The organism is Pseudomonas sp. PA15(2017), assembly GCF_001945395.1.
GTDB lineage: Bacteria > Pseudomonadota > Gammaproteobacteria > Pseudomonadales > Pseudomonadaceae > Aquipseudomonas.
The window spans coordinates 108,859-164,143 of sequence record NZ_MSXV01000052.1; the positions used below are offsets into that span (position 1 = coordinate 108,859).

Genomic DNA, 55,285 nt, shown 5'->3' on the forward strand with positions numbered 1-55,285 from the left:
ACCGCATAATCCTGCTCTGTACGAACCGGTTTGATATTCATCACACAGTCTCCGCATCAACTTTATCGTACTGGGCATGTGTGCCTACGAAACGCACCTTGGCCAATTGTCGGTCATAGTCAATGGCCAGAATTACCCGGTACTTATTTCCAGCGATGTTGAACACAACTCGCCCACCTTTCAGAATGCTGGCCGTCCGCAACTCGGCTTTCAATTCCTGCGGCGTTCTGTATTCAGCCTTCTCCATGTGCCGGTACCACTCTGTCAGTGGCGCCTCGGCATCTGAATAGGTGGAGCTGCTTTCACCAAAACGCCTTAGCGTTCCACGCGCAATCACAAGCATCCACGCCGCTCCCATTTTGGGAGAAATCAATCCGAACACCAATCCATCGCAAGCAGGCGTCTGCCTGCTCGAGGCAACGAGACTTGACACAAAAGCGCTGAGTCACGGAAGCTAATGCCGTGGCTCGCTGTCGTTGACAGCACCCGCCCAGGCAGCACGGATCTTCAAGCTGCGCCGCTCAGTCGGTGATCCACTCCCCCTAAGTCCGTTCCGCATCCGGTAGTACGGACGATCGCCATCGGCGATGGATGCTTCCTAAACCTCTGCTATTTCTACCTACCCTCGCGGGGATTCACTCTCCCGCCTGGGCGACGTGCGTCTCCGTTTTTCCTATGGAGACTCACTATGTCGTCTGCTCAATACGGCCCGCTTGCCCCTGCGGCTGCACGGATTCTGTCCATGCCGGTAGTTTTTACCGACGAGGCGTGGCAACAGGCAGTCCAAACCATCCCTGTCGATAACATGACGGCCGACCTCGGCGATCGGCTCTCTTGCGCCTTGGCTGCAGCCTACAAAGCTGCATTGGTTGACCCTCACAAAACAGTCGTCTCTTTCGGCGTTCATCGAATGCCGCCGGATGGAGACATCAACAAACCGCTATGGGTGGATTTGCAGGTCAGTCACCACGATGATCCGTTGCATACCAACCGTTTGCTCATTTCGCTGAAGCAGCCCCTGAGGCTCGAGGCCTAGGCCCTGCTCGGCTCCTTTACACAAACAAGCCCTGGCTCTCGCCGGGGCTTTGTTTTTTCCAACCACTCTCTGGGGAGGCATTCCCCAGGGGATGCCTTGCCCCGCTATCCACAGAGGCTTACCTTATGAGCGCTCAACTTAGTCTCGTCGAATCCAGCGAAACGATCAGGGAAAACCAGGTGATCGAGGAGGCGATGCAAATCCTGGATCGCCGCCTATTCAGTCGAGGCCCAGAACTAACCAGCCCCGACGATGTGGCGAACTACCTCAAGCTGAAACTAGCCCGCCTCGAGCACGAAGTGTTCAGTGTGTTATTCCTTGATGCCAAACACCGGGTGCTGGACTTCGAGACGCTGTTTTACGGCAGCATTGACGGCGCGTCGGTGTATCCGCGACAGGTGATCAATCGAGCTCTGGCTCATAACGCATCTGCGGTCGTACTTGCGCACAACCACCCTTCGGGTTGCTCTGAGCCGAGCCAAGCAGATCGAACCCTTACTCTGACCCTGAAAAAATCCTTGGCTCTGGTCGAAGTGCGCTTGCTGGATCACATTATCGTCGGAGCAGGAAAACCTACCTCCCTGGCTGAATACGGCTGGTTCTAAACGCTATCCATACCAGAGCCCATGAGGCATAGCCCTCACAGGGCATGCCTTCAAACTTACTATTGGAGGACATATGATCCGTATTGATGGTCAGCTGATCATTAAATCTATTCTCGGCCGGTATGGCGCGTTCAACGTCGCTCACCTGATCACCAGTATTGGCGAGTACGCTGTCAAAGAGACCATGCTCGAGCAGTATGCCGAGGGGAAATACGAAGGTAGCTTCGTGATTTACCATATCGGCCCAGACTTCTATCCAGCCAGAGGCAGAGCGGTCTTCCAGGTGCGAGCCAGGATCGACAGCATGACCCTCAACGAGATGGACACTCTGTCGCAGGCCGATACTGAACGGCTCGAACAGAGAGAACCAGACCTTCTGGACGAAGAACGAGGCAGTCCACCGGTTACTCCGGCGACTGCTCCCGCCACACTTCCAGCAGCTGCTCCAGCTCCAACTTCGGCGCTCACTGGGCCCACGGTCGACGGCACGGAGCCTTTTGGCATGTCGGCCGCCGAACTGAACCAAACGCCTCAACCAGTCCATCAACAATCGATCCAGGCAGACGCTGACTTGTTCGGCACCATCTGGCCCCTAGGCGAGGCGGTGAAACTAGACACTACTGTTGACCGTCAGCGTCTACGCGAGCAATCCAAACGCCTGGATCAGCTCGGTTATACAATGGACTTCAAAGCCCAGCTCTGGCGCCTCGCCAGCTGATACCTGCCAGGCCACCTACCACAACATTCATCCCAGAGGGGCCTCCCCTCGGGGGCGCTCCTCGACTATCAGGAGCGACACATGAATCCACTCTTCAAACATCTGAGCGCCGATACCCTCAGCGCCCTCGAGAATCAGTTGACCATCATCGACGACACCTCAGACGAGGAACTGTTCGACTTCCTCCTCGAGGAGCTCGACTTATCGGCCGAGCAAGCTGAAGCCGCAATCGCGCTGCGCCCCCAGTACATGGGGCGGCTCTTCCTCAACGGCAACAGCCCGCTGTACCAGGACACCCCTGTGTACGTCGATCCAGCTGCCGGTTTCATCTTCCACGGCCAGCTTACCGAGTACCAGATCCTGACGATCTACCGCATGCTGCTGGCCAGCCGCCACGGGACGCGCTTGAAGCTGAACGCTCACGAGTGCGCAGGCCTAAACAATGATGGTCAGCTCTACTGGACCCCCTACAACTCGCTGCAACCCGGCACTGTGTACGAGGTATACGGCTTCGAACACCGACAGTTCGAGGACGGACACTGGCAAGGGGAGACCCTTGCGCAAACCACGGCCGCTATTCAGCACCCTGAGTTCATCGACTGACACCACAACACCCCGAGGGGCTTCTCGCCCCTCAAGGCGGGCGCCCCTCCTCTTGCATTGGAGGTTTCTATGCCCAGCCCAACACAACTCTTCAGGATGGAGGAGTTCCCAGATCTGGCCGTCGACGCGTGCGTCTGCGATGAACAGCGCAACCTGGTCTTTCTATCAGCCTGGGGACGCGATACCGCGTTGCAGGAGTTCCTGGCCAGGCTGACCCTCGGCAGTGCCGAGAACGGCCTGGAGCAGTTCCACGTTGTCGCCGGTGGCCACAGCCTACCGGTGTTCCCGAATACTGATCTCCTGGAGAAGCGCACCACGCGCCAATTCAGGGGGACACTCTTCGGAAGCCTGTTGCACTGCTGGTTATTCGACCGGCGCTGCGCACAGCCGGACAAGGCCAATCACTTCGCCTATGCACTCCTGCAGCGCGAACGCACAGACCCTACCCAGCGGCTTTGGCCACTGGTGATGGAGACCTGCCCCCTCCCCCTCCTGCAGCACTGGCGTGAGCCGGTGATGGAGATCCTCACCCACCACGAAATGCTCGCCCCGCTTTCTGGGGCAGTTGGCGACGTCAGGGTTTGGCGCATCGCCCTGCAGCTCGACGTGCTCGAACCAACCCTCGGCGACCTCATTCGCCGCGGCCTTTTGACCACCGAGGCTCAGGCGATCGCCTGAGCTGCCTTTCTACCTCACACAAGGAGGCCTCATGGCCCTGATGTTCCCCCGCCTTGCGCGCAACTTCGCCCGCAACGGGTACTACCCCACCGACGAGATCACCCTGGAGCGCATTCTGCAGGCGATCACCCCCGCTACCACCGGCCGCATGAGGATCTGCGATCCGTGCGCCGGCGAAGGAGTGGCGCTGGCCGAAGCCGCGCACGCTCTGGGACGTGACCTGGTCGAGACCTGCGCGGTCGAGTACGACCGTGAGCGGGCAGCACATGCCCGCACACTGCTCGACCGGGTGCTGCACAGCGACCTGTTCGACACCATGATCAGTCGGCAGTCCTTCGGGCTGCTCTGGCTCAACCCGCCCTATGGGGATCTGGTGGGCGACCACTCGGGCGCCTCCCAGTACCAGGGCAATGGTCGTCGGCGGTTGGAGAAAGCCTTCTACCAGCGCTGCCTACCGCTCCTGCAGTACGGAGGCACCCTGATTTTCATCGTGCCGCACTACGTCCTGGACGACGAGCTCTGCGGCTGGCTGTGCAACCACTTCACCCAGCTGCGGATCTACGCTGCAGCAGACCCGACCTTCAAGCAGGTCGTGATCTTCGGCATCCGGGTACGGCGCCAGGATCTGGCCAGGCCCAGGGACGTTGCCCTTGTGCGTGATCGCCTGCAGGCGATCGGCGCCGGCCAGGAGTTGGCAGAGGTGCTACCAGAATGCTGGCCGTGGGAGCCGTATGCGGTGCTCTCGGCCAGCAGCGATATGGAGCACTTCTACCAGCTCACGCTTGAGCCGGAACAGTTCGCTGGCGAGATCCAGCGACTGGGGGGGCTCTGGCCCGACTTCACCCTGCACTTCGGACAGCCGGGTATTCAGCCGCGGCCGCCAGTACGGGAGCTGTCGCGCTGGCACCTGGCTCTGGCACTCGCCGCCGGCGCAATATCCGGCGTCGTAACTTCGCGCTCCGGTCGCATCCTGGTCTTGAAGGGTGACACCTACAAGGACAAGGTTCGCAAGACCGAATTCACCGAGGATCAAGATGGCAATGTCAGTGAGGTGCGAATCCTTACCGATCGATTCATCCCGATCATCCGCGCCTGGGAAATGACCCCAGGCTCCCCCAACCACGGCAGGGTGCTGACCATCAGCTCTTCGCCGTCTACCAACGACGAGTCCCCAGCTCCGTTGCCGGCAGCCGCATCTACCCAGGAGAGGGAGACTGGGGGAACCTGTCCGACGCCGACTGGAACGCGAACCAACGAGCGCTGAGCCACACTGACCGGTTGTTCTCCAGCTACGACGTCGACGCTGGCGACGAATCCAGGATCTGGATCATTACCGAGGCTGACCGGAGCGTCACAACACTTTTGCTGCCCAGCGACTACTGACCCAACCACCTTCCTTCCACACCACCCTGCAGGGTATGCCGATCCCCTCTGGGATTCGTGCGTGCCCTGCTTTTCTACGGAGAAGCATCATGAACGCACTGACCCAGGCCTCGATGGCCACCTCTGACCCAGTGACCATCAACCTTACTGACTTCATCGACGAGTTCGGCGATGAGCTGCTGAGTTCCCTCAACCGCTCCAACCCACCTGTCTACACTGGTGCAGCCAATGGCGCCCGCCAGCAGGTGATGGACAACCTCAAGCGTAAACCCTTCCCTGCTCAGGCCGACGTCGTGCAAGCAATTTCAGCATTGCTCCTGGATCGCAACGAGCAGGCCGGCATCATCAATGCCGAAATGGGTACCGGAAAAACCATGATGGCCATCGCTGTCGCAGCGGTCATGCACGCTGCCGGCTACCGCCGTAGCCTGGTTATCTCACCGCCCCATTTGGTCTACAAATGGCGGCGCGAGATCCTCGAAACCATTCCAGACGCTCGCGTCTGGGTACTGAACGGCCCCGACACCCTGGTCAAACTTCTGAAGTTGCGCGACCAACTCGGTCTGCTCTATGACGGTCGCCAGGAGTTCTTCATCCTCGGCCGCGTCAGGATGCGGATGGGATTCCACTGGAGGCTAGTCTGCTGGAAGAAACGTGCCGCCGGCGGACAACTGTTGGCTGCCTGCCCGGATTGCGGCCAAGTCCTCGAGGATCTGGAAGGCAACCTGGTCACGGTGGATGAGTTCTACCGTGGCGATCGCCGCCAGAACTGCACGCACTGCCACAGCCCACTCTGGACGTTGATGAGGCCTGGCAAAGCAGATGGTGGAGACCGCCGCGCAACGATCCTCAAGTCGATGTGTCGCATCCCCACCATCGGGCCAGTTCGGGCCGAACGGCTGCTGAAGGACTTCGGCGAGGACTTCATAGCCTCGATGCTTGTGGACAACGTCTCGGAGTTCGTGAACCTCATGGACGCCAAGGGCAACTTCGTCTTCAGCGACCGCCAGGCCAAGCGCATGGAACGCGCCATGGCCAACATCGAGTTCGGCTTTGGGCAAGGTGGGTATCAGCCTACGGAGTTCATCAAGCGCTACCTGCCTGATGGCTTCTTCGACCTACTGATCGTGGACGAAGGGCACGAGTACAAGAACAGTGGTTCCGCCCAGGGCCAAGCCATGGGTGTGCTGGCGGCGAAGGCACGGAAAACCGTGCTGCTGACCGGGACACTTATGGGCGGCTACGCCGATGACCTGTTCTACCTCCTGTTCCGCATCCTCACCCAGCGCATGATCGAGGACGGGTATCGGCCGAATGCACGAGGCAGCATGGCGCCCGCCGCCATGTCGTTCATGCGCGATCACGGCGTCCTGAAGGACATCTACACCGAGCGTGACGGCAACTCGCACAAGACAGCCAAGGGTAAGAAACTCTCGGTACGAACAGTGAAAGCCCCGGGTTTCGGCCCGAAAGGTATCCACCGATTCGTGCTGCCGTTCACCGTGTTCCTGAAGCTTAAGGACATCGGTGGCAACGTATTGCCCAATTACACCGAGGAGTTCGTCGACGTCCCCATGGCGCCGGAGCAGCTCTCAGCCTACCAGCGCCTGGCGAGCAAGCTGACGGCAGAGCTTCGCCAGGCATTGGCACAGCGAGATACCACACTTCTGGGCGTGGTACTCAACGTGCTGCTGGCCTGGCCTGACTGCTGCTTTCGGCCCGAAACGGTGAAACACCCACGCACCCGAGAGTTGCTGGCCTTCGTGCCATCAATCTTCGGGGATGGGGAGCTGATGCCCAAGGAGCAGGCACTGGTCGACCTCTGTCTGCAGGAGAAGGCAAACGGACGCAAGGTGCTGGCCTACACCGTCTACAGCGGGACACGTGATACCACCGCAAGGTTGAAGCGAGTCCTCGAGCAGGCCGGGTTGAAAGTGGCTGTACTTAGAGCATCGGTGGACACGGCCAGGCGCGAGGATTGGATCCTCGACCAGGTCGACCGAGGTATCGACGTACTGATCACCAACCCGGAGTTGGTGAAGACTGGGCTGGATCTCCTAGACTTCCCAACTATCGCGTTCCTGCAGACGGGGTACAACGTGTACACCCTGCAGCAGGCGGCGCGGCGGTCATGGCGGATCGGCCAGAAGCACCCGGTACGGGTAGTGTTCCTGGGCTATGCCGGCAGCTCGCAGATTACTTGTCTGCAACTGATGGCCAAGAAGATCGCCGTGGCTCAGAGCACGTCGGGCGACGTGCCCGAGTCCGGCCTCGACTCGTTAAACCAGGACGGAGACTCGGTCGAAATGGCCCTGGCCAGACAACTCATCGCAGCATGATTTCAAGCCACCTTCGGGTGGCTTTTCTTTGTATGCCGCTGGCCACATGCACCTGCACTTGGTTGACGCTCTGGTATTGCCGGCTATCCTCGGCTTATCCATAGCAACAAACCACGGACGGTTAACCATGGGATACCTCGTGCTCACACGCAAAATCGGTGAAAGCCTCAACCTAAGCCTTCGACCAGGCGCAGATTCAGCCGAGTTACTCGATCAACTTAGGACAGACGGAATCAACATCGACGTGCTTGAGCTTCGCGGCCGACAAGTGCAACTAGCAGTCGATGCGCCGGACGCGCTACTGGTGCTTCGCGATGAGCTGCTCGACGGTACTTAAATTAGAGGGTCGCGGATCTCCTTGATCAGCTCAGCCCCCCGATTTTTCACACTGCCGACTGCTCTTCCGACCGGGTACCAAGCGAAGGCATCAACCGACGTGTCGTGGTGCCGAGCAAGATCTTCGGCTTGCTCGGGCAGCAACCCAGTGTCTAACCACTCACTCGCAACATCTGGACGAAGGACAACTGGTCGCCGATCGTGAATGTCGACCATGCCTTGGTCGCTAGCGGCGGTCACTATCGCGAACCCGCCGCTCTCGTGTTCATCCGAGGGTAGATCGGCAATGCCGGCGAAGAACATCGGTTCGTTACTGCGGAGCTTGATCAGGTATGGCTGCTTCACTGCCGGATTATCTGGATCTTTCTTCCACTCATACCAGCCGTCCGATGGAACCAACACACGGCCCCTCTTCCATATACCGGCCCAGAATTTGCTCGTGCCCACCGTCTCGATCCGGGCGTTGATAGCAGGCGGCCGCGAGCCATCGGCCCAATGTGGGGTGTATCCCCAGCGGACAGGCGTTGGATGGACGCCCCGGTCATCCTGGTGCAGAAGCAGGGCTTTGGACTGAGGGGGAACGTTGAAGCGCCCTAAGGGCTCATTCCAGTTGCCCTCGAGCAGCCCCACCTGCAGGGCTTTGGCGTACTGTTCTACTGACTTGTACTGTGTGAATCGCCCGCACATAGAACTCTCCGGTCGTCGCGTGGATATCCTAATGCTTTGACCGCGATATTCCGGATTTGGTATCTGTATATGCATACAGTTATTAGCAGGTTCTTCCGCCATGGGCAACGCCGTCATTCTTGGCCAGTTGGGCAGCTCCGATATCGAGCTGCCCTTTTTTCTTTCCGCGTGCCGGCTGGGTTCCCGAGCCCTGCGCAAGACCACATTGAGAAAAAGATCTCGCTGGACGAGCTTCTGAATGTATTCGCGCCCCAGTCATACTACGTGCGAATCGTGGGTGACAGCATGATCGGCGTCGGCCTTTTCGACGATGACGTGGTCATAGTCGATCGCTCTCTCGATGCAGTTTCCGGTGACGTGATCATCGGTGCGATCGACAATGACCCGCTCGTAAAGACCTACACCCGGGAAGGCAACCAAGTGGTTCTTCGGTCAGAGAACCCCGGGTATGCCCCTCGATACGTACTTGAGGGTGAGCAGTTCGAGGTGTGGGGTGTAGTAAAGGGCGGTCTGCGCATGTTCCGCCGTCATGCTTGAGCCTATCGTCGCGTTGATCGACTGCAATTCGTTCTATTGCAGCTGTGAGCGCGTCTTTCGTCCCGACCTTCGGAGGATTCCGCTGGTGGTGCTCAGTAACAACGACGGCTGCGTGATCGCCAGGTCTGCAGATGCAAAACCCTACGTGCAGATGGGCGCCCCCTACTTTCAGATCAAAAACGACCTCAGGCGTCATGGCATTCAGGCCTTCAGCAGCAACTACGCACTCTACGGCGATATGTCGGAACGGGTTATGGCGGTTATTGAGGGTATGGTTCCTGCGGTTGAGGTGTACAGCATCGACGAGGCTTTTGCCGACCTGACCGGGATGCCGGGAGACATCGAGCAGCTCGGCCGGGATATTCGCTCGCGCGTGCTCAAGTGGACGGGTATCCCAACCGGTATCGGCATCGCCAACACGAAAACGCTGGCGAAGCTGGCCAATCACTCTGCCAAGAAGTGGCAGAAGCAAACCGGCGGTGTAGTCGATCTGCGTGAGCCTGATCGGCGCGATAAGGTGCTGAAGGTTCTGCCGGTGAGTGACGTGTGGGGTGTCGGCCGGCGAATGACCGCACACCTCAACTCGCAAGGCATCAGAACTGCATGGGATCTCGCGCAAGCCGACGCATGGACACTGCGCAAACAGTTCAGCGTCGTTATCGAGAAGACTGCTCGCGAGCTGCGAGGCACGCCGTGCTTGGCGCTTGAGGAGGCGGCTTCTCCAAAGAAGGAAATTTGCTCGAGCAGGATGTTCGGCACGCGACTTCGTGATATCGAGTCCATTCGCCAGGCCGTAGCCACTTACACCGCTACAGCGTGCGAGAAGCTCCGGGCACAGCAGTCAGTGTGCCGGCAGATCCGCGTCGGCGTGCGCACCGGTATGCATAACCCGGATGAAGCCAAGTACGCGAAAGGCGTGGCGCTGCAATTGCCGTGGGCGACGGATGATACCCGGATGATCACGCACTACGCGATGCTCGCGCTGGAGCAGGCCTATAGAGCAGGTTTCTCGTACAGCAAGGCTGAAGTCATGCTGCTCGATCTGTGCCAACGCACGGAGATCACCGGCGACCTGTTCGCCCCCCAGCAGTCAGCTGAGTCGACAAAAGTTATGGCCGTGCTGGACGAGATCAATGCGAAATGGGGCCGAGGAACGCTTCGACCAGGTCGTGTCGAGCTGTCCCCCGAATGGGGGATGCGTCGCGAAATGATGAGTCAGAGTTACACAACCAGGCTGGATCAACTTTGGTCAGTTGGCTGCCGATAAGCTCTGAGTGTCAACGCCTTGGCCTGCGCCGAGGTTCAGACGCGGTGTGGCGTTGACGGCAATGGGGTTTTCCTTTGTCGATTCAAGACTGGGCGGAAGCCGCCTCAGCAGCCTGCTCGCATGGCAGATTGGAGCCTTTGCCGATCTTCGCCAGAAGCACATCACGTTGAGCGGCCAGAAGGCAGTCAGTGCATTACAGATCGGTATTCACATCCAGGAATTCGGGAAGGCCTACCATCTTGAGCTTCACCCGACTGGGCCGCGATGAATATCGGCAGTGGGTGCGATTGCCACTGCGCCAGTAGTGAACCTTGGCCATGGGTGTTTTCCGTTGTGTCTGAGACTGTCAGTAACCGACCGCTCGAAGCGGTGGCGGTCAGTCCTTAAAAGCTGCGGCTCGACACAAATTTGTTGAAGAGTATTCCTTGCCGTTGATGATCATGCTCAGGCACGACACTTGTGCGATAGGGCTGAAGCGCGTTGTCTTCAACGAATTTGACAATATCTGATGGGAGAACTAGTAAGCCCAGATCATTCGCCGCGTATAGCAGGGCTGCGTTGTTGAAAAAGTACTTAGGCTGTTCGCTGAGAATTTTCATTAGCTGCTCGACTGTCTTCTGGATCGGCTTGACAGCGTTGTACCTTCCGCCGCTGAACTGAACATCGACCGCGAGCGATTGTGAATTTGACTTGATGAAGAAGTTGTTGACCTCTGCGACTGAGGTTCTGATCCCCTTCTCCGGGAGTGGATGCGAAGCAGATGTAGCGCCGTGTGCCTGTACTTCCATTCCTCCATTGGTGGTATAGGACACTGCATAACAAGAGGATGAAACGGTCAGTTTGGTGAAGTTTTTTGCTGCAACACCAGTAATCCTTTTAAGACGGGTAATACGCTCTGAATGCTGGTCCTGGCTGCCGGCTGGGACAACTACTGACAGCTTTTTGCAGCGGCCCATGGTCATGAACAGTGCAGCGATTGCGGGGAGCTGAAGCTGGGCAGAATCATGAACGACCACGAATCCTTTATCGCATTCAACGGCTGCGATCATGCAGGTCTGGATCGAGTCAGTGAATACGCCAACTACGCTGGGGGTACCATTACCAACTACCGCTGCTGCATCCTGACCAATCTCAACGAATCCTTGAAGTACGTACATTTTGCGAGTTCTCACAATAAGCCGCGGGCTGATACTGCCAAAGCCCGGGACTTGGCGGGCTGGCGATCTACAGCGCTTTCCTCAGACCTCAGTAGGCCAGCTACAGTCTTTATCCTCAATCAGCATGAAACCAAACCCACTGACCAGTTGACGGACAATTCGCCCGGCAATCACCTTCCCGTCGGGTAACTGAAGGCGGGCCGAGGTCGGCCCTTTGGCGAGATCCAACCGAAGGTCTGAATCAATGCTGACCTCAACCTCTTGACCCAACCCTGGATGGTTGACCTTTAGCTCGACTCCAGGCCGGTCGGCAATGCGGGTCAGGCCTGGCACTTCACCGTAGCGCAGCATCAGATCAACGGGCCCTTGATACGAAAACAAATTCATACAGTCAGTCCTTCGATGGATTGGACGCCAGTGCGACATCCTTCTACTGCCGCTGCCCAGCTCGATGGCTGGGCTTGGGTGTATCTTGTCGTTTTCCTATCTATGACCAGTCCGGGTGGTGGTTATGGCCGATCAAAGCTTTTCCGGGGACGCTTCCCTAAGCATCTAGCTCGCCAGAGCCAGGGCTGATGAGTACCAGAATGCCAAGCCAGTTGAACAAGGCGCAACCTGGAACTGAGAGATCCCAGCGGGGCAAGAGGTAGAATCGCTTGGATGCTCGTATTTCGAAGGTTTTTCTACGAATCTGGCGGCGCATTATTCTGTCCTGCGGGGTTGATATCTTTCATATGGCCGCCATGTATCGTGTGTCACCAATGTCGGTGATTCTATTGGAGCAAGATCATGAAAGGTGTTGTCTACGATCCGCCTGCCGCTGGCCTTCCGTATCTCGCCGTTGTTTTGCACGACGGAGAGGTGGTGGTATCCAGAGCCGTTTCCTCGGTTGCTGCTGGAGAGGCTTTGATCGCTAAGGTGTTTCAAGATTTCGCTGCGGCTAAAGCTCGCGGCGAGATCTAACGTATCGTCGGGGGACTGATACTGGTCGTCATACACCTATCAACCCCGACCTCCTAAGTCTTTGAAATTCCTGTCCACCTTGGTGGACGGGCGATTTCCTATACGTTGGTAACGGCCAGCGGGTCAGTGCCCACGGGGCGCGTCAGAATCCAAACTTGGAGCCGCCCATCTGGACGATCCGCCCCGGCCAGGTCGATGCCGAAGGGCACCACGATAGCCCACAAGCCAGGCCCAAATGGAACACACGACCGCTCACCTATTGCGCCTTTAGGCCTCTGCTCCAGAGCCTCGCGCAGGCACTGCAAAACCCACTCGCGGCCCCACTGTTTCGGCATGCCTTTCGTCCTCGAAAAGGGCAGGCCCTGAAGGTGAGATAAGGCTACTTGAAGGTCGGGCTCGGAAATAACGATCTCTTGGGATGGCCTTTTCAGAATCGACACCATTCAGTTTTCCTTCCTAACTGGGTTCGTACAACTCGGCCGCGATGCCGCGTGCGACAACGGCCGTTCCGATCCGTAGATGCTCGTGGTTGGCCAGCGCCGCGATGACGCTCTGCTCGCTGGTATTCGCGGCCTGGGCTGCAAGTGTCAGGGTCCACGTGCCCATGATTTCCCGCAGCAACTCCATCACTGCATCGCGGCGATCCGGGTGGTAGTGGCCCTGGGCGTTTTCCTGTCACTTGCGAAGCTTGAAGCCGGACGCATCCGCCGCTTCAAGTTCCGCCGTTGAGATACCAATTGCGATGTTCCAGAGCGCCGCGACACGGCGGGCAATTTCGGCCTTGGTCGCATCATCCTGGCTGTGGTTATAGGTCGAGGTGCAGAGACCGATTTTGCCGTCAGCGACCCGCACTGCTGCACCCTTGTAGCCGGCGCTGGCTGCCGCTCGCTGAACGATCAGCTTGTCGGCGGATTGGTTCGGGTCGATGGTGGCCATCGTCGTTTTCCGTGGATTCAGTGATGGTTGCCCTGGGCTGCTTTCGAGGCATCCCGTTCGATAGCGGCCTGAGTATTGAGGATTGGGTACGAGCCGCCCGAACCAGGATCGCTCAGGACTGCTTTGCTGCACCTGGTGCATTCGTGAATGCAGTAACCCAGCTTGCCGTCAGGGTGGCCATGGGCGATTTCGAAGTCGTGTCGCCCTAGCAGGCATAGAATATTCACAGCGTGTTCCCTGATCACTTCAACTTTTGGTAAACGAGGTAAGCACCTGCGGCCATACCAACGATCAGCCCCGCGAAAAATACGACCGCATAAGGCAGCAGAGCTGCGAGGTTGGGTGCGTGGTTCTCAAACTCAAGCATCGGGTGTTTTCCTTAGCGGTTGGTGAGGTTCGGCCGAGCGCCTTGGATGCGTCGGTAGATTTCCTCACGGTGCACCTCGATGTTCTTCGGCGCGTTTACACCTATGCGGATTTGATTGCCCTGGACACCGAGCACGGTGACGGTGATTTCATCGCCTATGTTCAGGGTTTCGCCAACGCGGCGGGTGAGTAACAGCATGGTAATTTCCTCGCTACTTCATGCGGCGCATGTTTGGCTCAGGCTTGAGCCAGCGAACCTCAGCGCGCAATTCGTTAATGGTTTCGTTCAGCTTCAGAATCAGCGCTTCAGCAGTAGGCGTTTCGCTTCGAGCAACAATGCCTGCCATCATCGACAGCTCAGCGGTGTCGAGGCCGCGCAGATGCTTCAGCTTGTCCAGCAGGGCAAAATCGCTCATGACCCGATTCCTTGATCAGTTCGCGGGCAATTCGCCCAGGGCAACACCAATACGGCGGTGCAGGTCTTCCAGTTCAGCGCGGCCGAGGATCATGCGCAGCTCTGAGCGCGGGTCATCCTCTGCGCGAATCGAAATGCTCGCCTGCCGGGCGTGAGGGTTGACCTCCACGCCTTTCAACTTGGCGGCGATTACCTCGGCCTTGCGGATAGCGAACTTACGAAAAATATCCATCGGCGTTTTCCTTCATTCAGCAGGATCAACCGGGATTCCTTCCCGTTCACACTCGCCTTCGTCGGGTAGAAAGTCGAAACCGATGTCGGAACCATACAGCTCAATACGGTTGACTCCATCGCTAGCCCTGAAACGGCGGGCGCGAACCTGGCGCCCGCCCTCGGTGCAGATGCCCTTACCTGGAACATCAATCAGCACCAGTGATCCCTGGTTCAACGAGCCGTCCTGTTCCCGGAAGTGTCCTTTGATCGAGCGAACCTCAATATTCATAGTGCCCCCATTCTCTACTAACTTGGCCCCAGGCATTGGGGGGGATGGCCGGCGCTTATCCCCAGCTACTGGCTACCCTCAGGCTACCAAGCGAATCGCGCTACCCGAGGGCCACGCTTTCATCCTCTCCAATGCCTACGGCATTGCCATTGCAACCCCAAAGTCATGGTCGTTTCTTGATGAGTGCCCGGACGCTCTCAACTTCGTTGAGCCAAGCGGCAGTGCGAGGGCATCGCCACTTAACCAGCCTGATCATCCGAGCATAGTCGGCTGTAAGGTTTCTCTGAAAAATTGGTTCGTGATGGGCAATGCGGTTGCGGATGCCCCTTACCTTGTCAAGTTCGTCATAGATCATCTGCCGGCACTGCTGAGCTGTGAGCCCTGGCGGCAAGCCTCGAAACGAAGCGTGCAAGTGAGGAATCCACAAACGGCTATCGAAACGCTGGGTGAACAGACGAACCCAGAAAGCGAACTTCATCTCAGGGATGACCTTGTTCGTGTTTCCAGCGGGAGCTTTTGCCCTTCCAGAAGCAAGCTCCTTCCGTAGGCTAAAGCCAAACTTCGGGTCTGGCAGGCTTCTCTCTAAGCCAACCGCCCACGGCCACTGCGGGCCGTATACGGCCCCCAGCACCTCTGACGCAGCGTTGCGCACAGCAACCTCGCAGATTTGCTGTGGCAGCATGAACGCTCCTGAAACCTCGGCGTTCCAGGCATACAGCTCTAGTACCCGCCTTGAGTTCTGCATGCCCTGCGCCGCCGCGTAGGTGCTGAGCCGCTGCAGTGAAATGACGCCTTCAATGGCCCGAATGTCAGCAGCAGATGCCAGCAAGGTCGATCTCCTTGACGTGATCAAATTTGAGCAATAGGATTACCCCACTAGCTCCGGGACTTGTTGGCGAAAGCCTCCCCCTGGGGACATGCGAAAAGAAAGGCTCACCGCAAGGTGGGCCTTTTTCGTTTCTGCTCACAGGATTCTCCGCACTATGTCGCCCAGGCGGGCAGGATCGCCCGCGCAGAGCCGCTTAACCGCTTCCAGGCTCTCGATGCCTAGTATCTCGCTGATATGCCGCAGATCGATCCCACGGCGCTTGAGCTTCACCGCCAGCGTGCGCCGGCCTGACTGGGCGCTCGCGCCCTCTATGCCCGCCTGCTCGAAAAGCCGGGTGAACAACCGGCTGAGCTGTGTCGCGCTGTAATAGGTCTTGCCGTCCCGCTGTTTGGCGCTGAGCTTGAGCCCTTCGCCAGTGCGGCCAGACACGAACAGCGGCGAGGCCGGGTCAAGGCCGCGATATGCTGCCTTCCGACTCGATACCCCATGCCCGCGCTCCAGGCGCTCGGCCAAGTGGGAGTCAATGGCATTGGTCAGCTTCTTGTTCGTCCAGCACAGCGGTCGGGGCTTGTGGTTGTAGGCTATCTCGGCCCTCACCTGGGAATCGCGCAGAATGCCCCCGGCTTCGTCCAGATAGTCGCTCACGCTTAGCAGGCACAGCTCGGTAACGGTCATTCCCGTACCGAAGCAGGCGAGCAGCAGAGCGGCGTCCCTGATGCCATTCTCGGCGCTGCTGACTTTGGCTACCTTTACCGCTTGCTCCAGCTGGTCATCCTCGACAACGATGGCCTTAGGCATCTATCACCCTAAGCAGTCTATTGCTATCAATCCTGACATAGTAGGACAAAGAAAAGGCCGGGGGAATACCCGGCCTCTGCCTGCTGTTGGCGTTCACGGAAAATGGGATTCCACCTACTCCGTCCGCAGCGCAGGGCTGCTGCACGCGGAATTCATCTTCCGGCAAAAGATGAATTCCCATTGCCCCAGCCCCTGGCGATGCGAGGAAATGGCCCAGAAACGGCTGGTAAGGGCATAAGGGAAGGGGGATCAATGGGAAAGGCCCTACCCGTAAAGGGCTCTGGATCGGTCGATTGGAAAAGCAAAAGGCTGCCGGAGCCCGCCCATGAATGCCATGTCCAAACTGTTGACCTTTTTTTCGCCCAAGGCAGCAGTGGCAGAGCCAAGGGCTGTCATTCCTGATAGCTACACCCGCCCTGAGTCAGCCGATACTCTACTGGGCACCCCTCTGCGGCAGCGCTTGCTGGAAATCATATGGCAGCGCACATCTATGTCGAAGGCTCATTTCGAGCAGCTCTACATGGATCCGATCCGCCGCTACACGGCGTTGGTGCAGCTGCTTCCCGCTTCGGAGATGCACCACCATGCGTACCCTGGTGGCATGCTCGATCACGGTCTTGAGATCATCGCCTACGCGCTGAAGCTGAGGCAGAGCCATCTACTTCCACCTGGTGCTGCTCCAGAAGATCAAGCTGCCCAAGCTGAAGCATGGACGGCCGGAGTGGCATACGCCGCACTGCTCCATGACATCGGCAAGATAGCGGTCGATCAGCGCGTGGAGCTTGCCAGCGGCAAGATCTGGCGCCCGTGGCACGGCCCGATCACCGAGCAGTACCGCATGATGTTCGTGCGCGGCCGGGACTACCACCAACACCCTGCGGCAGGAAGCCTATTAGTCAGCCAGATACTCTCATCAGAGGTACTGGACTGGATCGCTGGCGTCCCTATGCTCTTCGGCCAGCTAGCGTTCGTGCTGAGCGGCCACTATGAGCAGGCCGGCGCCCTCGGCGAAATCGTTATCAAAGCCGACAAGGCGTCCGTGGCCAAGGCGCTGGGCGGCAACCCAGCAAAAGCCATGGCCGTGATGACTGCACCACAGGACTCCCTGCAAGGCAGACTCATTCGTGGCCTGCGGCAGATGATTCGCGAATCCGCGGGGGATACGCCATTTAGGCTGAACCAGCCAGGTGCCAGTGGCTGGCTCACCGATGACGCCCTATGGCTAGTGAGCAAGCCGGTCTCGGATCGGCTGCGCGCCCTATTGATGAGCCAGGGCATGGAAGGCGTCCCAACGCGCAACTCCAGGCTGTTCGATGAGATGCAGGGCCACGGCATCATCCAACCAACACCTGGTGATGATCCGAAAGCCATCTGGAACTGCACGATCCAGGATCCGAGCGGATGGAAGCAGACGCTGACAATGCTCAAAGTCTCGCCAGCCCTGATCTGGGCGGCGGGAGATGAAAGACCCACATCCTTCACTGGCACGGTCATCGTCGAGAGGGATCTGGGGGCAGAAAGCGGTACCGCCGGTACCACAAGTGTCCAACAGATGGGATCAGCGGCAACCCTGTCCACTTCTTCGCCCCTCTCCCCCCCTCCACATATGGACTTCGAGATCCCCTTAGACGATCTCCAAGAGGAGCTCTCCTCGATCTACATGACTGCACTGCCCAGCTTTGACAACGAGCCGGATGAGCTTGAACTCTTGATGCGGGGCACGACACGGCCTGAGTCAACAGTTGCAACAATCCGAGAGGACGATGCGCCAGATTCGGATACACTCAATAATGGCATTAAGGCATCATCCCAAGCTTGCGCCCAAACTACCCCAGCAGAAGCTGAGGTCGGACGTGAATCAAGCAGTGCTGCACCAATGTCTTCCAGGGAATTATGGGAGGGAGAGGAACTGGGGCAGCGATTCATCGTATGGCTCGGGGAAGGGTTGAAAAATCGACGAATTGTCATTAACGACGCAAAAGCAAAAGTCCATGCGGTTGCTGGTACGGCTTTTATCGTCACACCTGGCATCTTCCAGAGATTCGTAATGGAACATCCATCGCGGATCAAATCCAGTGCTAATAACAAAGAGTCCGATAACTGGAAGGAGGTACAAAAGCAATTCCAGAAACTGCGCCTACATAAGAAAACCAGCACAGGACTGAATATTTGGAAGTGTCGTGTCATTGGGCAAAATAAAGCTCGAAGCAGCCTTCAAGGCTATCTACTAATAGACCCCAATAAGCTGTTCGATTCGATACCACCTGACAACCCTTTCCTTAGCCTTGAGCAGGGAGAGTAGTCGCTCATGCTGACACTTGAACAACTACTAGAAGAATACTTTTTTGCTAGACATCTTAGAGCGCGATCACAGGAGAGCTATCGAGGCGCGTCCAGGCAACTACAAAAATATATGTTATCAGTGGATCTGAGTCACCCAGACCAACTGACGCCGAGGGACGTTCTGCGCTGGCGTAGCACTGCGCTCAAGCAGATGAAAGAAGTGAGCTGGAACAGCTACATGCGGCATTTACGAGCACTATGGAATTTTGGGCTGGATCAAGGGCTACTCACCGGATCGAAGAACCCATTCAAAGGTACTGCCGTATCAGAACCGAAGAAACCCAAGAAGACATTGAACCTGGAGCAAATCGCGCAAGCCAGGTGGATACTGGCTCAAATGGATGCTTGGGAGCATGGTCATAACGAGCGAAGCCGCATCACGCCGGCATGGTTCTGGCAGGTAGTGAACGAAACATTTTATTCAACGGGGCTACGCCTGAACCAAGTTCTCAATATTAAGTTGGCAGATGTGAGGCTGAAGGATCGCTTGATTATCGCATCCATTGAAGGATCCAAGAATAAGCGGGAATACCCTATCCCTATCTCAAGCAAGTATCTTCCATGGATAACGATGCTGGTGGATCGCGCCCGCCTGCAGAAATTCAGTTCTAAAGACCAGCTCTTCAATGTGAATAGATTCAGCTCACACCATCGGCGCTTGGAAATGAACTGCTGGCAGGTGGAAGCCTGCTACGCCAAAATCTCTGAAATAGCCAACTCTAAAATATCGCCGCACAGATTCCGGCATACGATGGGGACAGATCTGATGAAGAAGCCTGAGAGAAACCTTCACCTCGTCAAGGAGTTACTTGGGCACACGAATATCAAGACGACGCTAGAGTATGTCTCCGTCGACGTAGAAATGCTTCGCGAATGCGTGGAGAGATAGGTTATCGTTATACATGCCTGTCCAACACTCAATCATGGGGAAAACCTAAAGCATGTCGAAAATCGCAGAGTACAAAGCGCTTGAAGCATCACTAGCAGAACAACTGAAGCAACTCGAAGCGCTGAAGAACGACAACGAGCTGAAGCGTGAGATCGAGTTCGAGACCAAGCTTCGTGCACTCATGGAGAAATACGGTGTCAACCTGCGCGGCATCATCTCGATCTTGGATCCGCAGCCCAGAGTCAATGTCACGGTGCCGACTAGCAGGCGATCTGAGCGCAAGATCAAAGTCTACAAACACCCCAAAACCGGCGAAGTTGTTGAGACCAAAGGCGGGAATCACAAGGTGCTCAAAAGCTGGAAATCTGAGTTCGGTGCAGAAGCGGTAGAGAGCTGGCTGCAATAGCAGACACCTCAAGCAGCGCCATGAGTACGCTACTTTCAGACTCTAGATCTGGAAGAGCGTACCGTCTGAGTTCAATGGCCGGAAATAGCCCTTGATGCAGCGCACGTCTCGAACGCATATCTGGATATGCGTTTGCTTCCGAAAGAAGGTGCCGGGAAACAATTCAGGGCCTTCCAGGAAGGGGGAGCGCACTGAAGCATAAGGTGGAAGGCCAACCTCACCTCGAGCATGGTGCAGCGTCTGGAACACGGCGCAATCGAGGTGCCGCTTCAGATTGTCCTGATCGCCGTTGAAACCAGGCACATTGACTGGCAGAACGTCGGACGACGTTGTCACTAGAACCTCGTATGCACCTTCGAGCTGCAGCAATGCACCTTCATCAGTGAGGTTCAGGCACAAGCCCAAGTCGATGACAGCACCGACAACGAAGGGGTCTTTTATTGATCCCTTGCCACGTTTGGAATGCTTTTGGAGATGTTCTGCGTAGCTGAGCGCCCGTTCTGGACTGTTTTCCCAGAAGTAGCTGCCTTCACCAAGCCAGTCGTAATCATTGATGCTCGGCGACACGTGCTCGCCGGCCAGAATTAACTCCCCTACTTTTCGATCACACCCGTGGAAGCCCAGGACGAATGAGGGGAGCTGTTGGTACATTTATCGATAGCTGGCCGTGAGATCGCCCTTGGCAGTGAACACGCCAGTCTTGGTGCGAAATTCTTTAGCTTCATCAGGATCGCCAGCTAGGATCTGTGCCAACTGACGAATACGCTGAGCCGCTTCGACGTGCGGGTTCTCAGCCTTCGGTGCCTTTTTTGCTTTGACAGTCATGGCGACCTCCAAGGGTCGTCGGAATATGTAGGTCATTTTATAGACAAACAGGGTTCTTGTCAGCTTGCCCAAGATCACGAGGCAAGTGTGGAAGGTGGTTCGACCAAGATTGCCCCAGCCACTCGGCATTTTGACGGTGGCAACTTGACATATCACTTCAGCTTTGCCACATTCCGCCCCGGAGGATTCGTGTGCCCCGTCCCTAGATCTGTGTGGGCGCGCTTTCTGTGAGTGGTGCAGAAGAGACGCAAGTGTTGACGGCTCGAGCCCCAGCAAATGCCGGTATAGCTCAGCTGGTAGAGCAACTGACTTGTAATCAGTAGGTCCCGGGTTCGACTCCTGGTGCCGGCACCATACAACATAAGGCCTCGCAGAAATGCGGGGCCTTGTCGTTTCTGAGTTCTGCATTTCCGCTCATCCTCACCCACATAGACACCCATCGCACCCGCCCCGCGAAACGACTACGCTACCCCTACAACCAAACGGAGCCACCATGGCAGATACCCCGCCCAGCGCCGGTTTGCGGCTGCCTGAAGACGCACCTCTGGTGCGCAAGATTGGCCATGAGCTCATCGAGTTTCTGCCGGTGGGTGTGTACCTGTGCAACGCGGCGGGGCACTTGACCACTTATAACCCCAAGGCGGCGGAGATCTGGGGGGAGGCGCCGGAGCTGTGCAAGGAGCCGGTCAAGTACACCGGCGCCTATCGCCTGCGCAGCGAGAATGGCGCGCACGTGCCGCTGGAACAGTCGCCGCTGGCGGCGGTGCTGCTCAGCAAGAAGCCGATCACCAACCTGCGCATGATCGTCGAGCGGCGCGACGGCAGTCAGGTGCCGATTCTCGCCAATATCGTGCCGCTGTTCGGTATGGATGGCGTGATGATCGGCTTTATGAACAGCCTGCAGGATCTCAGGCAGCACGCGGCCCAGGAGCAGGCGCAGCACAATCTGCAGAATGCCCTGGTGCAGGCGCAGAAGATGGAGCAGATCGGCAAGGTCGGCGGTGGCGTCGTTCATGAGTTCACCAACCAGCTGACCAGCCTGTCGATGAGCCTGTCGCTGATGGAAAGGGAGATCATGGACGCCGGCTCGGAGCAGTTGCAGGCGCGCTACGCGCTGTGCCGCGAGGCGACCGATCAGGTCACCCAGTTGGCCGAGAGCCTGCTGCTGTTCGCGCGCACTCGCCCGCGGTCGCTGGAGCGCATCGACCCCAACCAGTTGCTGCTGGGCATGAGCACGCTGATCAGCAACGAGGCCGGCCAGGCGATCGACTGCCAGCTCAACCTGGCCACCGACAGCAGCTTCCTCAGGGCCAACAAGCAGCATCTGGAGAGCGCCATCATCAACCTGGTGACCAATGCCCGGGACGCCATGGCCCAAGGTGGCCAGCTGACCCTGAGCACCTTCAATGCCCATCTGGATCGCAGCAACTTCCCCCACCACAACGCTAACTTCAAGCCCGGTCGTTACGTGGCGATCTGCATCACCGATACCGGCACGGGCATCGCGCCGGAAGCGCTGGAGCATATCTTCGCGCCCTTCTATACCACCCGGGCGGTGGACAAGAGCACAGGCCTGGGCCTGACCATGGTCAAGGGCTTCATCACCGATATGAACGGCCAGTTGAAGATCACCAGCCGGGTGGATGAAGGCACCAGCGTGAGCCTGTATTTTCCTTGTTATGGCACGGAGCATTCGCTGGCGATCACCGGCAGCGACGGGACCTCGAACGGGGAGTGACAGCTGGCCACTGGCCGGATTACTGTACGCACATACAGCAATCCGAGTAATCGCTCATGACTCAAGATGCCAGCTCCGTCACCTCCTACGAACAATTGGGCGCGCGGGTTTCCCGCGCCATCAACGCGCCCGCCGCGCAGCGCTCCCGCTCGGCAGTGCTGCTGCGCGCCGAGGGCGACAGCCCTGAAGACTGGTCGCGCATCCTCGATGAGATAGCCGAGAACGACAACGTGACCATCGCCTGGCGCGACGATGGCGTGCAGTTGTTCTGGACGGTGCCTGCCGAGGATTGAGCGCGGCCTGACGAGCGCCAATGGCTACTCGTCAGGTCAGGTGGCCACCTGGCTGGAGAACTGGCTGACCGCCGCGACCACGCCTTTGGCATCTTCCTGAATGTCCTGGATCACCGTATCGGAGTCGCTGGCCATTGTCAGTGCCTGCCCGGCCAACTCGCGGCTTTGTGTGATCACGTCGACCGCGCTGGAGGCCAGCGCCTGATTTTGCTGCACCACGGCGACGATTTCCTTGGTGGCTTTGGAAGTGCGCGAAGCGAGCTGGCGCACCTCATCGGCCACCACGGCAAAGCCGCGGCCCTGCTCACCGGCGCGGGCCGCTTCGATGGCGGCGTTGAGGGCCAGAAGATTGGTCTGATCAGCGATCCCGCTGATTGCCGTGACGATGGATTCGACCAGCCTGCCCTGCTCGTCCAACGCCTGAATACTCTGGGTGGCGCTTTGCATCGCACTGGCCAGGCGATGCAGCACCTCGACGGTATCGCGGATGACCTCACGGCCCTTGCTGGCGCTGGCATCGGTTTGCAGAGACGTGCTGTACGCCAGGTTGGCGGCGTTGGCGACGGCTTGCTCCAGATTCACCTGCTCGGTGATGACAGTGGCGAACTTGACCACTTTGTAGAGTTTGCCGTGCAGATCGATGATGGGGTTGTAGGTCGCCTCCAGCCAGACGTCGCGACCGGCGCTGTCGATGCGCTTGAAGCGGTCGACCACGAACTCGCCACGGCGCAGGCGCTCCCAGAACTGGCGGTAGCCTTCCGACGCGGCCTCCTCGCTGGTGCAGAACATGCGGTGGTGCTTGCCGACCACCTGCGCCAGGTTGTAGCCCATGCCGCGCAGGAACAGGTCGTTGGCGGTAATTACCGTACCATCGAGGTTGAACTCGATCACCGCCGTGGAACGCAGTAGCGCCTTGACCAGGCTTTCGTGCTCCAGGGAAGCCTCGATGGTGCGGGTCAGGTTGTTGGAATGGATCACCAGTCGCTGCTTGCCGGTCAGGTGATCGCTCATGGGCACCACCACCGAACGCAGCCATACATGACGGCCATCCTTGCCGAACAAACGCAGCGCACCACTGAAATGGCGGCGTTCCTTGATCGCGGACAAGGCGCGGGCCTGGTGCGGGTCGCGGGCCAGGTCCGACGGTAACAACTGGGACAACGGCTGCCCTTCGACATCACCAGCACGGTAGCCAAGCTCGCGTTGAAACAACTCGTTGACCCGTTCGATACGACCATCGGCATCCAGCTCGATGATGATCATTTCCTTGTCGAGATTCTCCCTTATCTCTTCCTGCATGGCTAAGCGAGCTTCTAGCTGCTTGTTGATCTGTTTGAGGTGAGAGTTGAACACGGCAAGGACTCCAGGGTAGATACCATTTGATCGGCTTGGCATGAGGAAACTTGAAGCGCGAGAAAAGCCCGCTAACAGTAGCCCGAGACAGCTTGCGCCGTCCTTGTAAGCAGACGACAAATCTCCCTGTGCCGCCCAGACACTTCCTGACCAGCTGGCCAAAAAAACCTGAACACCCCGCGCCGCTTCGCTGTCGGACTTTTCGAGAAGTTCCACAACGCCGCTCAATAGTTTGTTGCAATGCATTGCGGCAGCCGGAATTGCGTTCTGGGACCGCTCACGACGACATGGTGTCAGGCCGAAAACCATTATTTCAAGGCGGCCAAGCAATCGACACCGGTCGTGGATGTCCGTGCATCCGCATGCCGCCTTCGGGTGGTCCCCAGACAGCCTGAGCCGGGCAGTGGATGCCCGGCGTTCGAGGAGTTCCCATGTCCAAAGAAGCCCCGCGGGGTTTGAGCCGGCGCTCGCTGCTCAAGGCCTCGGCCACCACCGTGGCAGCCGGCGTCGCCGCCAGCGCCCAGGCCGCCACCGTCAGCGGCGTGCCGCAGTGGCTGCCGTTCGACCATAACGGCCCGCTGCATTACGACGCCAAGGGCTGGCAGTTCCTGACCACCGAGGAGGCCCGCGAAGTCGAGGCCATCGTCGAGCAACTGATCCCGGCGGACGAATTGTCGCCCAGTGGCAAGGAGGCCGGTTGCGCGGTGTTCATCGACCGCCAGCTGGCGGGCCACTACGGCACCTATGAACGCCTCTATCAGCAGGGCCCGTTCGTGCCCGACATCGAGCCGGGCTCCGAGCAACTGCCCCGCGAGCGCTATCGCCTCGGTCTCGAGCAACTGGGCAAACATTGCCAGCAGGCGTTCGGCAAACGCTTCAGCGAGCTGGACGGTGCGCAGCGCGACGAGGTGCTCAAGGGCCTGGAGTCGGGCGAGATCGCCTTCGAGAACATCGAAGCCAAGGTGCTCTTCACCCAGGTGCTGCAGAACACCATGGAAGGCTTCTTCGCCGACCCGATCTACGGCGGCAACCGCGACATGGTGAGCTGGAGGATGCTCGGCTTCCCTGGTGCGCGTTACGACTATCGCCCCTACATCGACCGGCACAACGAAAAGCTGGATCTGGTACCGCTGTCGATCATCGGCAGCTCCGCGTGGAATCGAAAAGGATGAGCGGCATGGCCAAGAAACTTCCTGCAACCGACGTGGTGGTGGTGGGGCTCGGCTGGGCCGGCTCGATCATCGCCAAGGAACTGGCCGACGAAGGCCTGCGCGTGGTCGGCTTCGAACGCGGCGCCTGGCGTGACACGGCGAGCGACTTCAATATCGCCTCGGTGGCCGACGAGCTGCGCTACGTATCGCGCCAGGAGCTGATGCTGCGCACCCGGCAGAACACCTGCACGCTGCGCAACAAGCCCAGCGAAACCGCGTTGCCGATGCGCACCTGGGGCTCGTTCCACCCCGGCAACGGCACCGGCGGCGCCGGCAACCACTGGGCCGGCATCACCTTTCGCTTCCAGCCCGAGGAATTTCGCCTCAAGAGCCATCTCACCGAGCGCTACGGCAGCCAGGCCATCGAAGGCCTGACCCTGCAGGACTGGGGCACCACCTGGGAAGAGATGGAGCCGCACTACGACGCCTTCGACCGCGTGGCGGGCATCTCCGGCAAGGCCGGCAATATCGGCGGGAAAATCATCGAGGGCGGCAACCCGTTCGAGGGCGCGCGCTCGCGGGAATACCCCAACCCGCCAACCAAGCAGACCTACGCCCCCACGCTGTTCGCCGAAGCGGCGCGCAACATGGGCTACAAACCGTTCCCGGTGCCCTCAGCGCTGGCCTCCCAGGGCTATACCAACCAGTACGGCGTGACCATGGGGCCGTGTACCTTCTGCGGCTTCTGCACCAACTACGGGTGCGCCAACTATTCCAAGGCCAGCGCCATTGTCAACGTGCTGCCGGCGCTGGTGCGCATGCCCAACTTCACCGCCAACACCCACTGCGAGGTGCTGGAAGTGACCAAGGACGGCACCGGCAAGCGCGCCACCGGCATCGTCTACGTCGACGCCAACGGCGAGAGGTGGGAGCAGCCGGCCGACATCGTCGTGGTGGCCGCCTTCACCTTCGAGAACGTGCGTCTGATGCTGCTCTCCGGCATCGGCGAGCCGTACGACCCGATCAGCAATACTGGCACCACCGGCCGCAACTACGCCTACCAGACGGCCAACAACGTGCAGTTGTTCTTCGATGACAAGAACTTCAACCCCTTCATCGGTGGTGGCGCCATCGGCATGGGCATCGACGAATTCAACAACGACAACTTCGACCACGCCGGCCTGGGCTTCGTTGGCGGCGGCAGCACCCGGGTGACGCCCATCGGCGCGGCGCCGATCAACTCGCGCCCGGTACCGCCCGGCACGCCCAAGTGGGGCAAGGAATGGAAGAAGGCCACGGCGCAGTATTACGCCGCGAGCATGTCCATCGGCTGCGAAGCGAGCAACTACAGCGCGCGTACCAACTACCTGTCGCTCGACCCGACCTACAAGGACCCCCACGGCCGGCCGCTGCTGCGCATCACCTTCGACTTCACCGAAAACGACCTGCGCATGGCCCAGTACGTGACCGACAAGACCGCCGAGATCGCCAAGGCGCTGAACCCCAAGATGATGTTCGCCAGCCCGCGCAAGGGGCCGTGGTCGAACACCTCCTATCAGTCGTCCCACGTGGTCGGCGGCTTCGTGATGGGCGCCGACCCGGCGACCAGCTCGGTGAACAAGCACCTGCAGGTGTGGGGTGTGCCCAACCTGTTCGTGGTCGGCGCTTCGGCGTTCCCGCAGAACCCCGGCTACAACCCCACCGGCACCGTCGGCGCGCTGGCCTTCAAGGCCGCCCACGCGATTCGTACCCAGTACCTCAAGCGCCCCGGGGAGATGATCAACGTATGAAGACTCTCCTCAGCGTCAGCTTCGCGCTGCTGGCCACCGCCAGCGCCGGCGCCCATGCGGTCGGCGGCCAGGACTCCTACGAACTGGTGGAGAAAGGCCGCTATATCTCCACCCTGGGTGACTGCACGGCCTGCCACACCATTCCCGGCAAGCCGCTGTTCTCCGGTGGCGTGGCCATCGATACGCCGTTCGGCACGCTGCTGGGCGCCAACATCACCCCGGATCAGCAAACCGGCATCGGTCGCTGGAACTTCGAGGAGTTCGAGGCCAGCATGGCCCGCGGTCACCGCCGCGACGGCAAGCAGCTCTACCCGGCCATGCCCTACGCCGCGTACACCAAGGTCACCCGCGAAGATAACCAGGCCCTGTGGGCCTACCTGCGCACCATCGAGCCGGTACACAACGAGGTGGAAACCAACCAGTTGCCCTTTCCCTTCAGCATGCGCCTGAACATGCAGGTGTGGAACTGGCTCAACTTCACCGAAGGCGAATTCAAGCCCGAAGCGGACAAGAGCGCGCAGTGGAACCGTGGCGCCTACCTGGTACAGGGCCTCGGTCACTGTGGCAGCTGCCACACGCCGAAAAACCTGATCGGCGGCGACAAGAACGCCGAATTTCTGCAGGGCGGCAACCTGCAGGGCTGGATGGCGCCCAACATCACCGGTACCGCGCATATCGGCCTGGGCGACTGGAGCGAGGCGGACATCGTTCAGTACCTGAAGACCGGCGCCAACCGCTACGACATCGCCTCCGGGCCGATGGCCGAAGCGGTCGAGCACTCCACCCAGCACTGGCGTGATGACGACCTGATGGCGGTGGCCGTTTACCTCAAGGACCTCGACCACGAGCACGACAAGCCCGAGCCGCTGGCCGCCACTGACGCGGTAATGAAAGCCGGCGGCGCGATCTACGCCGACCGCTGTTCGGGCTGCCACACGCCAAACGGTGAAGGCATCGCCACGCTGTTCCCGAAATTGGCCAATGCGCCGCTGGTCAATGCCGGGGACGCCGCCTCGATGATTCGCGTGGTATTGGCCGGCAACCGTGCCGTGAGTACCGAAGCCGCGCCCACCGGCCCGGCGATGCCGGCCTTCGCCTGGAACCTGTCGGACGAAAACGTCGCCGATGTGCTGACCTACATCCGCAACAGCTGGGGCAACGCCGCCGCGTCGATCAGTGCCGACGAAGTGCGCAAGCAGCGCGCGGCCCTGCAGAGCGAATAAGGCTGCCGGGAAAATCGCCGATGGCCTGCAGCGTCAGGCCCTCGGCGACGCTCGCTGCAGGCCGGCGTAACTGGTGCGATAATCGGCGTCCTTCAGGGGCCGGTGACCAAGCCCCGCGACGCAGGAACGACACCATGAAAAATTCACAGCGTGGCTCTGGCCACCTGTTCAGCCTGATGGTTCTCGGGCTCATTGTCTGGGGGGCTTACGTCACCCTTTACGTGCCCTACGAGCACCGTAAATCGATGGACGCCTTTCGCAGCAACCCGCCCGCGGTAAGCCCGGCGAAGATGGCGGTGATCGATACCTACAAGACCAGGCCGACACCGACCCAACTGCCCCACGGGCTGTATACCGGCAAGGCCGAGCAGGACGGCTATCCGATGACCATCAGCTTCGCCTTCGGCGACGGCCAGGTCATCACCAAGAAAGCCCGTATCAAGACCTACGAATTCACCGGCACCGCCCGCTATACCCTCGACGGCGCGGTGATGACCTTCAGCGACATCGAGGGTGATGCCGTGCTATTTCCGCAGCAGGGCGAGCCGCTGGAAGTGATCAGCGACACCGAGGTACATATCCCCGGCCCGGACAAACCACTGGTGCTGACTCGCCAGTAGATCCAACGGCGATCAGGAGTCGCCGTCGCGCTCGCGTTCGATCAGTTGGGCCACCTTGGCCGCTGCTTCCGTCTCACTGGCGAAGAAGTGCTGCTGATCATCGCCAGTGACCACCTGGAAGATTTCTTCATCGCCCAGGTGCCGGTGCTCTTCGGGTATGTCGCTGCCCTGCAGTTTCTTCAATCTCACGGCCATCGCGGCGCACTCCTGATTGGTAGCCCTGCAGCTATGACCGACCGGCATCTGGCGAAGTGCTGGGTAAATTTCGGGTCGCTCGCCGCATGTGAGGCCGGCATCGAATGGGCAAATACGGGTTTGCGGTCGATGATTGGGCACGCACCATGACCTTGCGCCTGGCACGATGAAGTCGCTCAGAGCCTGTTCACGATCTTTCGACGCGGCATCGAAGAGGCCATTACGAGGCAGGAGCGGACACTCAGCGATTGCGTAGGAGGGGCCGGGCGGCGATCCGCTTTAGCCGCGAGCTTTTTATTAAGGCAAACAAAGCGCTCGGGGCTAAAGCCCCTCCTACAAGTTACCTCGAGCCGAGGGATCGTGAACAACTCAGTCGCGGGCCACGGCGCGCTGGATCGCCCCGGCCAGGATGCGCGACAGCTGCTCCACCGAATACGGTTTGTGCAAAAGCTCGAAGCCGTGGCTGCCCTGCTGCGCCAGCACCTCGCTGTAGCCGGAAGTGAGCACCACCGGCAGCAAAGGATGGTTGCGGTGGATTGCCTTGGCCAGGTCGATACCGTTCATGCCGGGCATCACCACATCGGAAAACACCACGTCGAAACGCCGCTCCGTATCGCTCAGGCACGCCAGCGCCTGCTCGGCGCTGGTGGTCAACGTGGGCTGGTAGGCGAGTTCGAGCAGCGCGCTGACGCAGAAGCTGCCGACGTCGGGATTGTCCTCGACGACCAGCACCCGGGTGCCATGGGCGCCGTCCAGCGGTTGCGGCTCGGCCAGCCTGGCACGAGAAGACGGCCGCGCCGCGACCCGCGGCAGGTACAGCGTGAACGTGGTGCCCTCGCCCACCACGCTGTCGACCATGATCTCGCCACCCGACTGCTTGGCGAAGCCGAATACCTGGGACAGACCCAGGCCGGTGCCCTTGCCCAGTTCCTTGGTGGTGAAGAACGGCTCGAAGATCGCCTCCAGATGCTCCGCCTCGATGCCCGTGCCGTTATCGGTGATGGACACGGCGACGAAATCGCCATTCACTGCAGCGCCCATGCGGCCTGCCGGAATCTGCGTGCAGGGCTTGACGCGAATCTGGATACGCCCGGCACCGTTGAGCGAGTCGCGGGCGTTGAGCGCCATGTTGACGATGGCTGTGTCGAACTGGTTGGCATCGGCATAGACGTGGCACGGCTGGCTGGGCATCTGCAAGGCGAGCTCGATGCGCGTGCCATTCAGGGTTTCCAGCATGTCGGTCAGCGCGCGCAGGCTTTCGCCCACCGCGAACACTTCCGGGCGCAGGGTCTGGCGCCTGGCGAAGGACAGCAGTTGCCCGGTCAGCCGCGAAGCACGGTCGACCGTATCGGAAATCGCCTCGATGTAGCGCAGCCGTTTCTGCTCCGGCAGGCCGGGGCGCTTGAGCAGGTCGCTGGACGACTTGATAACCGTGAGCAGGTTGTTGAAGTCGTGGGCGACACCCCCGGTGAGCTGGCCGACCGCCTCGAGCTTCTGCGCCTGGCGCAGGGCTGACTGAGTACGTTCCAGCTCCAGCTGTGAGCGAAGCTGCTCGGTGATGTCGTGGGCGAAATGGAAGGCGCCGATCACCTGGTCGTCGGCATCGTGCAGCGGCGTATAGGCGAGCTCGTAGCTGCGCCGCTCGCCGTTGGGCTGGCCATATTCGGCCGCCACGCGAAAGGTTTCACCGCGCAAGGCACGCTGCATGTAGGTGCGCAGGCCCTGGCCCTGCTCCGAGGTGACCAGATCGGGCAGCACTTCGCCGCCCTGCACGGCAACGCCGTAGAGCTCCTGCATGGCGCGGGCGTGGGCCTGGTTGAAGGCGATTTGTCGGCACTCGGTGTCGAAGATGCAGATGGGCACCGCGTTGGCCTCGATCACGTCGCGAAACAGGCGCAGCTTGGTGGTGCGTTCGACCACCTGCTGCTCCAGAGTCGCGTTGAGTTCGCGCAGCTGCGCTTCCCGCGCCTTGAGCGCCGCTTCGGCCTCCTTGCGGGCGCTGATGTCGGAGGCCGCACCCAGCCAACTGGTGACGGTGCCTTCGGCATCGAACATCGGCACCGCGCGCACGTGGGCCCAGCCGGTGGTGCCATCCACACGATTGACCGGATGCTCGATGTGGTAAGTGCCCGTTTCGATGGCCCGAGCGATCTCCGCGCTGACCATGTCCCGAGCTTCGGCCGGAATGTAATCGTCCAGCCAACTGCTGTTGGTGCTCTGCGTATCGGGGATGAAGTTGCCGCCATTGAGCTCGTGCAGCTGTGTCCAGTCGGCGCTGATATGAAAGCGCACCTCGGAGGACGAACGGATCAGCGCATCCAGGCGCTGTTCGCTGTCGCGCAGTGCCTGGGAGGCCTTGACGTGCTGGGTGGTTTCCCGGGTAAAGCACAGTACGCCGGCGATCTGCCCGGCATCGTCACGCAACGGCGAGAACGAATAACTCCACCAGGTCTGCTCGGGTTCGCCACGTCGCGCCATCTCGATGGGCATATCGACGAAGCGTACCGCCTGCCCGTGGAGAGCCTCCTCGAGGGGCACGCGAACCGCCTCCCAGGCATCGGCCCACAGCACCGCCAGCGGCTGCCCGAGGGCATATGGCAAACGCGGCCCGAGAATCGGCCGGTAGGCATCGTTGTAGAAGAAGATCAGCTCCGGCCCCCAGACCAGGTACATGCTTTCCGGGGAGTCGAGCATCAGTTCCAGTGCACTGCACAGGGAGCGCGGCCATGCCGCCGGGGCGCCCAGCGGTGATGCCGTCCAGTCGTGATCACGGATCAGGGCACCGGTCTCGCCGCCGCCGATCAGAAACGCTCGTTGTTCCATGGGGTCCGCATTCATATCCAGTGCCGACGACGTTCGGGGGTACAAGCCGCTGCCACTTGGCCAGGAAACGGGCAGCGCGGATACAGAGTGCGCCGGATGGGGCGCAGTTCCGGTTATATCGATGTGGCGCCCCCGGCCAGGCTCGCCTCAGTGGGCGGGATCATACGTCACAGGCCGCCAGTAACGCTGCTGAATGCGCGCCAGCTCACCGCTCAGGCGCAGCTGCTCGAGCGCATTGGCCCAGGCAGCAACCAGGGCATCGTCGCTGTCCTTGCTGAAGGCGATGTACAACGCCGAGCGATACAGCGCGACCGGCACCCGGCGCAGCGTGCCGGGGGCGATACCCAGCTGGGCACTGTAATAGGCCACGCCCGCGTCGGTGTCGCCGACGATGATTCCCGTGCGCCCGGCCAGCAGCATGCGGTAGAGCTGTTCGCTGCTGTTGGCATTCTTGTCCAGATTGGCGAAACCCTGGGCTTCGAGCACCTGTGGAACGATCCCGGCATGCCGGGTGGTGATCTGCGGCGCCTGGCGCAACTGTTCGAGAGAGCCCATCGGCGGCGTCCCGGCCAGCTGGTAGGGGTAGATCGACTCCTCGGCGATGGGCCCCACCCACTTGTACAGCGACTCGCGCTCGGGCGTGCGGAACATCGAATACATGATGGTCTTGGGGCGATTCATCAGCACGTGGGTGGCGCGCATGCTCGGCACCACCACGATGTCGAAGCCGTCGCCGGTCAGGGTCATGATCGCCCGCACGATATCCGTGGCCATGCCGGTCAGTTGGTCGCCCTGCTGGTAGTTGTAGGGCGCCCACTCCTCGGTGACGATCTGATAGGGCTCGGCTCGGGCGAAGGCGCCGAGCAGCAGGCAAAACAGCGCGAGGATGGAGCGGAAAGATTTCACGTGGATGTCTGGGTTCGCGGCGGCGCCGGGACGGCAGAGAATAGTGCCACAAGCATAGCTGCCGCGACTGCACTCGGGCTGGCTGGCAAGTCAGCTGCCCGACAACTCACCTCCACTGGCCAGCGCCTCGACCATGAAATCGACGAAAGCACGAACCCTCGGCGACAGGTGCCGAGACTGCGGATAGACGATGTAAATCACATCCGCGGCTGGCTCCCAGGCATCGAGAACCGGCACCAACTGGCCGGCGTCTATTTCCCGTTTCACGTGATAGTCGTGAATCTGCCCCAGGCCGAAGCCTGCCAACACCGCGGTATGCAGGGCCAAGCCATCGTTGAAGGTCAACGAGCCTCTGGGCTGAGAAGCGCGCGGCTCGTCCGCCTCCTGAAAAGCCCAGACACGTGAGCGCCCGGTTTCGTGATAGGTCAGTGCCAGGCAGTTGTGCCGTGTCAGGTCTTCAGGCGATTCGGGCACACCGTGCCTGGCGAAATAGGCGGGTGCGCCCACCACGCGCCGACGCACCTGAAGCAGTGGCCGGGCGATCAGGCTGGAGTCTTCCAGCGGGCCGAAGCGAATGGCCACGTCCATGCCCTCGTCCACCAGATTGACGTAGCGATCGGTGATCGAGACGGCCAGATCGACTTGTGGATAACGTGCCTGAAACGCGCCCAGCAGCGGCACCACCCGGTTGCGTCCGAAGGACACCGGCAGACTGAGTCGCAGAGTTCCCGTCGGCTGCCGTCCGGCCCGGCACAGCACCAACCTGGCGTCGTTGAGATCGGCGAGCACCTGCCGGCAACGATGGAAGAACGCCTCGCCATCGAGCGTCAGGTTGACGCTGCGCGTGGTGCGCACCAGCAAGGCCGTATCCACCTGGGCTTCCAGGCGCTTGATGGCATTGCTCACCCCGGCCTGGGTAATGCCCAGCGCCTCGGCCGCCCGTACAAAGCTCTTGCGCTCGGCCACCTCGACGAAGATACCCAGCGTCTTGAGATCCAGATCCATCACTCTCGCCCATTCATCACTCAGCGTTATGAGTGATGTTACGCCACTGCCGATTTTCTGTTGATCGCCGCGCCCTAGGATAGGCACACAACACCCGAGGAATTGGCGATGAACGACACGACTCATGACGAAGCCGCCTTCGCTTCGATCTTCGAACACCGTATGCAAGGCGCTGCGGGCGAGCGCCTGCATTACGTGATCGGCGGGCGAGGCACACCGATACTGCTGGTACCCGGCTGGCCGCAGACCTGGTACGCCTGGCGCAAGACCATGCTGGCGCTCGCCAAGCATTACACGGTGGTTGCCGTGGACCCGCCCGGCCTCGGCGACTCGGACAAACCCTACGGCGGCTACGAAACCGATAGCGTGGCCAGGCGCCTGCATGAATTGACCCAGGCCCTGGGCTGGGAGCGCTTCGATTTCGTGGGCCACGACGTGGGCGTATGGATCGGCTATGCCTACACCAGCCTATTCTCACAGCAGGTTCGCCGCCTAGCTCTGCTGGACGCCACCGTGCCCGGCCTCGCGCCAGCGCAGATATACGCCTTCGAGCCAGAACGCATCAGCAAGAACTGGCACTTCTTTTTCCTCGCCCAGGCGGACCTGCCCGAGGCACTGATCAGCGGCCGCGAACACGCTTTTCTCAGTTGGCTCTTCCATGCCAAGAGCGCCAACAGCGACTGGCTCGAACCCCAGGCGCTGGCCGAATACGTCCGCTGTTATTCCGCGCCAGGCGCCTGGCGAGCGGCAGCCAGCTATTACCGGGCGCTGTTCGACAGCATGGCGCAGAACCACATGCATGCGCGCAAGCGCCTAGAGATGCCGGTACTGGCCATGGGCGGCGAGGCGGCACTGGGCGGCATGATGGAAAGCATGATGAGGCAAGTGGCCGATAACGTGACGGGCGTGATTGCCCCATGCGGGCACTACATTCCCGAAGAGGCGCCCGACTTCGTGGTGGGGCATCTTCTTGAATTTCTGAAGTGAAGGAGCTGTTGGAGTGCCAGAGGCCATGCGGCCTTCAGGCCGAGCAGCGATGGTGGTTAAGAACGCCCTAACCGCTGCGCCTACAAAGCCGACGAATGATATAGATTATTATTCTCCACACCTCTATCTTTACCCACCCTACTACCTTCGATCATGCGATCAGCAGGATTGCTCATGTCTAACCCTCGTACGCCAAACAAGACCGCGCTGACCTCCCTGTGGCTGCCCGTGTGCCTCGCAGCCGGTTTTTCCTCTGCGGCTGTCTATGCGCAAACCTCACTGGATATCTCGCCACAGGAAGCGCAGTCAGCTGAAGTCGACAATGCGGGAGCATCGCTCGAGCTGGAGGAAACAGCAATCTCCGCCAGTGCCGATGCGTCACGCGAAGGTCTGGTGCCTGAATTCGAGGGTGGGCAGGTCGCGCGGGGTGGCCGAGTGGGCATTCTTGGTAACAAGGACTACATGGAGACCCCGTTCACCTCCACTTCCTATACCAATCAGCTGATTCAAGATCAGCAGGCACACAGCGTTGCGGACATCCTGCAGAACGATCCATCCGTGCGGATCGCTCGAGGGTTCGGCAACTTCCAGGAGCTTTACGTCGTACGAGGCTTCCCGCTCTACTCCGATGATATCGCCTACAACGGCTTATACGGTCTGTTGCCGCGCCAGTACGTGGCCTCCGAGTTCATCGAGCGTGTCGAGGTCTTCCGAGGCGCCAATGCCTTTCTCAACGGCGCAGCGCCCGGCGGAACGGGCATCGGTGGCGCAATCAACATCCTGCCCAAGCGAGCACCAAACGATCCTCTCACCCGGCTGACCGTCGGCGCTGAGACAAATGGCTTCGGCACCGCCAGCGCAGATATCGCTCGACGCTTCGGCGAGGAAGACCGCTTTGGCGTGCGTTTGAACATGGCCAAACGCGATGGCGAGACGTCGGTAAAAGATCAGAATCGCACCCTGGACATGTTTGCCCTGGGGTTCGATTACCAGGGCGATCGCCTGCGTCTGTCTGCCGATATTGGCCACCAATATCACTTCATCGACAGACCGCTGCCGAGCGTCACACCCACCGGCGGTATTCCCAGCGCCCCGGACGCCAAAGACAACTACGGACAACCTTGGACTTACTCGAAAGAGAAACAGACATTCGGCACATTGCGTGCGGAGTATGACCTGTCTGACGCCGTCACCACTTGGGCAGCGGCAGGTATGCGCAAGGGTGAGGAAAAGAACGTGCTAGCCAACCCGTCGTCGGATGCCGCCGGCGTCACAACTGCCTCTCGCTTCGACAATTACCGTGAGGAAACTGTCACCACCGGAGAGGTGGGTATGCGTTTCAATCTGCAGACCGGGCCGGTGTCCCATGAATGGGTGGTCTCGGGCGCCATGTACGACACCAAGGATAAGAACGCCTGGCAAGGCAACTTCAGCAGCCCCATAGCTGGCAATCTCTACAATCCCTATGACGGGGCAAAGCCAGACAATAATTCCTTCAACGGTTCGATGTCTGACCCTCACATCACTGGCCGTACACATACGCAAAGCCTGGCGATTGCCGACACACTTGGCTTCTTCGACAACCAGTTGCTGGTTACCCTGGGGGCTCGTCGTCAAGGATTGGACGTAACTGCGTACGACTACAACAGCGGTAATCGAACCTCGAAGTACAAAGAGTACGAAACTACGCCTGTCGCGGGAGTTGTGTACCAGCTCAACGAGCAAGTGTCGGTTTACGGTAACTACATCGAAGGTTTGACCGCAGGCGATACCGCGGGCTCAACCACTACCTTGCCCGACGGAACATCTGCACCGATCCTCAACGCCGGCCAAGCTCTGGCCCCCTACGTCGCAAAACAAACCGAGCTCGGCGTGAAATACGACGGCGGCTTCGTGGGCGGCAGTATCGCAGTATTCCAGACCGAAAAACCGGTCGGCATCGTCGAGAACCAAATCTTCAAGGATGGTGGCGAGCAACGTAACCGCGGCATCGAACTCTCGGTATTCGGCGAACCCGCTCAAGGCGTCCGCCTGTTGGGCGGCCTGACGCTGCTGGATGCAGAGCTGACCAAGACCCAGGATGGAGCAAACGACGGCAATGAGCCGATCGGCGTGCCAAAAATCCAGGCCAATATCGGGGGTGAGTGGGACGTACCGGGCTTCAACGGCCTGTCGCTCAGTAGCCGCGTGATTTACACCGACAGCCAGTACACCAACAACGCCAACAGTCTCGAGATTCCATCGTGGACCCGGCTGGATATCGGCGCACGTTATGGCTTCAAGCTCGACGAGCGCGACGTGACTTTGCGAGCGCGCCTGGACAACGTCACGGGCCGCGACTACTGGGCATCCACGGGTGGCTATCCGGGCTCCAACTACCTGACGCTCGGCGAGCCACGTACGCTTTCGGTCAGCGCGACAGTCGATTTCTGATCCACGAAATTCGCTGATTGCCGTACAAAGGAGCGGGACTAAACGTCCCGCTCCTTTTGCCTTGGCCAATTGCTATTTCAGCTTGCGCAGGGGTAATCAGCTACTTGGGTAACGCATGCCAGCAAGCTTTACTGCAAACGCTTCTGGAAAAACAGGCGTTTGTGCTCTGCGGGATAAATATCCAGCTCGCCGAATTGGCTGTAGCCATGTTTCTCGTAAAAAGCGGGTGCTTGAAAACTAAAGGTGTCGAGCCAAATACCCGTGCAACCTTTCTCGCGAGCCACTTCTTCAACCATTTTCATCAATTGCGACCCGGTCCCCTGACCTCGCGCTTTAGCCGGAATGGCTAGTAACTCGATGAATAACCATCGATAAAATATTTCGCCATAAAGTCCTCCAATCACCTCGTTGCTGTTTTCGTCACGGACCAACAAGGCGATTGCTTCTGGCTTTGGATCACCAGCCTGCGCAATGTTGTAAGCGCGCAAGGGACGTAGAATGGCTGAGCGATCCTCCTCTCCGGGGTTGGCTTTCTTCTCGATCCGCGCATTCATCGCTATTTCCCCTCGACTCACATCGTCGTTATGCCTGATTTTGGATCAGTGTTGTCGCAAGCGCACAATGAATGCAAGAAGAACATTCGTTGGCAACATGCCAAGCCGGAGAGTTCGAGGGACGGGCACACATCCAGGTCACGTGAAGCACACCGGCCACCTGTTGCGAGCAGCAGCCGACACATAGATCCCGTGAAACAAAGTGGCCCCAGCAGCACTTTTAACTACTCGGGTTCGCATGACTCGTAGCCCCTTCAGCGTGTCGATATCAACCTGGAACAGCCGCCGAGCGGCCACGCGCTAGCGAGACCATCCGGCGCCGCGCGTTCCGCCGAGTTTTCGGGCAGCGCTAGCAGCGCATGGAGCAGGCCCGCACGATAATGCGTCAGCGGAAATGACAGGCATATCGGCGCACGTTATGGCTTCAAGCTCGACGAGCGCGACGTGAATTTGCGAGCGTGCCTGGACAACGTCACGCGCCGCGACTACTGGGCATCCACAGGTGGCTATCCGGGCTCCAACTACCTGACGCTCGGCGAGCCACGCACGCTTTCGGTCAGCGCGACGGTCGATTTCTGATCCATGAAATTCGCTGAATGCCGAACAAAGAGCGGGACTGAAGGTGCCGCTCTTTTTTGCCTCAGCCAAACTGCAGCTCAGGTGCAGTTGAAACACCGGCAGTAGTCCGTCAGCCCTTTCCCGCCGCCTCGATCCGCGCAATTTCCTCCGGCTGCACGTAGTAGTCGGTGTCCTCGTCGTAGCTGCGCACGATGAAGCAGGCGATGCTGGCGATGAAGGTCACGCCCGCCAGCCACCAGATGTGCCAGATCAGGGAGAAGCACATCAGGGTCATGAACGCCGAGGCGATCAGGCCAATGCCGGTATTGCGTGGCATATGGATGGGGCGAAATTTGCTCGGCGCGGGTTGGCGGCCCTCGCGCTTCTGCTCGTGGAATTCGTCGATGCGGTCGCCACGCGGCGTGATCGCAAAGTTGTAGAACGGCGGTGGCGACGAGGTCGACCATTCCAGGGTGCGGGCATCCCACGGATCGCCGGTGTGGTCGGCCAGTTCCTTGCGTTTGAGGATCGACACGGCGATCTGGATCAGCGTGCACAGAATGCCCAAACCGATCAGCACGGCGCCAACCACGGCCACGTACAGGTACGGTTCCCACTCGGGATTGGTGGTGGTGTTCAGGCGCCGGGTCATGCCCATGAAACCGAGGATGTAGAGCGGCATGAAGGCCAGGTAGAAACCGACGATCCAGAACCAGAACGATGCCTTGCCCCAGCCTTCGTGCAGCCGGAAACCGAACACTTTCGGGAACCAGTAGGTGATGCCCGCCATGTAGCCGAACACCGCGCCGCCGATGATCACGTTATGGAAGTGGGCGACCAGGAACAGGCTGTTGTGCAGCAGGAAGTCCGCGCCGGGCACGGCCAGCAGTACGCCGGTCATGCCGCCGATGGAAAAGGTGATGATGAAGCCCAGGGTCCACAGCACCGGCGTGGTGAACTCCAGGCGGCCACGGTACATGGTGAACAGCCAGGTGAAGATCTTCACCCCGGTGGGTACCGCGATGATCATGGTCATGATGCCGAAGAAGGCGTTGACGCTCGCCCCCGAGCCCATGGTGAAGAAGTGGTGCAGCCACACCACGAACGACAACAGGGTGATCGCCACGGTGGCCCAGACCATCGAGTGATAGCCGAACAGACGCTTGCGGGCGAAGGTGGCGGTGACTTCGGAGAACACCCCGAAGGCCGGCAATATCAGCAGGTACACCTCGGGATGGCCCCAGGCCCACACCAGGTTGACGTACATCATCGGGCTGCCGCCAGCGGTGTTGGTGAACAGGTGGAAATCCAGGTAGCGGTCCAGCGTCAGCATCGCCAGGGCCACGGTGAGGATCGGGAACGCCGCGCAGATGATCACGCTGGTGCACAGGATGGTCCAGGTGAAGATCGGCATTTGGAACAGGCCCATGCCCGGCGCGCGCATCTTGAGGATGGTGACCAGGAAGTTGACCCCGGTGAGCAGCGTGCCGAGCCCCGAGAGCTGCAGGCTCCAGATGAAGTAGTCGACGCCGACGCCGGGGCTGTACTCGATGCCCGACAACGGCGGATAGGCGACCCAACCTGTCATGGCGAACTCGCCGACGAACAGCGAGATGTTGGTCAGCAGCACGCCGCCGACGAACAGCCAGAAGCTCAGTGAGTTGAGCAGCGGAAAGGCCACGTCGCGGGCACCGATCTGCAGCGGCGTGACGATGTTCATCAGCCCGACCACCAGGGGCGTGGCGACGAAGAAGATCATGATCACGCCGTGGGCGGTGAAGATCTGGTCGTAGTGATGGGGCGGCAGGTAACCCTCGGCGCCGCCGGTGGCCACGGCCAGCTGGGTGCGCATCATGATGGCGTCGGCGAAGCCACGCAGCAGCATGATCAGGGCGACGATCACGTACATCACGCCGATTTTCTTGTGGTCGACCGAGGTCAGCCATTCGCGCCACAGCCAGCCCCACTTCCTGAAGTAGGTCAGCGCGGTGAACAGGCCCAGGCCGCCGAGCGCGACCATGATCATGGTGACGACGAGGATGGGCTCGTGCAGGGGTATGGCGTCGAGAGTGAGTTTTCCGAGCATGTGTCGATACGGCACCGGCTGGCGGCGCGCGGGCTCCTTGGGTCAGTGAGAATCAGAGAGGTCGGCGACGGAACAGCGGCCGCGGCTCGATGACCGAACGGCCGTACTGCACGCTCATGCCGGCCAGGCCCTTGAGGGCGTCGTGCACGGACTTGTCCTCGCGCACCGCGAAGCTGTCGAAACCGCACTGGCGCATGTGGGCAAGCTGGTCGCGCAGCACGTCGCCGACCGCGCGCAGCTCGCCGCGCCAGCCCAGGCGAGTGCGCAGCAGGTAGGCCTGGCTGTAGCCGCGGCCGTCGCGAAAGCTGGGGAAGTCGATGGCGATCAGGGGCAACACGGCGAGCCAGGGCTGCAGCTCCAGGGGCTCGTCATCGGGACTTAGCAACAGGCCGTCGCGGCTGAGCACTGCATCCTTAAGTACGGCCGGGGGCTGGCGCTCCAGCCAACTGGACAACGGCAGAATCAACGGCCCCTGCTCCGGGATTTCGCCATCACGGAGCAGCATCCAGGGGTCATCGGTGACGATGCGCGGCGCGCCGTCGCGCAGGCTGATCAGGTTGTTCATGCCGGCGCCTCCGCCTGGCGATACACCCGCGCCTTGAAGGGCTCGATGCCGATGCGCTGCACGGTGTCGATGAAACGTTCGTCACCCTGGCGCTGCTCGTCGAAGGTCTCGACCAGACGCTCGATCACGGCTGGCACCTCGGCGGCGCTGAACGACGGGCCGATCACCTTGCCCAGCGCGCTGGCCTTGCCCTGGGCGCCGCCGATGGTCACCTGGTACCACTCGCTGCCGTTCTTGTCGACGCCGAGAATGCCGATGTTGCCAATGTGGTGGTGGCCGCAGGCATTCATGCAGCCGGAGATGTTCAGGCTGATATCGCCCAGGGCGTGCAGCGCTTCGGCATCCTCGAAGCGCTGCTGGATGGCCTGGGCGATGGGTATCGACTTGGCATTGGCCAGGGCGCAGTAATCACCGCCAGGGCAGGCGATCACGTCGGTAAGCAGGCCGATATTGGCGCTACCCAGCCCAACGCTGACGGCCTGCTGCCAGAGCGCGTGCAGGTCGGCTTTGCGCACATCCGGCAGCACCAGGTTCTGCTCGTGGGCCACGCGGACTTCGCCGAAGCCGTAGCGCTCGGCCAGCTCGGCCACGGCGTCCATCTGCGCCGAGGTCACGTCGCCCGGCGGCAGGCTGGCACCCGGTTTGGTCGACAGCACCACGCCGGCGTAGCCCGGCACCTTGTGCGGCTGCACGTTGCGTGACACCCAGCGGGCGAAGGCGGCATCGCTGGCCAGGGCGGTGCCGAAATCCAGATCGGTATCCGCAAGCAGCGCATAAGCCGGCGGCGCGAAGGTAGTGGCGACGCGCTGGTATTCGGCATCGGTCAGCTCGGCGGGGCCGTCCTTGATGTGTTGCCACTCGGCCTCGACTTCCCTGGCGAAGGCCTCGATACCCAGCGCCTTGACCAGGATCTTGATGCGCGCCTTGTACTTGTTGTCGCGCCGACCGTGGCGGTTGTAGACCCGCAGAATCGCCTCGACGTAAGACAGCAGATGGCGCCACGGCAGGCCGTCGCGAATCACCTGGCTGAGGATCGGCGTGCGCCCCAGGCCACCACCGACCATCACCCGCGCCAGCAGCTCGCCGGCGGTATCGCGATACAGATACAGGCCGACGTCGTGCATCGGCACCGCGGCGCGATCCTCTCTGGCAGCGCACAGGGCGATCTTGAATTTGCGCGGCAGAAACAGGAACTCCGGGTTGACCGTCGACCACTGCCGGAGAATCTCGGCCAGCGGCCGCGGGTCGAGCAATTCATCGGCGGCCACGCCGGCAAAGGCTTCGGTGGTGATGTTGCGCACGCAGTTGCCCGAGGTCTGGATGGCGTGCATCTCCACCGAGGCCAGGCGCTCGAGAATGTCCGGCACCTGCTCCAGCTCGATCCAGTTGAACTGGATGTTCTGCCGCGTGGTGAAGTGGCCGTAATCGCGGTCGTAGTCACGGGCGATGGACGCCAGGGTGCGCAGCTGGCGGGCCGACAGGGTGCCGTAGGGAATCGCCACACGCAGCATGTAGGCGTGCTTCTGCAGGTACAGGCCGTTCTGCAGGCGCAGCGGCAGGAATTCCTCTTCGCTCAGCTCACCGCTGAGGCGTCGCTGCACCTGGTCGCGAAACTGCGCGACCCGCTCGCGCACCAGCGCGTGGTCGTACTCGTCGTAGTGATACATGACAGGCCCCTTGCGCCCTGGAACGCGGCAGACAGGGCCGCCACTATGGGCAAGGGGGCAAAAGCAAAACAGCCTCAGATAAATCGCAAAAAACCATATCAGATGAAAGTTACAGGATCCTGCTCAACATCTTTCGCTTGGCATATTGGTTTAAGGTCAACGGTAAGGGCTATTCCAGCTGATATGCAAAAATCTCAAATTCTTAAATCTGATATGTTCTGTAACATCGTTGGGCGCCGCGCTGCCGTTGCGCGCCCATATCCCTGCGCACTGGATACGCCATGAAACGCTACGAGAAACTCGCCGACGAAATCGCCGCCCTGATCCGCTCCGGCCTGTTGGCACCCGGCGAGAAGGTGCCCTCGGTGCGCCACGCCAGCCGCACCTATGGCGTCAGTGCCTCGACCGTTTTCCAGGCCTATTACCTGCTCGAAGACCGCGGGCTGATCCAGGCCCGGGCACGCTCCGGTTACTTCGTGCGCGAGCATGCCAAACGCCCGCTGCACGAGCCGCAGTTGCGCGCGGGCGCCGCCCAGGCCACCGAGGTGGACGTCAGTGAACTGGTGTTCTCGGTACTCGGCTCGCTGAAGGACCCGCACACCGTGCCGTTCGGCTCGGCGTTCCCCAGCCCGGAGCTGTTTCCGCTGCCGCGCCTGGCCCGCTCCATGGCACAGAGCGTGCGCGACATGCCGAGCCACGCGGTGATCGCCGACATGACCGAGGGCAACCCGGACCTGCGCCGGCAGATCGCCCTGCGCTACATGCTCAGCGGCGTGCACCTGCCGCTCGAAGAATTGGTGATCACCAACGGCGCCATGGAAGCGCTCAACCTGTGCCTGCAGTCGGTAACCGAACCGGGCGATCTGGTGGCCATCGAAAGCCCGGCGTTCTACGCCACCCTGCAGGTGCTGGAACGGCTCAAGCTCAAGGCCGTGGAAATTCCCGTGCACCCGCGCGAGGGCATCGACCTGGACAGCCTGGCCGACAGCCTGCAGCGCTTGCCGATCAAGGCCTGCTGGTTCATGAGCAGCCTGCAGAACCCGCTCGGCGCGAGCATGAGCGACGCCAAGAAGGCCGCGCTCTACGAACTGCTGCAGCGCCACCAGGTACCGTTGATCGAAGACGACGTGTACGCCGAGTTGTATTACGGCGCCCAGCCGCCGAAACCGGTGAAGAGCTCTGACCGCGAGGGCCTGGTGATGCACTGCGGATCGTTTTCCAAGTGCCTGGCGCCGGGGTACCGGGTCGGCTGGGTGGCGGGTGGGCGTCATGCCCAGCGCATTGCCCGGCTCAAGCTGATGACCACCATTTCACCGTCGGTGCCCGCCCAGGCGGCGCTGGCCGATTACCTGCAGCACGGCGGCTACGACCGCCATCTGCGCAAGCTGCGCCACCAGCTGGAAAGCCAGCAGGGCTCGATGCTCGCCTCGGCCGCCCGGCACTTCCCGGCAGACACGCGAGTAACGAGGCCAAGCGGCGGCTACTTCCTGTGGTTCGAGTTCGCCGAACGGGTCGACGCCCTGCAGCTGTTTCGCCTGGCGCTGGCCCAGGGCATCAGCCTGGCGCCGGGGCCGATCTTCTCGGCCACCCGCGGCTTCGGACACTGCGCGCGGCTCAATCACGGCCACCCATGGAACGCCCAGAGCGAACAGGCAATGCAAACCCTGGGGCGGATAATCGATTCGTTCTGACGCTGGCGTCAGATGGGTGCGCTCACCGGGGCGGTGAGCGCTACGGCATCAGAGCTGGTCGCCCTGCAGCCCGGCGTACAGGCGGGTCATTTCGTTGAGCTGGCGGAACATCGATTCGGCGTTCACCGCCACGATGGTCGGCACGAAGTCCTTGGAGGCGAAGGCCTTGGTCGCGAACTGCCAACGCGCGTCGGTCTTGCGCAGGGCGACGGCGATTTCCTCGTTGGGCGCGCCGGCGGCCTGCAGCTCCTTCATGATGGTATCGAACTCCTTCACCGATGCCTCGAAGTTGGCATCCAGATTCGGCGCCTGCACGCCCCAGGCGCGGGCCATGTAGAACATCGCGGTGCGCTGGGTGAGCACGCGGTTCCAGCCACTGCGGTTGATCGAATGGGAAGCGGCGTCGCCGTTGTGCTTCTCGAACAGATCGGTAACGTGCTGGGTCTGCTTGACCAGCTCCTCGGCCTTGGCCAGCACTGCCGGTGCCTGAGCCTTGCCCGGCTCGGCGGTGACCATGGCGCGGTAGGCCGTCCAGATCACCTCGACCTGGGCCAGGCCGGCCTGCACTTCGCTGTTGGTCGGGTGAGCCTTGAGCTTGGCGTGATGATCCTCGAACAGCGCGACGCTGGTGTTGAGCTGCTTGGTGGCTTCATCGACCTTCACGTCGGAGCCGATCATCATGTAGTCCTTGGCTATGATCTGCCCCAGGCTGCGCTGCAGGCCGGCCATGTTCATAGCCTCCAGGGGCGCCATTTCCGCCCAGCTGGCAGCGCTGACGAGGGTGAGCCCCAGCAAAAGGGTTTGCATGCAACGTTTGATCAACTCGATGTCCTCATCCATGCGGATAGCGGGGCAAGTGAAGCCGGCGTGCCAGGGCAAAAGGTACTGCCTGGATTCCGACGCCAGCGATTCGCTCCAGTCTAATCCAAACACCCGCCCTTGACCTGCCGCCGCGCGCCTTTGGCGGCGCCAGCAGTCGACGGATATGAAGATTGGTGAAGCGTGTCACATCGCCATCTGCACCGTTGGCCTAGTCGAGCATTTCGATCCGCTCGCTGGCCGGCTGCGGCCGCCCGAACAGGTAGCCCTGGAAATGCGAACAGCCTTCGGCCTTGAGCTGCTCGAATTGCTCGTCGGTTTCCACGCCCTCGGCGGTGGTCTTGATCAGCAGGCTGCCGCTCATGCCGGTGATGGCGCGCACGATCGACAGCGCCTCGCGGCTTTTGCCCATGTCCTGGACGAAAGATTTGTCGATCTTGATGCGATCGAAGGAGAACGAGCGCAGGTAGCTCAGGGATGAATAACCGGTGCCGAAATCGTCCAGCGCGATGTTCAGGCCAAGGGCCTTGAGCGCCTTGAGGGTGTGGATGTTGCTCTCGCAGTCTTCCAGCAGTACCGATTCGGTGATCTCCAGTTCCAGGCGCTCGGGCTCGAGCCCCGAATCCGCCAATGCCAGGCTGACGACCTTGACCAGATCGCCGCTCTTGAACTGCACCGGCGACAGGTTGACCGCCACCGTCTGCTTGCCGGACCAGGTCGCCGCTTCCTGGCAGGCGAGGTTCAGGGCACGGGCGCCGACTTCGTGGATCAGCCCGGTTTCCTCGGCGATGGGGATGAAATCCAGCGGCATGATCAGGCCGTTACTGGGGTGCTGCCAGCGCATCAGCGCCTCGTAGCCGGACACCCGCTTGCTGCTCGGGTCAATGATCGGCTGGTAGTACAGCTGCAGCTGGCCCATGTGCAGCGCTGTGCGCAGGTCCGTTTCCATGGTTCGGCGCCGGCGCGCCGCGGCGTCCAGCTCGGGGAGGAAGTATTCGTAGCGGTTGCGGCCATTGCGCTTGGCTTCGTAGAGCGCCATGTCGGCATAGCGCATCAGTTGGTCGGCCTGCTGATGATCGTCCGGACAGATGGCGATACCGATGCTGACGCCAACCGAGAAACTGTGCCCCTCGATCAGAAACACCGGCGCCACCGCCGAGATCAGCCGCTGGGCGGTACGCCTGGCATCCTCGGCACTGTCCAGGCCATTGAGCACCACGGCGAACTCGTCGCCGCCGAGCCGGGCCAGGGTATCGCGCTCACGCAGCACGGCCTTCAGGCGCAGCCCCAGGGCGCGCAGCAGACGGTCGCCAAAGGCGTGGCCGAGGGCATCGTTGATGTTCTTGAAGTTATCCAGATCCAGGCACAGCACGGCGGTCAGCCGGCCCTCCTCGGCGCCTTCCTGCAACGCTTCATCGAGGCGCTCGGCGAACAGCGTGCGATTGGCCAAGCCGGTCAGTGCGTCGTGGTGCGCCATGTGCTGGATCTGCGCATGGGCGGCGAGTTCGTCGGTCACGTCTTCGGCGATCAGCAACAGGTAGCTGGCCTGGGTCTCGCAACCGCTGCTCTGCATCACGCGGGTGCGCAGCATGCGCGGGCCCAGGGGCGTGTCCAGGCAGCTCTCGGACAGATGCAGGGCATCGCTGCGAATGCACTGGTCGGCCTGCTGCGCGATGAACTCGGCGATGGCCGGCGTCAGGCACTCATCGGCACGGTGGCCGAGCATGTCCTGGGAGCGGCAGCCGAACAGTTTCTCGGCTTGCGGGTTGGCCAGCAGGATCTGCCGGCTCTGGGTGTCCTGCACGATCACGCTGGCCGGGATGTTGGCGATCACCGAATCGAGAAAGCGCGACAGCGTGGCCATTTCCTCGCTGTAGTTCTCTGCCAGCTCCTTGGCCTTGAGCAACTCCAGCTCGTTCTTGCGGCGCTCGGTGATGTCGCGGGTGATCTTGGCGAAACCGATCAGTTGCCCGTGGTCATCGTGGATGGCATCGATCACCACGCTGGTCCAGAACAGTGTGCCGTCCTTGCGCACACGCATGCCCTCGGCCTCGAAACGGCCCTCGCTGCGGGCGGTCTCCAGGCCTCTGCCGGGCAGGCCGGCGGCACGGTCCTCGGCGGTGTAGAACACCGAGAAATGCTGGCCGACGATTTCCGCGGCCAGGTACCCCTTGGCACGCTGGGCACCGGCGTTCCAGTTGGTGACGATGCCTTCGGGGCTGAGCAGGTAGATGGCGTAGTCGACCACGCTCTGTACCAGCAGGCGGTACATCGTATCGGCATTGGGCTGAGTGGGCAGCATGGCAGTCTGAGTCCTGTGCACGCGCAGCTCGCGAGCGTCCAGGCTCGGAGGGTCATGCGCTGGCGGGGCATTCGGCCTGTTTGGCGAAACGCGCGCTGAATGCCTTGGGCAACTGCGGGCGGGCAGGCTTGAGCCTGCCACTCGCAACATCGTGCAGAGAGTGTGCCGCGACAAGTGGCACGGTGCCAGCAATTTATAACCGAGCGGTCAGCATTCGCCGGTCGAGATGGCGATAACGATGCGCCCATCTGCCTGGCAGATGGGCGCACAAGCGGCTCAGGACGCTTTGTTGGCCTGGGCGTTGGCCTTGCGCTTGGCCCGACGGGACAGCATGTTCAGGCCTTCGATGACCGCCGAGAACGCCATCGCCGCGTACAGGTAACCCTTCGGCACGTGGGCACCGAAGCCTTCGGCGATCAGCGTCATGCCGATCATGATCAGGAAGCCCAGCGCCAGCATCACCACGGTCGGGTTGTTGTTGATGAAGCGCGCCAGCGGGTCGGCGGCCAGCAGCATCACGGTCACGGCAGCGACCACGGCGACGACCATGATCGGTACGTGGGGCGTCATGCCCACCGCGGTGATGATGCTGTCTACCGAGAACACCAGGTCGAGCAGCAAGATCTGCACGATCACCGCGCCGAAACCCACGGTGGCAGCGCGACCAACGAACATGTCGCCCTCGGGCTCGGGGTCGACGGCGTGGTGGATCTCCTTGGTGGCCTTCCACAGCAGGAACAGGCCGCCAGCGATCAGGATGATGTCCTTCCAGGAAAACGCCTGGCCGAACAGCTCGATCACCGGGTCGACCAGCTTGACAATCCACGCCACGGTGCCCAGCAGGGCCAGGCGCAGGATCAGCGCCGCGCCGATACCCAGGCAACGCGCCTTGGCACGCTGATGCTCGGGCAGTTTGTTGGTGAGGATGGAGATGAAGATCAGGTTGTCGATGCCCAGTACCACTTCCATGACCACCAGGGTGGCCAGGGCAATCCAGGCAGCGGGGTCACTCGTCAATTGCAGGATATAGTCCACGATCACGCACTTTATGGCTGAACAGAAGGCGCATTCTGTGCTTTTGCCATGACGGCGAATATGACAATTTACGACAAATTATTTCACCCCTATTACATTTCTGGAGCGCCCTGAAATCGGGCACTGGCGGCGAATCAGGCGGGCGAAATTGCAGTTGAACCGGCGCTTCTTTAATGCGATCCATTGCAATCGCCTCGTGCCGTCCGGCATGGCTTATTGGCGCGCCAGCAGTACCACCACCATCAAGCCCAATAGCAGGCAGCCGAGCTGCCAGAACAGCAGCGGGTTGCGCTCCAGCAGCGGCACCCGGCCACGGCTGAGCAACGCCTGGCCGGGGTGGCGCAGCGCATGGGCGAATTCGTCCGGGTCGGCGTAGCGCTTCAGCGGGTCCGGATGGCAGGCCTTGCGCAGCACGGCGTCGAGCCACAGCGGCAGCGCTCGCCCCTGGGCGATGGGCGCGTAGTGCAACCGGGCCTGCGCACTACGGGTGCGCGCCCGCGCCATGCCGGCGCCGTAAGGCAGCCGGCCACCAAGCATCTGGTAGGCGATCACCGCCAGGGAGAAAACGTCCGAGCGCACCGTACCGGGTTCGCCCAGCCAGTACTCGGGCGCGCTGTACTGGGCGGAGCCAAGGATCGGCTCGTCCGTTTGGCGGCTGGCGACCTCCTGCAGCCCGGCCACGCGGGTAGCACCGAAGTCGATGATCTTCACCGTGCCGGTAGCGTCGATCATCAGGTTGGCCGGGCGCAGGTCCTGATGCAACATTTCCAGGCGATGGAAGGCGCGCAGGCCGCGAGCGATCTGCTCGACGATGCCGCGCACGGTTTCCAGCTCAGGTGTGGGGTGGTCGATCATCCATTGCGCCAGGGTCTGGCCCTCGATGAACTCGCTGACCGTGTACAGATGGTTGCGCTTGCGCGTCGGTGCGCAGGCCTTGAGCACATGGGGGCTATCGATGCGCCGGGCGATCCACTCCTCCATGAGAAACCGCTCGAGATAGCCGGTATCGTGCTGCAGATCCAGCGCTGGGGTCTTGAGCACCACGGTGGCGCCGCTGCCTTCGTCGGTGGCCAGGTACACGTGGCTGCGCGCGCTGACGTGCAGCGGGCGGACGATGCGGTAGCCCTCGAACGACTGGCGCGCATCCAGCACGGGCGGGCACGGTAGGTCGCCGAGCTTGTGCTGCAGCTCGTCGGCCTCTGCACGCGGCAGGCCGTCGACGCGCACCAGTTGCAGGGTCAGGTTGTCGTCGCTGCCATTGGCCAGGGCCTGCTCGACGATGGCCTGGGCGGCCTGCTGCAGGTCGCCGGCGTGTTCGCCGATGCAGCGCTGCATGGCGCGCGCCTCGACGAATTCATAGACGCCGTCGGTGGCCAGCAGGAACAGGTCACCGGCCTCCACGGCCAGTGCCTGGTAGTCGATTTCCAGTTGCGGCCCGACGCCCAGGGCGCGGCTCAGGTAACTCTTGCCCTCGCCGACCCACACGCGGTGATCACGGGTCAGCGGCTCCAGATCGACGCCGCGCAGGCGATAGATGCGCGTGTCGCCGACGTGGAACAGGTGCGCCGTGGTGGACTTGAGCACCACGGCGCTGAAGGTGCATACGTAGCCGCGATCCATGTCATAGCGATGCTGGCCGCGCCGCGTCTGAGCGTGCAACCAGGCATTGGTGGCGCTGAGCACGCGGGTCACCGAGGTCTTCACCGACCAGGCCTCGCTGGTGCTGAAGTAATCGGAGAGAAACGCCGCCACCGCCGTTTCACTGGCGATATGGCTGACGTCGCTGCTGCTGATGCCGTCGGCCAGGGCGATGGCGATGCCCTTGCTGCTCAGCTGCGGCTCGAGGGGCACGCACAGGCCATGGAAGTCCTGATTGCGCGGCTTGCGGCCCTTGTCCGAATACTGGCCGACGCTGACCTGCAGCGGGTTCTTCCTGGCTGTCCACGGGTGTTCGGCAACGGTCATCTCAGTTGTAGGTGCGCTTGGCGCCGGTCTTCACGTGGGTGGTGTACAGCGTCAGGCCGGTGAAGGCCAGGCCGCCGACCAGATTGCCCAGGGCGGTGGGGATCTCGTTCCAGATCATGTAGTCCATCACCGAGAAGTCGCCGCCCAGGATGATACCCGAGGGGAACAGGAACATGTTCACCACCGAGTGCTCGAAGCCCATGAAGAAGAACAGCATGATGGGCATCCACATGGCGATGGTCTTGCCGCTGACGGTGGTGGAGATCATCGCGCCGACCACGCCCATCGACACCATCCAGTTGCACAGCACGCCACGCAGGAAGATGGTCGCCCAGCCCGCCGCGCCATATTCGGCGTAGCCCAGGGTGCGGTCTTCGCCGATATGCGAGATCTTCTCGCCGATCAGACCGGGGTCCTTGGAAAAGCCGTAGGTGAACACGAAGGCCATCATGAAGGCCACGGTCAGGGCACCGGCGAAGTTGCCGAGAAACACCAGGCCCCAGTTGCGCAGGATGCCGCCCACGGTGACGCCCGGGCGACGGTCGAGCAGCGCCAGCGGGGTGAGCATGAATACCCCGGTGAGCAGGTCGAAGCCCATCAGGTAAAGCATCACGAAACCGACCGGGAACAGCACGGCACCGAGCAGCGGCGAGCCGGTACCGACGCTCACGGCGATGGCGAATACCGCCGCCAGGGACAGGATGGCGCCGGCCATGAAGGCGCGGATCAGGGTATCGCGGGTCGACATGAAAATCTTCGACTCACCGGCATCCACCATCTTGGTGACGAATTCGGCAGGAACCAGGTAGGACATGCTGACGCTCTCTCAAATGAACCAGACAGGTTAGAAACACGGCGACTGCTGGCCAGCCGCCAAACACGCTCAGGCCGCCAGGCCGATTTCCACGGTGTCGCCGTTGAGGCGCACCGGCCACACGCGCAGGCGCTGCTCGGGGTACTCCAGGCAAGTGCCGTCACGCAGGCGGAAGTGCTGCTTGTAGAGCGGCGAGGCGATCACCAGGTCGCCCTTGATCTGGCCGATCAGGCCGCGGCCGATCACATTGGCGCCGGATTTCGGGTCGCGGTTCTCCACGGCGAACAGCTGCTCGCCGGCTTCGCTGTGGGGCAGATGGAACAGGGCGATCTGCGCCCCGTCGAGCCAGGCCACCACGCCGGAGTTGGCGACCAGATCCTGGCTGCGGCACAGCGGTTGCCATTCGGTGGCGGGAAGCGATTGGGCACGCACGGCGTTGGGCTGGCTCATCAGAGCACCTCCTCGGTAACGGGAATAAGGTGTAACTCACTGGCGGTAATGGGGCGACGTTGGCCGCGCTCCTTGACGAAATGGATGTCCGGGTCGGCGCGCCGGTCGTTGACGAAGGTGCGGAAGCGCTTGAGCTTCTCCGGGTCCTTGAGGGCACCCGCCCACTCGCATTCGTAGCGGTCGACCACCCGTTGCATCTGCGCCTCCAGCTCGGCAGCCAGGCCCAGGCTGTCGTCGAGGATCACCGCCTTGAGGTAATCCAGGCCGCCCTCCAGCGACTCGCGCCATACCGAGGTGCGCTGCAGTTTGTCGGCGGTGCGGATGTAGAACATCAGCACGCGGTCGATGGTGCGGATCAGCGCCTCGTCGTCCAGATCGGTGGCGAACAGCTCGGCGTGCCGTGGGCGCATGCCACCGTTGCCGCACACGTAGAGGTTCCAGCCCTTGTCGGTGGCGATCACGCCGATGTCCTTGCTCTGCGCTTCAGCGCACTCGCGGGTGCAGCCGCTGACCGCGAACTTGATCTTGTGCGGCGCGCGCAGGCCCTTGTAGCGGTCCTCCAGGCGCAAAGCCATGCCGACGCTGTCCTGCACGCCGTAGCGGCACCAGGTGCTGCCCACGCAGGACTTCACGGTACGCAGCGACTTGCCGTAGGCGTGGCCGGTCTCGAAGCCGGCGGCGATCAATTCGCCCCAGATGTCCGGCAGCTCGTGCAACTGCGCGCCAAACAGGTCGATACGCTGACCGCCGGTGATCTTGGTGTAGAGGTCGTATTTCTTCGCCACGGCGCCGATGGCCAGCAAACCGTCCGGGGTGATCTCGCCGCCAGGAATGCGCGGCACCACCGAGTAGGTGCCGTTCTTCTGCATGTTGGCCATGAAGGTATCGTTGGTGTCCTGCAGCGGAATCAGCGCCGGATCGGTGATCGGCTGGTTCCAGCACGAGGCGAGGATCGAGCCCACTGCCGGCTTGCAGATGTCGCAGCCGGTGTGGCCGCGGCCATGCTTGGCCAGCAACTCCTCGAAACTGAGCACGCCTTCCACCCGGACGATGGCATACAGCTCCTGACGGGTGTGAGCGAAGTGCTCGCAGAGGCTCTTGTCGACCGCCACACCGCGGGCGCTCAGCTCGTGCTCGAAGACCTGCTTGAGCAGCGCGCTGCAGCCGCCGCAGCCACTGCCGGCCTTGGTGATGGCCTTGAGTTCGCCGAGGTCGGTGATACCGGCGTCGACCTGGCAGCACACCGCGCCCTTGCTGACGTTGTGGCAGGAGCAGATGGTCGCGGTATCCGGCAACGCATCGGCGCCCAGGGTCGGCGCACCGTCGGAGAGCGGAAGGATCAGGCTCGACGGATCGGCCGGCAGCTTGATGCCATTCTGGGCGTACTGCAGCAGGGTGTCGTAATAGCTGTTGTCGCCGACCAGCACGGCGCCGATGACCCGCTGACCATCCGCCGAGACCACCAGGCGGCGGTAACTGGCACTGGCTTCGTCGATGTAGCGGTAGCTCTTGGCGCCGGGCGTGGCCGCGTGGGCATCGCCGATGGAGCCGACGTCGACGCCAAGCAACTTGAGCTTGGTCGACATATCGGCGCCTGTGAACGGTTCATGGGGCTCACCGGCCAGTTGCGCGGCCACGGCACGGGCCATGCTGTAGCCGGGCGCCACCAGGCCGAATACCGTGCCGTTCCACGAGGCACACTCGCCGATGGCGAAGATTGCCGGGTCGCTGCTGCGGCAGTCGTTGTCGACCACCACGCCGCCGCGCGGGGCGATGTCCAGGCCGGCGGCGCGGCCCAGGGCGTCCTGGGGGCGAATGCCGGCGGAGAACACGATCAGGTCGGTTTCCAGATACTCACATTGACCATCAGCGCCGTCGTTGAAATTCATTCGGTAGGCATACTCCTCACCGATGACGATCCCCTGGGTGGCGCGCGACAGATGCACGCCGACGCCAAGCGCCTCGATACGCGCCCGCAGTGCGTCGCCACCGTCAACATCCAGCTGTACCGGCATCAGTCGCGGCGCGAACTCCACCACGTGGGCTTCCAGGCCAAGGGACTTCAGCGCATTGGCCGCCTCCAGGCCGAGCAGACCGCCGCCGACCACCACGCCACGGCGCGCGCCAGCAGCGGCGGCGCGGATGCCATCGAGGTCGTCGAGGGTGCGGTAGACCAGACGCGAGTTGCCTTCGGCGCCTGGAATGGGTGGGACGAACGGATAGGAACCAGTGGCCAGCACCAGACGGTCGTAGCCACGACGCCCCTGGCTGGTGACGACTTCGCGCGCCTCACGGTCGATATCCAGCACCGACTCACCGAGGTGCAGGTGTACGCCGTGGCGGGCATAGAGATCGGCCTCGCCGAGGGCCAGGGCTTCGGCGTCCTTGCCGGAGAAGTACTCGGACAAGTGCACACGGTCATAGGCGCGTTGCGGCTCTTCGCCGTAGACGTGCACCTGATAACGGTGCAACGCACCGCTGGCGATCAACTGCTCGATACAGTGGTGGCCGACCATGCCGTTGCCGATGACGATCAGGGTCTCGCGCTTGATCGATGTGACGATGGAATTCATAGCCTGCCCTCTGTCTGCTGCGCTAACACGGTTTTCTGCAACACAAAAAAAGACGCCTGGAGCTGTTGTCAGCTTCAGGCGTCTTTGCCTTGGATTCGTTATGTGGGTGAGCGTCAGGTCACTGCCTGCTTACCGGCCCCATCGGTGATGGGTGCACAAGCTGAATAGCAGGTTACATGCCAGGATTTCGCGAATGTCCGCAGGGACTGTAAGGACGGGGCTTTCAGCCCTTTGAAGAGGGGAGAGGCTGGAGAGCGAGGCGAACCAATATGAGGCGACCGACGCGCAAACTCACCATTTCAGGGCAGGCAAAGCACGCCTTACTGCGCTCGGCCACTCTCCATGAGCTCGGGAGCAAGTCCGGTCAGCGCTGGAGGTGTCTCGCCAGGCCGATGGTCACTTCAAGGCAGAAGCGGCCGTTTGCCGATTCACTGTGGGAGCGCGCCATGCGCGCGAAAATCGCGGGCATGGACTGGGCGTCCCCGCCCGCTCCCACCAATACTCCACCAATGGCCGCTTGCGCCACCTAGAAACCAACGCCGCAGAATGCCGGCCAGGCGCCAGGTCATGGCGCCTGTCAACGCTCCCACGGCGGCGGCGGTTCGCGATCCTTGGGCTCGTCCTCGGCATTCAGCGCAGCCTGGCGGCGTGCTTCATCGGCCAGGGCGGCTTTGATCTCGCGCATCACCGCGTCGACGTCGGCTTCGTCTTCCGGGTCGTTGAATTCACCGGTCAGCACGCTTTGCGGCGTCAGCTTGCCCTCTTCATAGAGCGCCCACATTTCCTTGGCGTACTTGCTGTACTTGAGTTCCGGGGCGAACTGACCGAAGTAGGCCGCCATGTTGCCGACGTCACGTTCGAGCATCTTGAAGGCGTGATTGTTGCCCGCCGCATCCACCGCCTGGGGCAGATCGATGATCACCGGACCCTCAGGGCCCAGCAGCACGTTGAACTCCGACAGGTCGCCGTGCACCAGGCCGGCACACAGCATCTTCACGATCTCCTCGATCATGAAGGCATGGAATTCGCGGGCGTCCTCGGGGTGCAGGTCGACATCATTGAGACGCGGTG

The 55,285-nt window shown here is 61.2% G+C and carries 57 protein-coding genes, 1 tRNA gene and 2 pseudogenes (2 of these 60 running past the window's edge); 26 read left to right on the top strand and 34 right to left on the bottom strand.

Annotation, left to right across the window (positions count from 1 at the left end; all coding sequences use genetic code 11):
- On the bottom strand, positions 1 to 41 hold the start of the coding sequence (locus tag BVH03_RS17880; protein ID WP_075962427.1) for a type II toxin-antitoxin system HigA family antitoxin. Its footprint begins 319 nt before the window's first position; only the first 41 of its 360 coding nucleotides appear in the window; the start codon lies at positions 39 to 41; the stop codon falls past the left edge of the window.
- A complete protein-coding gene (locus BVH03_RS17885) occupies positions 41 to 343 on the bottom strand; it encodes a type II toxin-antitoxin system HigB family toxin (RefSeq protein WP_075962570.1) in 303 nt (100 codons plus the stop codon). Before BVH03_RS17885 ends, BVH03_RS17880 begins: the two co-directional genes overlap by 1 nt.
- Before the next feature lie 345 nt (positions 344 to 688).
- On the opposite strand from BVH03_RS17885, the gene BVH03_RS17890 reads away from it, so the two are divergent.
- From BVH03_RS17890 to BVH03_RS17925, 8 genes and pseudogenes are all read left to right on the top strand, one after another.
- A complete protein-coding gene (locus BVH03_RS17890; RefSeq protein ID WP_075962428.1) occupies positions 689 to 1,036 on the top strand; it encodes a hypothetical protein in 348 nt (115 codons plus the stop codon).
- Between the two features lie 125 nt (positions 1,037 to 1,161).
- Positions 1,162 to 1,641, top strand: coding sequence for a DNA repair protein RadC (gene radC / locus BVH03_RS17895; RefSeq protein ID WP_075962429.1), 480 nt, complete (start codon positions 1,162 to 1,164; stop codon positions 1,639 to 1,641).
- 73 nt (positions 1,642 to 1,714) lie between these two features.
- Entirely contained in the window at positions 1,715 to 2,359 is a 645-nt protein-coding gene (locus BVH03_RS17900; RefSeq protein WP_075962430.1) for a DUF3275 family protein, read from the top strand.
- 81 nt (positions 2,360 to 2,440) lie between these two features.
- Complete coding sequence (locus BVH03_RS26945; RefSeq protein WP_075962431.1) at positions 2,441 to 2,962, top strand: hypothetical protein; 522 nt, start codon at positions 2,441 to 2,443, stop codon at positions 2,960 to 2,962.
- Positions 2,963 to 3,031: 69 nt separating this feature from the next.
- Positions 3,032 to 3,640, top strand: a complete 609-nt coding sequence (locus BVH03_RS17910; protein WP_075962432.1) for a hypothetical protein — start codon at positions 3,032 to 3,034, stop codon at positions 3,638 to 3,640.
- A 31-nt stretch (positions 3,641 to 3,671) separates the two neighbouring features.
- Positions 3,672 to 5,023 (top strand): annotated as a pseudogene (locus BVH03_RS17915) (DUF6094 domain-containing protein).
- An 89-nt stretch (positions 5,024 to 5,112) separates the two neighbouring features.
- Entirely contained in the window at positions 5,113 to 7,362 is a 2,250-nt protein-coding gene (locus BVH03_RS17920) for a DEAD/DEAH box helicase (protein ID WP_075962433.1), read from the top strand.
- A 127-nt stretch (positions 7,363 to 7,489) separates the two neighbouring features.
- Positions 7,490 to 7,699 carry a carbon storage regulator gene (locus tag BVH03_RS17925; protein WP_075962571.1) on the top strand — a complete coding sequence of 70 codons (210 nt, stop codon included), beginning with the start codon at positions 7,490 to 7,492 and terminating at the stop codon, positions 7,697 to 7,699.
- Here BVH03_RS17925 and BVH03_RS17930 read toward each other — a convergent pair.
- Entirely contained in the window at positions 7,696 to 8,385 is a 690-nt protein-coding gene (locus tag BVH03_RS17930; protein WP_075962434.1) for an SOS response-associated peptidase family protein, read from the bottom strand. The genes BVH03_RS17925 and BVH03_RS17930 overlap by 4 nt on opposite strands.
- Positions 8,386 to 8,454: 69 nt before the next feature.
- On the opposite strand from BVH03_RS17930, the gene BVH03_RS17935 reads away from it, so the two are divergent.
- The 3 genes from BVH03_RS17935 to BVH03_RS26435 all read left to right on the top strand — a co-directional run bounded on the left by BVH03_RS17935 (position 8,455) and on the right by BVH03_RS26435 (position 10,457).
- Positions 8,455 to 8,922 carry a translesion error-prone DNA polymerase V autoproteolytic subunit gene (locus tag BVH03_RS17935; RefSeq protein ID WP_083640115.1) on the top strand — a complete coding sequence of 156 codons (468 nt, stop codon included), beginning with the start codon at positions 8,455 to 8,457 and terminating at the stop codon, positions 8,920 to 8,922.
- The gene (locus BVH03_RS17940) at positions 8,915 to 10,189 is read left to right on the top strand and encodes a Y-family DNA polymerase (protein WP_075962435.1); all 1,275 of its coding nucleotides are present in this window, start codon (positions 8,915 to 8,917) and stop codon (positions 10,187 to 10,189) included. Before BVH03_RS17935 ends, BVH03_RS17940 begins: the two co-directional genes overlap by 8 nt.
- A gap of 61 nt (positions 10,190 to 10,250) precedes the next feature.
- Positions 10,251 to 10,457 (top strand): hypothetical protein, encoded by a 207-nt coding sequence (locus BVH03_RS26435; protein ID WP_075962436.1) that lies wholly within the window; start codon positions 10,251 to 10,253, stop codon positions 10,455 to 10,457.
- 115 nt (positions 10,458 to 10,572) lie between these two features.
- On the opposite strand, the gene BVH03_RS26070 is transcribed toward BVH03_RS26435, so the two are convergent.
- Positions 10,573 to 11,346 (bottom strand): hypothetical protein, encoded by a 774-nt coding sequence (locus tag BVH03_RS26070; protein WP_143485998.1) that lies wholly within the window; start codon positions 11,344 to 11,346, stop codon positions 10,573 to 10,575.
- A gap of 81 nt (positions 11,347 to 11,427) precedes the next feature.
- Complete coding sequence (locus BVH03_RS17955) at positions 11,428 to 11,733, bottom strand: hypothetical protein (protein WP_075962438.1); 306 nt, start codon at positions 11,731 to 11,733, stop codon at positions 11,428 to 11,430.
- 402 nt (positions 11,734 to 12,135) lie between these two features.
- Between BVH03_RS17955 and BVH03_RS26440 the strand changes: the two genes are divergently transcribed.
- Positions 12,136 to 12,309: a hypothetical protein gene (locus tag BVH03_RS26440; protein ID WP_168175643.1), complete on the top strand. Its 174-nt coding sequence runs from the start codon at positions 12,136 to 12,138 to the stop codon at positions 12,307 to 12,309.
- A gap of 456 nt (positions 12,310 to 12,765) precedes the next feature.
- Here BVH03_RS26440 and BVH03_RS26445 read toward each other — a convergent pair whose 3' ends face one another.
- From BVH03_RS26445 to BVH03_RS18000, 9 genes are all read right to left on the bottom strand, one after another.
- A complete protein-coding gene (locus BVH03_RS26445; protein WP_168175644.1) occupies positions 12,766 to 12,936 on the bottom strand; it encodes a hypothetical protein in 171 nt (56 codons plus the stop codon).
- A 48-nt stretch (positions 12,937 to 12,984) separates the two neighbouring features.
- Positions 12,985 to 13,245, bottom strand: a complete 261-nt coding sequence (locus tag BVH03_RS17965) for a hypothetical protein (RefSeq protein WP_075962439.1) — start codon at positions 13,243 to 13,245, stop codon at positions 12,985 to 12,987.
- Between the two features lie 241 nt (positions 13,246 to 13,486).
- Entirely contained in the window at positions 13,487 to 13,612 is a 126-nt protein-coding gene (locus BVH03_RS26950) for a hypothetical protein (protein WP_256574743.1), read from the bottom strand.
- A gap of 12 nt (positions 13,613 to 13,624) precedes the next feature.
- Positions 13,625 to 13,810: a carbon storage regulator CsrA gene (csrA, locus tag BVH03_RS17975; protein WP_075962440.1), complete on the bottom strand. Its 186-nt coding sequence runs from the start codon at positions 13,808 to 13,810 to the stop codon at positions 13,625 to 13,627.
- A gap of 13 nt (positions 13,811 to 13,823) precedes the next feature.
- Positions 13,824 to 14,027: a hypothetical protein gene (locus BVH03_RS17980; RefSeq protein ID WP_075962441.1), complete on the bottom strand. Its 204-nt coding sequence runs from the start codon at positions 14,025 to 14,027 to the stop codon at positions 13,824 to 13,826.
- A gap of 15 nt (positions 14,028 to 14,042) precedes the next feature.
- A complete protein-coding gene (locus BVH03_RS17985; RefSeq protein WP_075962442.1) occupies positions 14,043 to 14,258 on the bottom strand; it encodes a hypothetical protein in 216 nt (71 codons plus the stop codon).
- A gap of 12 nt (positions 14,259 to 14,270) precedes the next feature.
- Complete coding sequence (locus BVH03_RS17990; RefSeq protein ID WP_075962443.1) at positions 14,271 to 14,528, bottom strand: hypothetical protein; 258 nt, start codon at positions 14,526 to 14,528, stop codon at positions 14,271 to 14,273.
- Between the two features lie 163 nt (positions 14,529 to 14,691).
- Positions 14,692 to 15,357 (bottom strand): hypothetical protein, encoded by a 666-nt coding sequence (locus BVH03_RS17995; RefSeq protein WP_083640104.1) that lies wholly within the window; start codon positions 15,355 to 15,357, stop codon positions 14,692 to 14,694.
- Positions 15,358 to 15,492: 135 nt separating this feature from the next.
- Entirely contained in the window at positions 15,493 to 16,155 is a 663-nt protein-coding gene (locus BVH03_RS18000) for a tyrosine-type recombinase/integrase (protein ID WP_075962444.1), read from the bottom strand.
- 325 nt (positions 16,156 to 16,480) lie between these two features.
- On the opposite strand from BVH03_RS18000, the gene mobH reads away from it, so the two are divergent.
- Genes mobH through BVH03_RS18015 form a run of 3 tightly spaced genes read left to right on the top strand, consistent with a single transcriptional unit; the run spans position 16,481 to position 19,793 of the window.
- On the top strand, positions 16,481 to 18,457 hold the full coding sequence (gene mobH, locus BVH03_RS18005) for a MobH family relaxase (RefSeq protein WP_256574744.1): 1,977 nt from the start codon (positions 16,481 to 16,483) through the stop codon (positions 18,455 to 18,457).
- Between the two features lie 6 nt (positions 18,458 to 18,463).
- Positions 18,464 to 19,387 carry a tyrosine-type recombinase/integrase gene (locus tag BVH03_RS18010; RefSeq protein WP_083640105.1) on the top strand — a complete coding sequence of 308 codons (924 nt, stop codon included), beginning with the start codon at positions 18,464 to 18,466 and terminating at the stop codon, positions 19,385 to 19,387.
- A gap of 52 nt (positions 19,388 to 19,439) precedes the next feature.
- Complete coding sequence (locus tag BVH03_RS18015; protein ID WP_075962445.1) at positions 19,440 to 19,793, top strand: histone-like nucleoid-structuring protein, MvaT/MvaU family; 354 nt, start codon at positions 19,440 to 19,442, stop codon at positions 19,791 to 19,793.
- Positions 19,794 to 19,835: 42 nt separating this feature from the next.
- Here the strand turns inward: BVH03_RS18015 and BVH03_RS18020 are convergent, their stop codons facing one another.
- On the bottom strand, positions 19,836 to 20,444 hold the full coding sequence (locus BVH03_RS18020) for a hypothetical protein (protein WP_075962446.1): 609 nt from the start codon (positions 20,442 to 20,444) through the stop codon (positions 19,836 to 19,838).
- Positions 20,445 to 20,618: a hypothetical protein gene (locus BVH03_RS26450; RefSeq protein WP_168175645.1), complete on the bottom strand. Its 174-nt coding sequence runs from the start codon at positions 20,616 to 20,618 to the stop codon at positions 20,445 to 20,447.
- Between the two features lie 278 nt (positions 20,619 to 20,896).
- Between BVH03_RS26450 and BVH03_RS18030 the strand changes: the two genes are divergently transcribed.
- The 3 genes from BVH03_RS18030 (at position 20,897) to BVH03_RS18040 (ending at position 22,649) form a co-directional block, all read left to right on the top strand.
- Positions 20,897 to 20,972: transfer RNA gene (locus BVH03_RS18030), tRNA-Thr, on the top strand.
- Positions 20,973 to 21,111: 139 nt separating this feature from the next.
- Entirely contained in the window at positions 21,112 to 22,356 is a 1,245-nt protein-coding gene (locus tag BVH03_RS18035) for a nitrogen regulation protein NR(II) (RefSeq protein ID WP_075962448.1), read from the top strand.
- 56 nt (positions 22,357 to 22,412) lie between these two features.
- Positions 22,413 to 22,649, top strand: coding sequence for a DUF1654 domain-containing protein (locus BVH03_RS18040; RefSeq protein ID WP_075962449.1), 237 nt, complete (start codon positions 22,413 to 22,415; stop codon positions 22,647 to 22,649).
- Positions 22,650 to 22,685: 36 nt separating this feature from the next.
- Here the strand turns inward: BVH03_RS18040 and BVH03_RS27275 are convergent, their stop codons facing one another.
- Positions 22,686 to 23,096, bottom strand: a complete 411-nt coding sequence (locus tag BVH03_RS27275) for a methyl-accepting chemotaxis protein (RefSeq protein WP_371915375.1) — start codon at positions 23,094 to 23,096, stop codon at positions 22,686 to 22,688.
- A 129-nt stretch (positions 23,097 to 23,225) separates the two neighbouring features.
- A pseudogene (locus BVH03_RS27280) lies at positions 23,226 to 24,311 on the bottom strand (PAS domain-containing protein); the annotation flags it as partial.
- A gap of 122 nt (positions 24,312 to 24,433) precedes the next feature.
- Between BVH03_RS27280 and BVH03_RS18050 the strand changes: the two are divergent.
- The 4 genes from BVH03_RS18050 to BVH03_RS18065 all read left to right on the top strand — a co-directional run bounded on the left by BVH03_RS18050 (position 24,434) and on the right by BVH03_RS18065 (position 28,786).
- Complete coding sequence (locus BVH03_RS18050) at positions 24,434 to 25,174, top strand: gluconate 2-dehydrogenase subunit 3 family protein (protein WP_075962451.1); 741 nt, start codon at positions 24,434 to 24,436, stop codon at positions 25,172 to 25,174.
- Positions 25,175 to 25,179: 5 nt separating this feature from the next.
- Positions 25,180 to 26,943, top strand: a complete 1,764-nt coding sequence (locus BVH03_RS18055; protein WP_075962577.1) for a GMC family oxidoreductase — start codon at positions 25,180 to 25,182, stop codon at positions 26,941 to 26,943.
- Complete coding sequence (locus tag BVH03_RS18060; protein ID WP_075962452.1) at positions 26,940 to 28,166, top strand: cytochrome c; 1,227 nt, start codon at positions 26,940 to 26,942, stop codon at positions 28,164 to 28,166. The genes BVH03_RS18055 and BVH03_RS18060 overlap by 4 nt, the downstream gene beginning before the upstream one ends.
- A 134-nt stretch (positions 28,167 to 28,300) precedes the next feature.
- Positions 28,301 to 28,786: a hypothetical protein gene (locus BVH03_RS18065; RefSeq protein ID WP_075962453.1), complete on the top strand. Its 486-nt coding sequence runs from the start codon at positions 28,301 to 28,303 to the stop codon at positions 28,784 to 28,786.
- 12 nt (positions 28,787 to 28,798) lie between these two features.
- Here the strand turns inward: BVH03_RS18065 and BVH03_RS18070 are convergent, their stop codons facing one another.
- The 4 genes from BVH03_RS18070 to BVH03_RS18085 all read right to left on the bottom strand — a co-directional run bounded on the left by BVH03_RS18070 (position 28,799) and on the right by BVH03_RS18085 (position 33,715).
- Positions 28,799 to 28,981, bottom strand: a complete 183-nt coding sequence (locus tag BVH03_RS18070; RefSeq protein ID WP_075962454.1) for a hypothetical protein — start codon at positions 28,979 to 28,981, stop codon at positions 28,799 to 28,801.
- Between the two features lie 369 nt (positions 28,982 to 29,350).
- Entirely contained in the window at positions 29,351 to 31,804 is a 2,454-nt protein-coding gene (locus BVH03_RS18075) for a PAS domain-containing protein (RefSeq protein WP_075962455.1), read from the bottom strand.
- Between the two features lie 147 nt (positions 31,805 to 31,951).
- Positions 31,952 to 32,710: an ABC transporter substrate-binding protein gene (locus BVH03_RS18080; protein ID WP_075962456.1), complete on the bottom strand. Its 759-nt coding sequence runs from the start codon at positions 32,708 to 32,710 to the stop codon at positions 31,952 to 31,954.
- Between the two features lie 90 nt (positions 32,711 to 32,800).
- A complete protein-coding gene (locus BVH03_RS18085; protein WP_075962457.1) occupies positions 32,801 to 33,715 on the bottom strand; it encodes a LysR family transcriptional regulator in 915 nt (304 codons plus the stop codon).
- 108 nt (positions 33,716 to 33,823) lie between these two features.
- Between BVH03_RS18085 and BVH03_RS18090 the strand changes: the two genes are divergently transcribed.
- Both BVH03_RS18090 and BVH03_RS18095 read left to right on the top strand, forming a co-directional pair.
- Entirely contained in the window at positions 33,824 to 34,702 is an 879-nt protein-coding gene (locus tag BVH03_RS18090) for an alpha/beta fold hydrolase (RefSeq protein WP_075962458.1), read from the top strand.
- A 174-nt stretch (positions 34,703 to 34,876) separates the two neighbouring features.
- A complete protein-coding gene (locus BVH03_RS18095; protein ID WP_075962459.1) occupies positions 34,877 to 37,135 on the top strand; it encodes a TonB-dependent siderophore receptor in 2,259 nt (752 codons plus the stop codon).
- 128 nt (positions 37,136 to 37,263) lie between these two features.
- Here the strand turns inward: BVH03_RS18095 and BVH03_RS18100 are convergent, their stop codons facing one another.
- A complete protein-coding gene (locus BVH03_RS18100; RefSeq protein WP_075962460.1) occupies positions 37,264 to 37,689 on the bottom strand; it encodes an N-acetyltransferase in 426 nt (141 codons plus the stop codon).
- Between the two features lie 444 nt (positions 37,690 to 38,133).
- Between BVH03_RS18100 and BVH03_RS26965 the strand changes: the two genes are divergently transcribed.
- Positions 38,134 to 38,268: a hypothetical protein gene (locus BVH03_RS26965; RefSeq protein WP_256574745.1), complete on the top strand. Its 135-nt coding sequence runs from the start codon at positions 38,134 to 38,136 to the stop codon at positions 38,266 to 38,268.
- Between the two features lie 109 nt (positions 38,269 to 38,377).
- Here the strand turns inward: BVH03_RS26965 and cyoB are convergent, their stop codons facing one another.
- The 3 genes from cyoB to BVH03_RS18115 are packed head-to-tail and all read right to left on the bottom strand — an operon-like array spanning position 38,378 to position 42,565.
- Positions 38,378 to 40,333: a cytochrome o ubiquinol oxidase subunit I gene (gene cyoB, locus BVH03_RS18105; RefSeq protein ID WP_075962461.1), complete on the bottom strand. Its 1,956-nt coding sequence runs from the start codon at positions 40,331 to 40,333 to the stop codon at positions 38,378 to 38,380.
- A gap of 52 nt (positions 40,334 to 40,385) precedes the next feature.
- Positions 40,386 to 40,898, bottom strand: coding sequence for a DUF934 domain-containing protein (locus tag BVH03_RS18110; RefSeq protein WP_075962462.1), 513 nt, complete (start codon positions 40,896 to 40,898; stop codon positions 40,386 to 40,388).
- Positions 40,895 to 42,565: a nitrite/sulfite reductase gene (locus BVH03_RS18115; protein ID WP_075962463.1), complete on the bottom strand. Its 1,671-nt coding sequence runs from the start codon at positions 42,563 to 42,565 to the stop codon at positions 40,895 to 40,897. Before BVH03_RS18115 ends, BVH03_RS18110 begins: the two co-directional genes overlap by 4 nt.
- Before the next feature lie 281 nt (positions 42,566 to 42,846).
- Between BVH03_RS18115 and mapR the strand changes: the two genes are divergently transcribed.
- Positions 42,847 to 44,256, top strand: a complete 1,410-nt coding sequence (gene mapR, locus BVH03_RS18120; RefSeq protein WP_075962464.1) for a GntR family transcriptional regulator MpaR — start codon at positions 42,847 to 42,849, stop codon at positions 44,254 to 44,256.
- Between the two features lie 48 nt (positions 44,257 to 44,304).
- Here mapR and BVH03_RS18125 read toward each other — a convergent pair whose 3' ends face one another.
- The 8 genes from BVH03_RS18125 to BVH03_RS18160 form a co-directional block, all read right to left on the bottom strand.
- Entirely contained in the window at positions 44,305 to 45,063 is a 759-nt protein-coding gene (locus BVH03_RS18125) for a type IV pili methyl-accepting chemotaxis transducer N-terminal domain-containing protein (RefSeq protein ID WP_256574746.1), read from the bottom strand.
- A 223-nt stretch (positions 45,064 to 45,286) separates the two neighbouring features.
- Entirely contained in the window at positions 45,287 to 47,377 is a 2,091-nt protein-coding gene (locus BVH03_RS18130) for a bifunctional diguanylate cyclase/phosphodiesterase (protein WP_075962465.1), read from the bottom strand.
- Between the two features lie 276 nt (positions 47,378 to 47,653).
- Complete coding sequence (locus BVH03_RS18135) at positions 47,654 to 48,412, bottom strand: TerC family protein (protein WP_075962579.1); 759 nt, start codon at positions 48,410 to 48,412, stop codon at positions 47,654 to 47,656.
- A 213-nt stretch (positions 48,413 to 48,625) separates the two neighbouring features.
- Positions 48,626 to 50,377: a bifunctional protein-serine/threonine kinase/phosphatase gene (locus BVH03_RS18140; protein ID WP_075962466.1), complete on the bottom strand. Its 1,752-nt coding sequence runs from the start codon at positions 50,375 to 50,377 to the stop codon at positions 48,626 to 48,628.
- Position 50,378: 1 nt separating this feature from the next.
- On the bottom strand, positions 50,379 to 51,191 hold the full coding sequence (locus tag BVH03_RS18145) for a formate/nitrite transporter family protein (protein WP_075928690.1): 813 nt from the start codon (positions 51,189 to 51,191) through the stop codon (positions 50,379 to 50,381).
- 69 nt (positions 51,192 to 51,260) lie between these two features.
- Positions 51,261 to 51,641, bottom strand: coding sequence for a nitrite reductase small subunit NirD (gene nirD / locus BVH03_RS18150; protein ID WP_075962467.1), 381 nt, complete (start codon positions 51,639 to 51,641; stop codon positions 51,261 to 51,263).
- Entirely contained in the window at positions 51,641 to 54,214 is a 2,574-nt protein-coding gene (gene nirB / locus BVH03_RS18155; RefSeq protein WP_075962468.1) for a nitrite reductase large subunit NirB, read from the bottom strand. The genes nirD and nirB overlap by 1 nt, the downstream gene beginning before the upstream one ends.
- A 577-nt stretch (positions 54,215 to 54,791) precedes the next feature.
- A protein-coding gene (locus BVH03_RS18160; protein ID WP_075962469.1) for a PA4780 family RIO1-like protein kinase crosses the window boundary here: on the bottom strand, positions 54,792 to 55,285 show its 3' portion. Its footprint extends 394 nt past the window's final position; the window shows 494 of its 888 coding nt (coding positions 395-888); the start codon falls outside the window, past its right edge — the gene reads right to left on this strand; the stop codon is at positions 54,792 to 54,794.

Excerpts from the sequence above, each read along its gene's own strand:
- BVH03_RS17885 (WP_075962570.1), bottom strand. The coding sequence starts at position 343 with ATGCTTGTGATTGCGCGTGGAACGCTAAGGCGTTTTGGTGAAAGCAGC.
- BVH03_RS17890 (WP_075962428.1), top strand. The coding sequence starts at position 689 with ATGTCGTCTGCTCAATACGGCCCGCTTGCCCCTGCGGCTGCACGGATT.
- radC (WP_075962429.1), top strand. The coding sequence starts at position 1,162 with ATGAGCGCTCAACTTAGTCTCGTCGAATCCAGCGAAACGATCAGGGAA.
- BVH03_RS17900 (WP_075962430.1), top strand. The coding sequence starts at position 1,715 with ATGATCCGTATTGATGGTCAGCTGATCATTAAATCTATTCTCGGCCGG.
- BVH03_RS26945 (WP_075962431.1), top strand. The coding sequence starts at position 2,441 with ATGAATCCACTCTTCAAACATCTGAGCGCCGATACCCTCAGCGCCCTC.
- BVH03_RS17910 (WP_075962432.1), top strand. The coding sequence starts at position 3,032 with ATGCCCAGCCCAACACAACTCTTCAGGATGGAGGAGTTCCCAGATCTG.
- BVH03_RS17920 (WP_075962433.1), top strand. The coding sequence starts at position 5,113 with ATGAACGCACTGACCCAGGCCTCGATGGCCACCTCTGACCCAGTGACC.
- BVH03_RS17925 (WP_075962571.1), top strand. The coding sequence starts at position 7,490 with ATGGGATACCTCGTGCTCACACGCAAAATCGGTGAAAGCCTCAACCTA.
- BVH03_RS17930 (WP_075962434.1), bottom strand. The coding sequence starts at position 8,385 with ATGTGCGGGCGATTCACACAGTACAAGTCAGTAGAACAGTACGCCAAA.
- BVH03_RS17935 (WP_083640115.1), top strand. The coding sequence starts at position 8,455 with ATGCATACAGTTATTAGCAGGTTCTTCCGCCATGGGCAACGCCGTCAT.
- BVH03_RS17940 (WP_075962435.1), top strand. The coding sequence starts at position 8,915 with ATGCTTGAGCCTATCGTCGCGTTGATCGACTGCAATTCGTTCTATTGC.
- BVH03_RS26435 (WP_075962436.1), top strand. The coding sequence starts at position 10,251 with ATGGGGTTTTCCTTTGTCGATTCAAGACTGGGCGGAAGCCGCCTCAGC.
- BVH03_RS26070 (WP_143485998.1), bottom strand. The coding sequence starts at position 11,346 with ATGTACGTACTTCAAGGATTCGTTGAGATTGGTCAGGATGCAGCAGCG.
- BVH03_RS17955 (WP_075962438.1), bottom strand. The coding sequence starts at position 11,733 with ATGAATTTGTTTTCGTATCAAGGGCCCGTTGATCTGATGCTGCGCTAC.
- BVH03_RS26440 (WP_168175643.1), top strand. The coding sequence starts at position 12,136 with ATGAAAGGTGTTGTCTACGATCCGCCTGCCGCTGGCCTTCCGTATCTC.
- BVH03_RS26445 (WP_168175644.1), bottom strand. The coding sequence starts at position 12,936 with ATGGAGTTGCTGCGGGAAATCATGGGCACGTGGACCCTGACACTTGCA.
- BVH03_RS17965 (WP_075962439.1), bottom strand. The coding sequence starts at position 13,245 with ATGGCCACCATCGACCCGAACCAATCCGCCGACAAGCTGATCGTTCAG.
- BVH03_RS26950 (WP_256574743.1), bottom strand. The coding sequence starts at position 13,612 with ATGCTTGAGTTTGAGAACCACGCACCCAACCTCGCAGCTCTGCTGCCT.
- csrA (WP_075962440.1), bottom strand. The coding sequence starts at position 13,810 with ATGCTGTTACTCACCCGCCGCGTTGGCGAAACCCTGAACATAGGCGAT.
- BVH03_RS17980 (WP_075962441.1), bottom strand. The coding sequence starts at position 14,027 with ATGAGCGATTTTGCCCTGCTGGACAAGCTGAAGCATCTGCGCGGCCTC.
- BVH03_RS17985 (WP_075962442.1), bottom strand. The coding sequence starts at position 14,258 with ATGGATATTTTTCGTAAGTTCGCTATCCGCAAGGCCGAGGTAATCGCC.
- BVH03_RS17990 (WP_075962443.1), bottom strand. The coding sequence starts at position 14,528 with ATGAATATTGAGGTTCGCTCGATCAAAGGACACTTCCGGGAACAGGAC.
- BVH03_RS18000 (WP_075962444.1), bottom strand. The coding sequence starts at position 16,155 with ATGCCTAAGGCCATCGTTGTCGAGGATGACCAGCTGGAGCAAGCGGTA.
- mobH (WP_256574744.1), top strand. The coding sequence starts at position 16,481 with ATGAATGCCATGTCCAAACTGTTGACCTTTTTTTCGCCCAAGGCAGCA.
- BVH03_RS18010 (WP_083640105.1), top strand. The coding sequence starts at position 18,464 with ATGCTGACACTTGAACAACTACTAGAAGAATACTTTTTTGCTAGACAT.
- BVH03_RS18015 (WP_075962445.1), top strand. The coding sequence starts at position 19,440 with ATGTCGAAAATCGCAGAGTACAAAGCGCTTGAAGCATCACTAGCAGAA.
- BVH03_RS18020 (WP_075962446.1), bottom strand. The coding sequence starts at position 20,444 with ATGTACCAACAGCTCCCCTCATTCGTCCTGGGCTTCCACGGGTGTGAT.
- BVH03_RS26450 (WP_168175645.1), bottom strand. The coding sequence starts at position 20,618 with ATGACTGTCAAAGCAAAAAAGGCACCGAAGGCTGAGAACCCGCACGTC.
- BVH03_RS18035 (WP_075962448.1), top strand. The coding sequence starts at position 21,112 with ATGGCAGATACCCCGCCCAGCGCCGGTTTGCGGCTGCCTGAAGACGCA.
- BVH03_RS18040 (WP_075962449.1), top strand. The coding sequence starts at position 22,413 with ATGACTCAAGATGCCAGCTCCGTCACCTCCTACGAACAATTGGGCGCG.
- BVH03_RS27275 (WP_371915375.1), bottom strand. The coding sequence starts at position 23,096 with ATGCAAAGCGCCACCCAGAGTATTCAGGCGTTGGACGAGCAGGGCAGG.
- BVH03_RS18050 (WP_075962451.1), top strand. The coding sequence starts at position 24,434 with ATGTCCAAAGAAGCCCCGCGGGGTTTGAGCCGGCGCTCGCTGCTCAAG.
- BVH03_RS18055 (WP_075962577.1), top strand. The coding sequence starts at position 25,180 with ATGGCCAAGAAACTTCCTGCAACCGACGTGGTGGTGGTGGGGCTCGGC.
- BVH03_RS18060 (WP_075962452.1), top strand. The coding sequence starts at position 26,940 with ATGAAGACTCTCCTCAGCGTCAGCTTCGCGCTGCTGGCCACCGCCAGC.
- BVH03_RS18065 (WP_075962453.1), top strand. The coding sequence starts at position 28,301 with ATGAAAAATTCACAGCGTGGCTCTGGCCACCTGTTCAGCCTGATGGTT.
- BVH03_RS18070 (WP_075962454.1), bottom strand. The coding sequence starts at position 28,981 with ATGGCCGTGAGATTGAAGAAACTGCAGGGCAGCGACATACCCGAAGAG.
- BVH03_RS18075 (WP_075962455.1), bottom strand. The coding sequence starts at position 31,804 with ATGGAACAACGAGCGTTTCTGATCGGCGGCGGCGAGACCGGTGCCCTG.
- BVH03_RS18085 (WP_075962457.1), bottom strand. The coding sequence starts at position 33,715 with ATGGATCTGGATCTCAAGACGCTGGGTATCTTCGTCGAGGTGGCCGAG.
- BVH03_RS18090 (WP_075962458.1), top strand. The coding sequence starts at position 33,824 with ATGAACGACACGACTCATGACGAAGCCGCCTTCGCTTCGATCTTCGAA.
- BVH03_RS18095 (WP_075962459.1), top strand. The coding sequence starts at position 34,877 with ATGTCTAACCCTCGTACGCCAAACAAGACCGCGCTGACCTCCCTGTGG.
- BVH03_RS18100 (WP_075962460.1), bottom strand. The coding sequence starts at position 37,689 with ATGAATGCGCGGATCGAGAAGAAAGCCAACCCCGGAGAGGAGGATCGC.
- cyoB (WP_075962461.1), bottom strand. The coding sequence starts at position 40,333 with ATGCTCGGAAAACTCACTCTCGACGCCATACCCCTGCACGAGCCCATC.
- BVH03_RS18110 (WP_075962462.1), bottom strand. The coding sequence starts at position 40,898 with ATGAACAACCTGATCAGCCTGCGCGACGGCGCGCCGCGCATCGTCACC.
- BVH03_RS18115 (WP_075962463.1), bottom strand. The coding sequence starts at position 42,565 with ATGTATCACTACGACGAGTACGACCACGCGCTGGTGCGCGAGCGGGTC.
- mapR (WP_075962464.1), top strand. The coding sequence starts at position 42,847 with ATGAAACGCTACGAGAAACTCGCCGACGAAATCGCCGCCCTGATCCGC.
- BVH03_RS18125 (WP_256574746.1), bottom strand. The coding sequence starts at position 45,063 with ATGCAAACCCTTTTGCTGGGGCTCACCCTCGTCAGCGCTGCCAGCTGG.
- BVH03_RS18130 (WP_075962465.1), bottom strand. The coding sequence starts at position 47,377 with ATGCTGCCCACTCAGCCCAATGCCGATACGATGTACCGCCTGCTGGTA.
- BVH03_RS18140 (WP_075962466.1), bottom strand. The coding sequence starts at position 50,377 with ATGACCGTTGCCGAACACCCGTGGACAGCCAGGAAGAACCCGCTGCAG.
- BVH03_RS18145 (WP_075928690.1), bottom strand. The coding sequence starts at position 51,191 with ATGTCCTACCTGGTTCCTGCCGAATTCGTCACCAAGATGGTGGATGCC.
- nirD (WP_075962467.1), bottom strand. The coding sequence starts at position 51,641 with ATGAGCCAGCCCAACGCCGTGCGTGCCCAATCGCTTCCCGCCACCGAA.
- nirB (WP_075962468.1), bottom strand. The coding sequence starts at position 54,214 with ATGAATTCCATCGTCACATCGATCAAGCGCGAGACCCTGATCGTCATC.